Consider the following 57,671-nt stretch of genomic DNA (forward strand, 5'->3'; position numbering starts at 1 on the left):
CACCGAACACGCGGTTCAGCCATATGTGGAACGCAAGGTAGGCATGCGGCGGGGGCAGGGCCGGATCGTGATAGCTTTCCTTGGGATCGATGTTGTAACCGCGCGCGGGCTGCACCGCGACCGCCACCTGCCCAAAGCGATGCACGGCGAGGCGGAACGCGCCATCGCGCACGAACGGGTCATTCTCAGGTGTGCCCCAGCGTTCGCTTACTGCCTTCTGCACGGCGGCGGGCAGGGCGGCAAAGGCGGCGCGATAGTCCGCCAGCGGCAATGCGATTTCGCCGTCCCGATCGGGGGAGGTGAGATCGTTCGTCACCCCGCCGGTCATGATCCGCATCAGCGCCGCACCGTCTTGCGGCGCATGGCCGCAATCATAGCCTTCCGCCCGCAACGCGGCGAGGATCGCGGCGGCGCTGGCCGGGGTGTCGAGCCCCACGCCATTGCCGATCCGCCCATCGCGGTTGGGGTAATTGGCGAGGATCAGCGCCACGCGCCGTTCCCCCGGCGGCGTGCGCCGCAAGCGGGCCCAGTTCGCGGCCAGATCTGCAACGAAAGCCAGCCGGTCGGGCACGATCCGGGGGACAACGATTCCGCATTCGGTGACGGGATCGATCCGCTCCGCCGCCTTGAACGCCACCGCGCGGGTGTGCAGCCGCCCGTCCACTTCGGGCAGCGCCACATTCATGGCCAGATCGCGCGGGCCAAGGCCGCGTGGGCTATCCTGCCATGCGCTTTCCTCGATCCCGGCGAAGATCGTTTGCAGCACGGGGCAATCGGCCAGTTCGAGCACGGACGGAACGCGATTATCCCCCGCAACGGAAGCGGCGGCGAAGGAGGTGGCGTTCAGGATCACATCGGGCGCCACTTCGGGCAGCGTACCCGCGAGCCAGTCCTTCGCGAAAGGTTCGCGCAGGGCGCGCACGTGGACGGCGGCGACATTCAGCCCGCGCGCCTGCAAGGCGGCGATCATCGCGTCCACCGCTTCCAGCGTGCCGGCGATCAGCAGCGCGCGGTAGAACACGATCAGGGCGACGGGCCGCCCTTCCACCCATGACGCGCGCAGATCGGCCAGGCCCGGCCGGTCGCGCCCCGGCAGATAGAGCCCGGCTTCGGCAATCGGCACCGGGGCATCGGGTTCGCCGCAATCACACCCGATCAGGCGCGCGGCGCTTTGCAGGAAGGCATAGGCATTGGCCGGGCCGCCCTGCCGCAGATAGGCGCGCAGGCGCTCGCAGGTTTCGCCCGGCAGCGTGGAGGCGCGGGCCAGCGCCGGGTCTTCGTCACGCCCGTCGGACAGCGCGGCGAAAGCGATGCCCTTCTCCCTCGCCGCGGCGGCGATTTCATCGATCCCGTAAGGCCAGTAGCTTTTGCCGCCGAGCAGGACGACGCAGACGAAACGTGCCTTGGCGATGACCTTTTCGACATAGAGATCGACCGAATAGGGATGGCGCAATTGCAGCAGATTGGCGAGGCGGACGCTGGGCGCATCCGGCCCGCAGGCATCGTGCAAGCGCCCCGCCGCGCGGGCGAAGCAGGCCAGTTCGCTGTCGGCCACGGTCAGCAGCACGATATCGCCAGGCGACTGGCCGAGATCGATCGCTTCATCGCCGTTGGCGATGCTGCCGGGCGTGGCCGAAAGCAGGTGCATGTCAACCGATCACCCCGGCCAGCCCGGCTTCGATGGCGGCGCGGTCGAGCCCGGTTTCGCCGATCACCACCAGCGCGGTGCGGCGGGGCTCCTCCACCTGCCATGCCCGGTCGAAATGGTGCTGGATACGCGGGCCGACCGTCTGGATGACCAGCCGCAGCGGCTTGCCCTCGAGCGCGACCATGCCCTTGATGCGCAGGATATCGTGCGTGCGGATCAGGTCCCCCAGCCGGGTGAGAAGGCCGTCCAGATCGGCGATTTCGCCGCCCGCCACGACGAAGCTGGTGAAATCGTCATGATCGTGGTCGTCCTCGCTGTCATGATGCGAAGGGCGCGCGGCGAGATCGTCTTCCGCCCCGGCAACGAGGCCGAGCAGCACGGCGGGATCGACCGCGCCATGGGCGGCATGGATCAGCTTGACCCCGTCGCGCACATCGCGCGCCAGTTCGGCCTCGATGCCGGGCAGCACTGCCGCGTCGACCAGATCGGTCTTGTTGAGCACGACGAGATCGGCACAGGCGAGTTGATCCTCGAACAGTTCCTCCAGCGGGCTGTCATGGTCGAGCGTGGGATCGGCGGCGCGCGCGGCGGCCAGCGCGGCTTCGTCCGTGGCGAAGCGCCCGGCGGCCACGGCATCGGCATCGATCAATGCGATCACGCCATCGACTGTCGCCCGCGTGCGGATATCGGGCCACTGGAACGCTTTCACCAGCGGCTTGGGCAGAGCGAGGCCGGAGGTTTCGATAAGGATGTGCTCGGGCGGATTGGGCCGGTCGAGCAGCTTCTGCATCGTCGGCAGGAAATCGTCCGCCACGGTGCAGCAGATGCAGCCGTTGGCCAGTTCGACGATATCCTCTTCGGGGCAACTGGCGTCGTTGCACCCTTTCACCAGTTCGCCATCGATGCCGACATCGCCGAATTCGTTGATGATAAGGGCGAGCCTGCGCCCCTGCGCATTCTGCAGCAGATGGCGGATCAGCGTGGTCTTGCCCGCGCCGAGGAAGCCGGTGATGACAGTGGCCGGAACCTTGCTCATGCGGTGTCTCCTTGATGATGGTTGGATTTCGGCCTCGGCCTGCCGTTTGTGGGACGGTGTTGGTGTCGGGTGATCGGGGGCACGGGCTTTTCCTCGGAAATGGAAAAGCAGGGCGGCGCCGCTGTCCGCCGCCCTGCGAAAGGGCGTCAGAAGCTGACGCGGACACCGCCATAGGCGCTGCGGCCGAGCGTGTTGGTGTGCGCGTACATCTGGTACCACTTGTCGAAAAGGTTGGTCACCCGGCCGAACAGCTCGACATTCCCGTTGATCCGGTAGGAGCCGAGCAGATCGACCACGGCATAGGCCCGGGTGGCGAGCCGGGTCGAAGCGTCGCCATCGCGATAGCGGACGCGGGCGGTGAATTCCGCCCCTGCGGCGGGGAGGACGGTGATGGCCGTGGTGCCCGCATATTCGGGGCGGCCGCTGTCCCGGTATCGCGCCGCCGCATCGCTGTAGGCTTCGTGATCGGTGTAGGTGAAGCTCTGGCTGACCGTCAGCCAGGCCAGAGGGCGCGCGGTCAGGCCCAGTTCCACCCCGTGCGCGCGGGTGCGGCCCCACTGGCGATAGCCGCCGGATCGGCCGATGCTGGCGTTCCACTCGATTTCGTTGGTCTTCCTGAGGAAGAAATAGCTGGCCGACGCGCTGAACGTGTCGCTTAGCGCGATATCGGCGCCGATATCGCCGCCCCGGCTCTTTTCCGCCTTGAGATGGGGATTGCCGTATGTCGGGTCGAACAATTGATAGAGACCCGGCGCTTTCGCCCCGGTGCCGTAGCTGGCGCGGAATTTCACCGGACCGGCGGCATAGGCCACGGTGCCGCGATAGGTGTCGAACGTGCCGAAGCGGCTGTTGTCGTCGATCCGCGCCGCGCCGGTCAGCGTCAGCCCTGCCGCCGGGCGCAGCGCCAGTTCGCCATAGGCCGAACGGGTGCTGATCCGGGCGTTGAAATCGCCCGAATGGAACGTGGCCTGATCGCTCTTTTCCCGTTCCAGCGCGCCGCCCGCGGCGAGGCTGATAAGCCCGCCGGTGTCGTATCTGGCATCAAGTGCGAGCGTGTCCTTGGTTCCGCGATAGAGATCGCCTTCGGGCCGGTAGGCGCTGCCGAAATAGAGCCGCCGCGCGACGTAGCGGCTGCCGGTCAGCCTGACGGTCAGCCTGTCGTCCGAACTGGCGTAGAGGCCCTGCCCGGAAACGGCATATTCGCGCTTCCTGACAGTGTTGAGCGAATCCGAGCCGGTGTTGTCGAGATCGGAGAACGTGTCCGCCCAGAACCCGTTCATCTGGAAGCGCAGATTGGGGGATGCTTCCACGCCCATGCGGCCGGAAAAGCCGTAGCGCCGGTATGCGTCCTTCTCGCTCGCGGGCCTGGTGGCGGTGCGTGGATCGGTGAGCGAGGGGCCATCGTGGCGATAGCCGGTGGCGGTGAGCCGGAAATCGACCGGGCCGCTTTTGCCCAGCAGCGATGCGCCGCCGTTCAGCGTGCCGTGCGATCCGGCTTCCGCTTCGGCGTTGACCGCGATCCCTTCTTCGATGGCGCGCTGGGTGATGATGTTGATGACCCCGCCGATCGCGTCGGAGCCGTAAAGCGAACTCTGATTGCCGCGCAGCACCTCGATCTGCGCGATATCGGCGGCGATCAGGTGATCGGCGCGGAATTCGGTGCTGGCCGCGCTGGGATCGCCCAGCGGAATGCCATCGACCAGCCACAGCACTTCGTCGTTGTTCGATCCGCGAATGTTGACAGAGGCGTAATTGCCGGGCCGGTCGGTGCTGACCAGCACGCCCGGCGTATCGATCAGCGCATCCTTGACGAACGTGATCTGGTTGCGGTCGAGCGTTTCGCGCGTGATGACGGAAATCGCGCTGCCGATCTCGCGCGGTTCGCTGACCGCGCGCGAAGCGGTGACGATGATGTCGGCGCGGCTTTCGAAAGAGAGATCGTCCGCGCTTTCGGCATAGGCCGGGGCCGCCGCGGCCAGTGCGATCAAGGGTACGAAACAGGTGGTCTTCATGCGTTATCCCCGCGCCAGAGCAACTGGCGGCAGGGCGCACCGTGCGCGGTCCGGCGGCCCAGGGGAGGGCAGCACGGGCAACGAACGGCCGGTCAGCGCCCACGGACGGGCGCTGTTTCGCCCGCATGCGCATGACCGCGCGGCCCCAGCCGCTTCGGTTCGTCGCTCAGACGGAGAGTAACCGTGCCATGACCATCCCCTGGATCGCGGCAAGAGCGACCATGCGCCGGCAGGTCTCCTGGCTCGCGGGTCATAGCTTGATGCATGGCCTTCCCAGGCCCCGCATGGTTGGCGGATGGCCCAGTGGCTGCTTCCCCGGAAGGAAGCCTATGCATCGCGCTCGCCGCTTACAGTTGCAGGGACAGCCCCGGATTGGGATCGGGCGAAACCCGTTCCTCACCGTGTTCCCGTTTTAAGCCCTTTCGGGCACCGGCGCGATCACGGAAAGCGGATGTATCCCGCTTCCACGGGCAGGGCCATAGTCACAAACGGGGGCCATGTCAATCCTTCTTTGCCGCAACGCACAATATCGCGGCGGCCTGTGGGGGATGGGCCTCAGAACAGGCGGGTGGCGAGGTAGAACAGCGCGCCCACGGCGGCGCTGGCGGGAATGGTGATGAACCAGGCCACGATCACGCGGCTGGCCACGCTCCACCGCACCGCGCTGGCCCGGCGGGCGGCGCCGGTGCCGACCACGCTGCCGGTGATGGCGTGCGTGGTGGAAATCGGGATGCCCAGCGCGCTGGCGCCGAACACCACGAACGATCCGGCGGTGGAGGCGCAGAAGCCCGAATGGTGGTTGAGCTTGGTCAGCTTGCTGCCCATCGTCTTGATGATTTTCCACCCGCCCGACATGGTGCCCAGCGCAATGGCGAGATAGCACGACAGCACCACCCATTCCGGCACGTGGAATTCCCCGCCGAGATGCCCGGTGGAATAGAGCAGGACAGTAATGATCCCCATCGTCTTCTGGGCATCGTTGGCCCCGTGGCTGATCGAATAGGCGGCGGAGGAGAACAGGTGCAGCACTTTGAACGTGCCGTTTGCCTGCCGCGGCTGGATGCCTTTGAACAGCCAGGACGTGATCAGCATCAGCAGCATGGCAAGCGCGAAGCCGAGGATTGGCGAAACGAAAATCGCCGCGATGGTCTTGATCGTGCCCGCCGCTTCGACCGCGCCCGGCCCGGCATGGACGATCCCGGCCCCGAGCAATCCGCCGATCAGCGCGTGGCTGGAGGAGGAAGGGATACCCTTGATCCAGGTCAGCACGTTCCAGAACATCGCCCCGACCAGCGCGCCGAACACCACCGCCGGGGTGATAACGTCCTTGTCGACGATCCCCTTGCCCACGGTTTCGGCGACATGCAGCCCGACCAGCCAGTAAGCGGCGAAATTGCCGAACGCGGCGAACAGCACGGCCATGACCGGCGAAAGCAGCTTGGTGGCGACCACGGTGGCGATCGCATTGGCCGCATCGTGCAGCCCGTTGAGGAAATCGAATGCGAGCGCGAGCGCGATCAGCCCGATCAGCAAGGGGAGGGCGAGGCTGTGATCCATGCGAGCGGTACTGGGCTTTTCAGGAGTGATCGATCACGAGACCGTCGATCTCGTTGGCCAGGTCTTCGAAACGGTCGACGACGCGTTCGAGGCGCTTGAACATTTCCTGCCGCGCCATGAATTGCAGCGGATCGCGGCTGCCCACTTCGCGGAAAATGCGTTTGAGCCCGGCGGCGTGGATGGCGTCGGCATGGCCTTCCATGCGCACTAGCCGTTCGGTCAGTTCGTGCAGGCGCACGCCGTTGTCGGCGATCTTGCGCAGCAGCGGCATGGCTTCGGCAGTCAGCCGCGCGGCATCGACGATGATCGCTGCCATATCGCGCATTTCCGGTTCGAATTCGGTGATGTCGTAGAGATCGGCGGCGCCCGCGGTCATGTGCATTTCATCGATCGCATCGTCCATCGTGGCGATCAGGCTGGTGATCGCGCCCCGATCGAACGGGGTGAGGAAGGTGCGGCGTACCGCCTGCAGCACTTCGCGGGTGATATTGTCGGCATCGTGTTCGCGTTCTTCGATTTCGCGGACGTGATCGGCCTTGCCGGGGCCGCCCTGCAACAGGCGGGCCAGCGCATCGGCGCCGGCGACAAGCGTGACGGACTGCTGCTCGAACAGTTCGAAGAAGTTCCCCTGTTGCGGGATAAGCCGCTGGAACCAAGCAAACATGGCATTAACCCCTGTCTTTTCCGCCACTGTCTCGATCATTTTGATGCCCAGCGCCGCGCGGCGGAATTCGCGCGGGCCAAAGCTGCGGATGAGAGCGCGCAGATCGTCTTCTTCAACCGCTTCGGCCGCTTCGGCGAGCGTGAACCAGCGCCTTTCGCGCTCGTGCTGCTCTTCCCAGCTTTCGAGTTCCTCGGTCACGGCAAACGGGAACACCTGTACGTCGGTCAGCACCGAAGCGCCGGATTTGCGGCGTTTGCGGAAACGGTAGGTGCCGATCGGCGTGGGGCAGGCGGCGCCCAGAACCCCGGCTTCCTCTTCGGCTTCGCGGGCGGCGCTGGCGTGCGGCGAAAGCCCGGCGATCTGCCCACCTTTGGGAATCACCCAGCGGCCTCGGCCGCGCGATGTGATGAGCAGAACGCGAATTGGCGCGTCTACAGCCGCGGAATCCGCACGATAGGGAAGCACAGCAATCTGCCGCATCGCCATATTGTGCCTCCGTTTGCCTTGCGAGGGGGCCCGGCTAGACGAACTCGCCCGCGCAGGCAATGCGCGATTGCATCTGCGCGGGCGGCGTTGCGTTTTGGCACTGCCTGCGCGGGAAACAGGTGGCGCCGGAGAGAAGAAGCGCGCGACCGGCGCGGAAATCGACTCAGGCGTATTCGTCCCACTGGAGCGAGGCGGCGGCGGTATCGACGTTCACCGCACCCTTGATGCCCAGCGCCGCGCGCGCTTCAGGCACGGGCAGATGGAACACGTCTTCGTATTTCGCCATGAAGATCGGGCCCGATTGCAGGCCGACCTGCATCCCGGCCTGCGCCGCTTCCATCGCGCAGAGGAACGATTGCGGATAGTGCAGGCCCGTGCGGGTGACGAGGCGGTGCGCGCCGAGCAACTGATTGGCGTTGACCAGCCCGGCCAGTTCCGCATCGAGGAAGCGCGGCACGTTGGTCAGCCGCGCATAATAGGGCACCAGTTCGCCCAGAATGTCGAAATTCCCACCGGTGACGATGTGTTCGAGATCGTGCGTCTGCCCGCTGCGCAGCGCATAGTATTCGAACTGCGTTTTCGGTTCGAACCGGGGCACGATATCGATCTGGAAGGCGTTGTCCGCCAGATAGCGGCCGAAGATATGGCCCAGCGACCCTTCGGGACAGGCCAGCAGCTCATCGACCGTGAACGTGGAGGAAAAGCCTTCCGAAAACCACCGGTCCAGCTCCGGCGATTTCTTCCGCTGCGCGGTGAACAGCGCCTCGATCCGGTCGAGATCGAGGATGTCGCGCAGGATCAGGTGCAGTTCGTAGGCATCGGCGGACGTCGGCCGGTCCTTCGCGCTGCGGCGCAGATAGGCGGTGGCGATCCATTCGCGCAGGCGCGGATTGTTGAGATAGGGGGAGGAACTGACCAGCGTGCTGCTGGCGGTTTCCACCGGCTTGATGCCCCGCATCAGATAGGGCGTGTCGTTGTCCTGCATCGTTGCTCTCCATTCTGCGCCGGTTTCCCCGGGCATCCGTCATTGCGGGCGGAGCGAAGCAATCCAGCCGTTGCGCGTCGGGCCCTGGCTTGCTTCGCGGCTTTGCCGCTCGCAATGACAATTCTCAATTCATAAGCGATTGTATCGTTCGCAAATACGGCCTGTATCCAATTTCCGTTCGGCCTGAGCCTGTCGAAGGCCGCGCGCAACGGCAGCCTCACCTAGCCACACGTTCGGCGCGCAGCCTTCGACAGACTCAGGCTGAGCGGGCGAGTACTGGCAAACGATACAACCACCCATTTACACTCGCGGTCCGGTGTCAGCGCCTGAGACCGGCAGCTATCGCCGCGGGCACTTTCACCGGCATTTCCAGCAGCACCTGCCCCATGGACTTGGCCGCCGGATCGAATCTGGGGGACATGTTGATCCCGCCGCCCTGCGCATCGTGCACCACGAAATTGAGCGCGTGGAAACCGGGCGCTTCGTAGGCATCCACGCGCCGGTCGGCCGGATTGTCGAACTGGTGGCGATACCATTCGGCCACCGCCTGCGGGGTGAGGCTGGCGCGGATATAGGGCAGGTATTCCGGCCGGCGCGCGATCACGCCGACATTGAACAGGCGGCCCTTGTCGCCGCTGCGCGCCCAGGCAAGATCGATCAGGCGCACCTCCACCGCCGCGTCCGTGGGCGCCTCGGCGGAAGGGGGGGCGGGCAGCGGGGCGGCCATCGCCGGATCGTATCCCGCGATGAAGCGGTCGGCGAAGCCGATATCGCGCCCGTCCAGCGTGACCTGCGCGGGCACTTGCTGCTTGTCCATCAGGAACAGGAACATCTCCGTCAGCGGGATGGCGCGCGGCGCGGCGATGATCGGGGCGATGGAAGTGCCCACCGCCATGTTCATGATCGCGGTCGACTGTTCGCGGCTGAACAGCGCGGCGGCGGCCGGATCGTCATGGTCGACGATGATCTTCAGCAGCACTTCGCGCGGGTTCAGGGGGCGGGCGCTGTCGGCGAAGCTCGCTTCGGTGCCGATCACTTCGACATGCGTGCGCGACCATTCGGGCCAGTTGCGATCCCGCAGCATGGCCGACGTGCGCTTCAGCAGTTCCTCCGCCGTGCGCCGCGCCTTGGCCGGGGCGTCGATGCCCACGATCGGGATCAGCGCGATGGAGCGCCAGCCGGAATCGTATGTGATGCAGACCTTGTACTGGTCGGTCGGCGGATAGCCTTTGACCCCGGTCATCCGCACGCGGTTTTCGCCCACCTGCTCCAGCTTTACCTGGCTGAAATCGCACACCACGTCGGGCAGGAAATAGGCTTGCGGATCGCTAACTTCGTAAAGCAACTGTTCCGCCACCGTGCCCACGGAGACAAGCCCGCCGGTGCCTTCCGGCTTGGTGATGACACAGCTTCCGTCCGCGCGGCATTCGCCCACGGGGAAACCGATATTGGCCCAGTCGGGCACGTCCTGCCAGTCGGTGAACGTGCCGCCGGTCGCCTGCGTTCCGCATTCGAGCAGGTGCCCCGCGGCGGAGCCTGCCGCCAGCAGATCGTAATCGTCTTCCTTCCAGCCGAATTCGTGGATCAGCGGGCCCAGGATCAGCGCGCTGTCGACCACGCGGCCGGTAATCACCACATCCGCCCCGGCGTCGAGCGCGGCGGCGATGGGGAACGCGCCGAGATAGGCGTTGATGCTGCCGATCTTGCCTTCGGGGAAGGGGATGTCGTTGAACATCTCGCGCGTGCCCGCCGCGCGCAGACCGGGCACCATGGCATCGATATCGTCGCCCGTGACCACGCCGACCCTGATATCCAGATTGGCTTCGCGCCCGCGCTGGCGGATCAGTTCGGCCAGCCCTTCGGGATTCATCCCCCCCGCGTTGGACACGACCTTGATCCCCCGGCTTTTCAGTTCGGCGAGATAGGGGCCGATATGCAGGTCGACGAAATCGGCGAGGAAGCCGGAACGCGGATCGGCCTCTTTCAGCCGCCGCATCAGCCCCATGGCCCCTTCGCCCAGATAATCGAACGCGAGATAGTGGAGACCGGGCACGGCCAGCAGTTGCGGCACCGCGATCAGGCTGTCATTCAACGCGCCCGATGCCCCGGCGATGCGTACGATCTTGTCTGTGCTGCTGCCTGTCATGCCTGTTCCTGTCCCCTATGCGGCGCATCGCCGTTGCGGCGCTCTTGCAGGCACTGTGTAGTCGGCCGGGCCAAGGCTGTGTAGAGTGCGAAGCGAGCCTATGACTGAGAGTGTCAGCCTGACCGGAAACCGCACCGCCGCAGCGGAAAAATGGCGGCGCAGCGAACTGGCGATGTTCCTGCGCTCCCGCCGCGCGCGCCTCTCGCCCGCGGAGCATGGACTGGCGGAAACCCGCCGTCGCCGGACCAGCGGCCTCAGGCGGGAGGAAATGGCGATGCTGCTCGATGTGTCGGTTTCCTGGTACACCAAGCTGGAACAGGGGCTGGCGGTGTCCGCTTCGCCCCGCCTGCTGGGCCGGATCGCCGATGTCCTGCTGCTGTCGCCGGTGGAGCGCGAACAGCTCCTGCGGCTGGCGCTGGAAGACCCGGGCAGCCAGGTTGCCGGCCTTGCCATTCCGGGCGATGCCGCCGGGGTGATGGCCTCGGTGCAGGCCATCATCGATGCGATGCACTATGCCCCGGCGTTCCTGCTCACCGCACGGGCGGACTATATCGCCTGCAACCGCGCCGCGCGTGCGTTCTTCGGCGATTTCGAAAGCTTTCCGGGGCAGGGCAACCAGTTGATCGCGCTGTTCCTCGACGATGCGGTGCGCCGCGTCCTGCCCAACTGGCGCGAATCCGCCCGTATCCAGGTGGCGATGTTCCGCACCGGCTTTGCCCGCGCCATGCACGATCCCCGGTGGCAGGATCTGGTGGCCACGCTGCTGGAAAAAAGCCAGGAATTCCGCGCGCTGTGGGAAGATTACGAGCTGCCTTCGGGCACTTCGCGCGATCTCGATTACCATCTGCCCAACGGCGAACAGGGCCATTTCCGCCATTTCACCTTTTTCGCCGACCTCGACGGGCAGTTCCGGGTGGAAGTGTTCAACCCGATCGGCGAGGCCACGCTGCAATGGATGATCGGCTGCGTCGACGGTTATCGCGGCTAGGCGATAGCAGGATCGATCGGGCAAAAGAAACCGGGATGGAAGGCTGTCCTCCCACCCCGGTTGGAATCATGTGATTCCGATCAGAACAGTTTGTCGAACTTCGCTTCCACACCCAGGTAGAAGAACCGGCCGACCGCATCGATCGGATAAGCGATCGAGCCATAAGCAGGCTTTTCGTTGGTGAAATTGCGCACCCCGCCAAACAGGGTGAAGCGGTCTTCGAAATCGTAGCTGGCATAAATGTCATGCTTCCACATGGCCTTATAGTCCAGATACTTGCGTGCTGCGATATCGGGATCCCCCGCCCGGTCGACCAACTCGTAGCGTTGAGTCTTGTCGAACCACGTCAACCCGTAATTGAGGGTGAACGGTCCCTTATTCCAGGTCGCATCAAGCGAAGCCTGATACTTCGGCTTGCGCACTTCGCCACGGTCGTTATCGACTTCCGCCCCTGGCGTGGCGATGAATTCGAGCTTGTCGAGATACCCGCCTACGAAGCGGAAATTGAAGTTGCCCATCGTTTCGGTCGGAATGATGTAGTCGATCGAAACATCCAAGCCTGCACTGCGGAAACGCGCAACGTTGCGCGGCATGCGTGTAAAGCTGGTAATGCGTCCGGTCCCTTGCTGCCGGACGATGGCATTGCAGAACTGGTTGTCGAGCGACGGTTGATCGACGCAAAGTTCGGCCAGTTCCTGCGGATCGGCGGTCGTGATCGCATTCGTCAGGCGAATGTCATACCAATCGAACGCCATGCGCAGGCGCGGGGCGGGTTGGAGCACGATCCCGGCGGTCCAGGTCTTGGCCTTTTCTTCGCGAACATCGGGATTGCCGCCTGAAGTGCCGGTGACCGTGGCGCTGTTGGGATCGATGAAACCACCCGGATTGGCGACGCCAAGGCTGCTGAGCAGCGCCGCGCAGTTCGCGGCGCGGCTGGCCGTACCGTTGTTGAGCTGCGAAACATCGCAAGGGTCTTCGAGCGGTTGGAAATCCTGCGACGCCGCACCGAATAGTTCGCCGATGTTCGGCGCGCGCACGGCTTGCGAGTAAGTGCCGCGAAAACTGATTGCGTCATTGACGGCCCAAAGGCCGTTGACTTTCCAGGTGGTTGTCGATCCGATCGTTGAATAGTCGGAGTAGCGCAAGGCACCGCCGACGGACAATTCCTTGGCCCACGGCTTGTCCGTGATCAGCGGGATGTACAGTTCGCCATAGACTTCCCAGACATCGTACTTGCCACTTTCCGGCAGCAGCTGGTTCATGAAGGTCAACCCTTCCTGGACCAGCTTGTCGGGGTTCGACTTACTCTTTTCCTTGCGATATTCCCCGCCGACCGCGAAGCGCACCGGCCCGGCGGGCAATTCGAACAGTTGCCCCATGTCGCCGCTGATGGTGCCGCTGATAACGTGCTGGGTCAGTTTCGCGCGATCGATCGTATCGACCGAAATCCAGTTGATCGCCTGCTGCGAAGGCGATCCCTCGCCGAAAATATTGAGCGGCACACATTCGTTGGGCGAGAAAGTCAGTGCTCCCGTCGGAGAGCGGCTGCTGTTGAAAGTGGGATAGGGTTGATAGGATGCCCCTTCCTGCGTGATGCGGCAAACCGGATTGCCGGCGCCATCCTTGACCACGTCGATCGCATTGAAGAAGCGGTCATTGTATTGGTTGCCGATCGTGCGGTTCCACACCTTGGTCTGACCATACGTGTAGGACAGGTCATAGCGCATATGGGAGTTGATCTCCCCATCAACGCCAATGACCGTGCGGATGGTTTCGCGCTTCAGCCGTTCGCCGCGAACCCCGAGATCGAAATTGTCGCGATTCATCAGGACGCCATCGGGCAAGTCCATTTCGAATGCGCCCGCCGCACCACCGGGGATGACCTGGGATCGGACGGAATCAGGCATGAATGGGTTGTCTGCGCTCAGGTAATTGTAGAAATCGAAAGTCGGCTGGCTGAGCGAGCGCGACCGGATGTTGGCATATTTGCCTTCGGCATAGAGGCGTGCGGAAGGGCTGAATTCATATGAGAACAGCGCATTGACGACATGCCTTTCGGTCGCGGGAATCAGATCGCCGACATAGTCGGCGGTCGGTGTGCCGGAACCGCCCTGTTGATAGTAGGGCGGGACAAACGTGCCAGGGTCGAAAGCCGATCCGTTGGCATTGAGATCGGGCATGCCATCGAAATCGAGATCGATCCCGCCGCCACGGGCACTGTCAAAAAAGCGGACATCGCGGAGAGGCACGTAGTCGGGTAGGTTCGGATCGTCGTCCAGATCGTTGGGATTGCGATTGAACGTGACACGGTTCTTCCCGCACAAGTATTTGCGATCACACGCCTTCAGCCGGTTTTCTTTGCTGTATTCGTACGCCACGGCGATGTTGCCACGGCCGTCGGCAAAGTTCTTGCCTGCGGTGAGGGAAAGATTGAGTTCGTCCGCGTCCCCTTTCTGGGAAAGCCCGTAACGGGCACGGGCCTTAAGGCCTTCGAAATCGCGCTTCATGATGAAGTTGACGACACCGGTCACGCCATCCGCGCCGTAAATTGCGGATTCCCCGCCGGTCACCACATCGACGCGATCGATCAGATCGGTCGGGATCGTGTTGATATCGACGGAAGCGGTGCCCGGCAACGCGGATACGTGGCGGCGGCCGTTAATCAGAACCAGCGTGCGATCAACGCCGAGATTGCGCAGATCAAGCAGGTTGAGCCCGGTCGAACCGATAAAGGCGTCGGCACTGGCGCCCGACAGCATGCCTCGCGTGCCTGACCCGATCAGAGCCGGAATACGGGTGAGGTACTGGGTGATATTGGTTTCGCCCGATTTCTGGATCGTATCCGCGGTCACGGCCACGACCGGGCTGGGCGATGTGTAGTTCGGCAGGATGATGCGCGTGCCGGTGACGACAATCTCGTTCAGGTCCGGCTCAGGTTGGGTGTCCGAGGAAGTCGGTGCAGTTGAATCTTGTGCATAGGCGGGCATATTGCCCAGTGCTGCGAGAATGGTGGCGGACGAAGCGAGAAGAAGCCTCTTGGTGGCAGTCGTCTTCATATTTTTGCCCCTCGATGAAGTCGGAAATGGTTGTATTGCAACGGGACATTGACGGTTCCTGTCAATCTCGACACGAAACTTGAACGCAATTGTCTTGCCGCCTGTAACTGTCTTGCAACAACTTTGCCGTTTTTGACTAAGAAATGAATTTCATTAGCAAATTCGTCGTCACTTTCCGGGACACCGCTTCGGGCGATGCCGTTTGCCGCATGTCTTCCGTGAATCGGAAATGTACCCTGCCGGGCTACCTTCTCACCCCTTCACCGGCAGCGCATAGGCCACCAGCGCGTCGCTGATCGGGGTTTCCATGAAGTGGTGGCCGCCGGCCATCACCACCACGAATTGCCGCCCGCCCTGTTCGTAAGTCATGACATTGGCCTGCCCGCCGCCGGGGAGGACATCGCTCCACACCGTTTCGCCGGTGCGGATGTCGATGGCGCGGATCAGGTTGTCGGTCGTGCCGGCGATGAAGATCAGCCCGCCCGCCGTCACCACCGCGCCGCCGTTGTTGGGCGTGCCGATGCTGAACGGCAGGCCGAGGCCAATCCCCCACGGGCCGTTGGCGCGGGCGGAGCCGAACGGGCGGTCCCAGATCGTCTTGCCCGTCAGCATGTCGATGGCGCGGATGCCGCCATAGGGGGGCTGTTTGCACAGCAGCCCGGTGAGGCCGAGCCGCCAGCCCGCGTTGACATTCACCGCATAGGGCGTGTCCGCCTGCGGATCACCCATCCCTTCGGCCTTGTTGCCGCCCTGGTTGCCATCGGGCCCGCGCGGCTTCCAGCCGCGCCGGTCGGCTTCCTTGCGCGGGACCAGCTTGTTGCGGTTGGGCATGTCGTTGTAATTGGCGACGATCACGCCGTGCACCGGATCGATGGCGACCGAGCCCCAGTCCGATCCGCCGTTGTAGCCGGGATATTGCAGCCACGGCCGGTCGGCCTGCGGCGGGGTGTAATACCCCTGATAGACCGAACGGCGATACTGGATGCGGCAGATCATCTGGTCGATCGGGCTCATCCCCCACATATCGCTTTCGGCCATGTTGGGCTGACGCAGCGAATTGAACTGCGAATGCGGCTGGGTCGGGCTGCGCAGATCGGGTTCGAGCCCGCTTGTCGGCGCCTTGGCTTCCTTCACCCCGTGGAGCGGCTGCCCGGTGCGGCGGTCGAGCACGAAGATTTCCCCCTGCTTGGAGGGGAGGATCACCGCCGGGGTGCCGTCGCGCAGGTTGACCAGCGTCGGCTGGCTGCCAAGGTCATAGTCCCACACGTCCATCCGCACTGTCTGGAACCGCCATACCGGGCGGCCCGTGGTCGCATCGAGCGCCACCAGCGAGGAGGAGAATTCGTTCTCCTGCGACGTGCGGTGGCGGCTGAGATAATCGACCGCCGCATTGCCGGTGGGGACATAGACCAGCCCCAATTGTTCGTCGGCGCTGGCGGTGGTCCACATGTTGGGCGTGCCGCGCGTGTACTGTTCGCCCGGTTCGGGCGGGGTGGTCTTGCCCGGCCGCCCCATGTCCCACGCCCAGGCGAACGCGCCGGTTTCGGCATTGAACGCCTGGATCACACCGGAGGGGGCATAGCGCGTCTGCCCGTCGAGCACCTGATGCCCGGTGACGATATTGCCGCGCACGATCACCGGCGGGGCGGTGATCGAAATCATGCCCGGATAGACGGTGCCCATACCCTGCTTGATATCCACCTGCCCGTTGAGCCCGAAATCGGCGCAGGGGCGCCCGTCGGCGGCGTCGACCGCGATCAGCCGCCCATCCAGCGTGCCTTCGATGATCCGCAGATCGCAGGCGCGCGCGGGCTGCAGGGATGTGGGGCCGAAACTGCGCAGCGGCGGCGTGGCTGCCTGCGGTGTGGCTGCCCGGGCCGAAGCCAGCTGCACGCCCGGCGTGCCGGTGGCCGAACTCATGTCCCCCCGGCGATAGGCGGTCACGCCGCGGCAGGAGGCGGAATAGGGGATGGCCCGGTCCGAAACCTTGGGATCGTAGCGCCAGATTTCCTTGCCGCTGGCGGCATCGAGCGCGAGCAGGATATTGCGCGCTGTGCAAAGATAGAGCCGGTCGCCGATCTTGATCGGAGTGGTTTCCGCCGCATACTTGCCGACACCCGCCCCGCTGGGCAGATCGCCGGTATGCGCGGTCCACGCGACTGTGAGCTTCGAAGCGTTCTTGGGCGTGATTTGGTCCAGCGTGGAATAGCGCTGCCCGGCCTGCGTGCCGCCCCATGCGGGCCAGTCGGTGCCCACGGCATCGTTGCCCGCCGCCATGCGCAATTCTTCGGGGAAGGGGCTGCGCGGCCCGCCCGGTTGCAGCGCCGCCGCGCCGATCAGGATGACGGCGAGCAGGCCCACGGCCCCCGCCGCGCCCAATCCGGCATTGCGCCATGATGTGCGATGCCGGTCGAGCAGCGGCGCGAACAGCAGCAACAGGGCGAGCAGCACGGTGGGGCCGACCAGGCGCGGGATCAGCGCCCAGGGGTTGGCACCGCTTTCCCACAGGGCCCACACCACGGTCGCCGCATAGACCGCCGCATAGATCCACGTCCCCAGCCGGTTGCCGCGCAACAGGAACCAGGCAGAGGCCAGCAGGCCGAGCCCGGCAAGGACATAGTAGAGCGAGCCGCCGACCACGGCGAGCCATATGCCGCCGATAGTGAGAATCAGCCCGATAGCCGCGAAAATCGCGCCCAATACCAATGCTGCGAGGGGGATATTGTGGAAGAACCGCGCGCGCGATTGCCCAGTGGCTGCTTCTTGCATGGCTTGCTCCCCGGCTGAACACGGCCTTAATGCAACAATGCCTTGTCGCGGATTGCGTTCCACAATTTCCTGTTTTTTCCTGCGGATGGCGTGCCGGATTGGAATATTGCGCCACCTGCTGGCATGGGTGGGCGCAATGGGATAGCGTGCCGCGAAACGGCGATCTGGAGGGCGCATGACGGTTGAGGAACGATTGGCGGCGCTGGAGGCGCGCTTGCAGGCGGCCGAGGATGAACTGGCGATCATGCGCCTGCTGGCGAGCTACGGCCCGCTGGTGGATAGCGGGCAAAGCGAAGCGGCGGCGGCGATGTGGATCGCGGGCGGCACTTACGATTATTCCGGCGGCGCCGTGGCCCATGCGCCCGGTGGGCTGATCGCCGCCTATGAAGGGCCAGAGCATCAGGGGCTGATTGCCGATGGCTGTTCCCACCTCACCGCGCCGCCGCGCATCACGCTGCTGGGCGACCGGGCCGAAGCGCTTGCCTATTCCTACGTCGCCCGGCGGCGCGATGGCGAATGGTTCCTCTACCGCGCGGCGATCAACCGCTGGCAACTGGTGCGCACCCCGGCAGGCTGGCGGATCGAAAACCGCACCAACCGCTTGCTCGAAGGGACGGAGGATTCCTACGCCGTGATGCGGGAGGGATCGGCGGTTTAAGCGGGGCCTGTTTGCGCTTGAGGGAAGGGAGGGGCGGCCTTTTTCATCCCTCTTTTCCCGCGCCCACTCCCACTCCCACCCTCGCTCGGCCTGAGCCTGTCGAAGGCTGCGCGTAACGGCAGCTCCACCCAGTTCCACCTTCAGCGCATGGCCTTCGACAGGCTCAGGCCGAGCGGGGTGGGTGGGTGTTTGCCAACGAGCAACGAGACCATGGCTGCCCGATAGGGGACGCAAACTTTCCTACATGCGCGAAATCTGGCTTAACCTGCGCGATGAAGAACCCCGTTTCCACCTATCGCGACCGTTCCCGAAGGCGGAGAGCGGCTTGTGCCGGGCAGGCGCGGGGCATCCCGTCGCCATTTTACGGTATCATTATACCGTCCCGAAAAGTCACACGGCAAAGGATGCACCGGGCCGCCGGGGCCGGTGGCCCGAGACAGGCCTATACTATTGAAGATAATGCGTTTTGTTTCTGCTTTCACCCCGCTCTCACCATCGCGAATACGGGGCCGCCCTCACGCACTTTCGGGCCGTTCTGCGTCAACCGCCCCGGCGTATCGCGCGCAGGTCAGACCGGGCCGAGCAGGTGCGCGATCAGGGCGGCGGCGGGCAGGGGGGAATCGCGGTGGCCCAGCGCGGCCTGCACGGCGGCCCAGTCTTCCGCTTCGTCCAGATCGCGGGCGAGGCCGGGGCGAGGCAGCAGCGTGGGGGCCATGCCGCGCGAGGCGGCTTCCTCCCCATGGCGGGCGCAACTGCCGGGGCCGAACGCGAAGAAGCGATCCGCCGTGCGCTGGAGCAGGGCATTCGTCCCTTCGCCGCGATGGTCGGGGGCGATCACGACCGGGCCCGGCGCGGCGGCCAGCGCGGCGAGATCGGCGGGGGTGAGCAGCGGCAGGTCGGCGTGGAGGACCAGCAGGGCGTCGGCGGGCGGCACCTGCCGCGCCGCTTCCGCCAGTTGCGGGTTCAGCCCTTCGGCCATGGGCGCGATGGTGCGGTCGGCCCCGGCGGCCAGCGCCGCCTGCGCCGCATCCTCGCCCGTGGCCACGACCAGCACCGGCTGCGCCGGGAACGCCGCTTTCGCCACGCGCACGGTGCGGGTGAGCAATGCGGCGCTAAGCGCGGCGCGTTCCGCCTCGCTCAGCACGGGGGCCAGCCTGCGCTTGGCATGGGGGAACGATTTGGCCGGGATCAGCGTCCAGAGCATCGGTCAAGCGGCCGCGCGGCGCAGCCTTTCGGCAAAGGCGAGAACCGCGCGGGCCAGCGCCTCCTTGGTGGCGAGATCGTGCATCACCGTGGGCTGCACATCGGCCGCCATGCCGAGCGCGGCGACATCGCTTTGCAGGGCCCGGTCGGTCTCGTCGAGCACGTAGCCATCGGCGATTCCGGCGTAGAACCCGGCCACGGCGCTGGCGGTGACGGGCAGGCCCAGTTCCTCCATCAGCTTGGCGGTGGGGCCCTTGATCGCCTGCCCGCCGACGATCGGGGACACCGCGATCACGGGCGCGGCGGTTGTGGCCAGCGCGTCACGCAAGGCGGGCATGGCGAGCAGCGGGGCGATGCTGAGCCACGGGTTTGAAGGGCAGACGATCACCGCCTCCAGCGCCGGATCGGCCAGCGCGGCCATGGCATCGGGGTTGGGGCGGGCGGTCTGCGCGCCCTGATAGGCGATGGCCCGCACCGCCGGTTGTGCGCGGCGGCCGACGAAATAGCGCTGGAAGGCCAGCGTGCCCTCGTCGGTGTCGAGCACGGTGCGCACCGGATCGTCCGCCATCGGCCACAGCGCCGGGGCCACGCCCAGCCTGCGCGCCACATCGGCGGTGATCGCGGACAGGCTCTCGCCCGCGGCGAGCCGCCGGGTCCGCTCGACATGCAGCGCCAGATCGCGGTCGCCGAGATTGAACCAGTCTTCCCCGCCCAGCAGCCTGAGCTGATCCATGAAAGCCCATGTTTCGCCAGCCAGACCCCAACCGAGTTCGGTGTTGTTCAGCCCGGCCAGCGTATAAGTGACGGTATCGACATCGGGCGAGACGGCGAGGCCCAGATGCTCGAAATCGTCCCCGGTGTTGACGAGGATCGCCAGGTCCTCCGGCGGCAGGACATGCGACAGGCCGAGCGCGAGCTTGGCCCCGCCGATCCCGCCGCACAGCGCGAGGACACGCACCCTCATCGGAACATGTCCCGGTCGCGCGGGCGCAGCAGATCACGCGCCGCACCGTCGCCGGTGACGGTGAGCCCGCGCAGCAGCACGGCGGGGCAGCGTTCGTCCGCCTGCCCCATCAGCAGCGAAGCGGCGGCGGCCACTTCGTCGGCCAGCCCCAGTTCAGTGGTTTCCAGCAGGCGACCGTGCATATCGGGCTGGCCCCGCAGGTCGAGCAGCGCAGGCATCCCGGCAACGCCGATGGCGGTGCCCACGGTGCCCTGCCGCCAGGCGCGGCCGATGCTGTCGATGATGACCACGGCGGGGGCCACGCCGGTGCGCCGCTCCAGCGCGGCGCGCAGGGCGCGGGCGCTGGCGTCCGGGTCTTCGGGCAGCAGCAGCACGCTTTCCCCGTCCGCAGCGACATTGGAGGCATCGATCCCGGCATTGGCCAACACCATGCCGCGCACATCCTCCACCACGACCAGCCCTTCGCGCTGGCGCAGCACCGTGTGCGTTTCGCGCAGCAGCAGTTCGCACAGGCGCGGGTCCTTGCCCGTCACCCCTGCCAGTTCCTCCGCCGGGGGGGTGGGGGTGACATCGGCAAGGCGCACGCCGCGCCCTTCGGCCTTGGAAACGATCTTCTGCGCCAGCGCGATCACATCGCCCGGCTGGAGCGTCTCCCCGGCGGCGGTGAGGGCATCCGTCAGCAGCGCCGCGAGATCATCCCCCGCGGCGACATCGCCGATTGCGTCCAGCCCGACTGCCGTCAGGCGGCGGGCGCTCACGCCAGGTCCGGGATGCCGGTGATGCGGATGCCCGCGCCGTCGGCCACCTTGTACCGCTTGTTGATCGCGATCAGGACGGAAGTCAGCGCTTCGGCCGCCGCCGAATTGGCCAGCGGGCCTGCATGGATCGCGGTGATGCCGATGGCCTTGGCCAGCTGGCACACCACTTCGCGCGCATCGACATCGTCACCCGCCACCAGAACGTCGCAGTTCACGTCGCTGTCCAGATCGGCCAGTTGATGGGCGGAAACGTTCTGGAACGCGGCGACCACGCGCACGCTTTCGCCCAGCTTCTTCTGCAGCGCTTCGACGGCGGAGCCGCCTTCGGGCAATTGCACGCGGGCAACTTTGGGCGGGACCAGCGGCACGGTCACGTCGATCAGGATCTTGTCGCCTAGATGGGCGCGCACTTCCTCGGCCAATGCCTGCTGCCCGGTATAGGGCACGGCGAGGACGACGATTTCGCCCGCCGCTGCCGCATCGGCATTGGCCAGCCCGCGCACATTGCCGCCGGTCCTCGTGGCCATTTCGGCGGCGGCATCCGCCGCGCGGCCCGCATCGCGCGAACCGATGACGACGGGAAAGCCCGCCTTGGCCCAGCGCGCGGCAAGACCGGCGCCTTCGTGCCCGGTGCCGCCCAGAACCGCGATTACTGCCTTGCTGTCAGCCATGTCGAACCAGTGTTCCTTCCAGTTTGCTGTTGTCCCGCCGCTTTGTCGGGGCGGTCTGTACCATGGGGGTGAGCGGCTGCGCATTGCGCCCCGCCGCGATCCGTTCGTCCGAAACGGGGCCATAGAGCGTGCTGCGCTGGCCGCACACCCGGCCCTCGCCCGCGATCACGCGCTCCATCGTGGCGGGGGCCCATTCCTGCCCGTGTTCGGCGCCCGCCGCGCGCGAAATGCTTTCGTTCATCAAAGTGCCGCCAAGATCGTTGACGCCCGCCGCCAGCGCCGCGCGCACGCCGGTTTCGCCCATCTTGACCCACGAAACCTGGATATTGGGGATCACCGGGTGCAGCACGATCCGCGCCACGGCATGCATCAGCACCGCCTCGCGGAAGGTGGGGCCAGGCCGTGCGCCACCCTTGCGATAGATCGGCGCTTCCATCGCGACGAACGGCAGGGGGACGAATTCGGTGAAGCCGCCGGTGCGTTCCTGCAAGGCGCGGATGCGCAGCAGGTGGCGGGCCTGATGTTCGGGCCGTTCGATATGGCCGTACATGATCGTGGCGGTGGTGCGCAGGCCGACGCTGTGCGCGGCTTCGATCACTTCGAACCATTCGGCGGTGGTCAGCTTTTCGGGGCAGAGCGTTTCACGCACTTCGTCGTCGAGGATTTCCGCCGCCGTGCCCGGCAGGCTGCCCAGCCCCGCATCGCGCAGCAGAGTGAGGAATTCCGCGATGCCGATGCCCAGCGAATCCGCCCCGTGGCGCACTTCCAGCGGGGAGAAAGCGTGGACGTGCATCGCCGGGGCCCCCGCTTTGGCGGCGGCGAGCAGATCGAGATAGGTCTGCCCGGTGTAATGCGGGTGGATGCCGCCCTGCATGCAGACTTCGGTCGCCCCGCGATCCCACGCCTCGGCGGTGCGGCGGGTGACTTCGGCCAGATCGAGATCGTAGGCGGGCCCGCGCAGTTCGGCGGCCAGTTTGCCTTTGGAGAAAGCGCAGAACGCGCACTTGTGGAAGCAGATGTTGGTGTAATTGATATTGCGGTTGACGACGAAGCGCACCGTCTCGCCCGCCGTCTCCTGCCGCAGTGTGTCCGCCGCCGTGCAGACGGCATCGAAATCGGGCCCGCGTGCCGCCAGCAGCGCGACGACCGCCGCTTCGCTCAGCGTCTTGCCCGCAGCCACATCGCCCAGCGCGGCGGCAATGCGCGGATCGCGGATGGCGCCGGGGTTCAGCGTCAGTTCGGGCGCGGGTTCCGCCCCGCCGACGCGCCAGCCATCGCTGCGCGGCAGGCCCTGCGTATCCATCGCTTCGCGCAAGGGGCGATGCAGCGCCGGGTCCTGCCAGCGATTGAGATCGAGCAGGTGCGAGGGATGCACCGCGAACCGTTCCGCCAGAATGCCGCCATGCGCGGCGGTTTCTTCCGCAAGGCGCGCAATCGCGGGCCACGGGGCCTCGGGGTTGACGTGATCGGGGGTGACGGGGGAAACGCCGCCCCAGTCGTTGATTCCTGCATCGATCAGTTCGCCGAAGCCGCTGCCCGCCAGATTGGGCGGGGCCTGGATGGTCATGCCGGGGCCGAAGCACAGGCGCGCCACGGCGATGGTCCACAGCAGGTCTTCCCGGTCCGGCTCGTCGGCAAAGGCCATGCGGGTATCGGCCTTGGCGCGGAAATTCTGGACGATAATTTCCTGAATGTGGCCGTATTGTTCGTGCAGATCGCGCAGGGCGAACAGCGCGTCGATCCGCTCCTCCCGCGTTTCGCCGATGCCGATCAGGATGCCGCTAGTGAAGGGTATCTGCAATTCGCCCGCATCGCGGATGCAGGCGAGCCGCACCGCCGGGTCCTTGTCGGGCGAGCCGAAATGCGGGCCGCCGCGTTCGCAGAGGTGCTGCGCGGTGCTTTCCAGCATGATCCCCTGCGAAATCGATACCGTGCGCAGCGCGGCCAGTTCTTCCCGCGTCATCACCCCCGGATTGGCGTGGGGGAACAGGCTGGTTTCTTCCAGCACCAGGCGGCACATCGCGGCGAGATATTCGATAGTGCTGGCATAGCCGAGATCGGCCAGTTCCTCCCGCGCGGCGCGATAGCGCAGTTCGGGCTTGTCCCCCAGTGTGAACAGCGCTTCGCGGCACCCGGCCATTTCGCCCGCGCGGGCGATGGCCAGCACTTCATCGGGGCTGAGGAAATTGCGCTGCCCCTTCTGTGGGGGCTTAGCGAACGTGCAGTAGGAGCACACGTCGCGGCACAGGTGGGTCAGCGGGATGAACACCTTGCGCGAATAAGTGACGAGCGCGCCGAAGCCCTGATCGCGCAGGGCGGCGGCGCGCGCCATCAGCGCATCGAGCGGTTCTTCCGCCGCGATGCGCCGCAATTCGGCCTGGCTGATCCCGTTGCCGGTCATGCGGATCAGAGCTTCGCGATCACCTGATCGGCGAAACGCGAGAGATCGTCGATCTTCTGCTGCAGCGGCTGGGTGTCTTCTTCCACCGCGTAGAGGCTGCGGAACGCGATCGGCATGTCGGTCACACCGATATCCTGATAGTGCTTCACCAGGTCCAGCGTCATTTCGCCCATGGCGGTGGCGAAAATGCGGAACGGCTTGTCCTGCGTGCCGTATTCGACGCGGTATTGCTGGATCTTGGCCAGCATCGCGGCCATTTCCTCGCGCGTGCCGTTGCCCGCGTGCATGAACCCGTCGTTGCGGGCGGCGCGCTTGAACGCGGCGTCGGAGAAGCCGCCGATCAGGATCGGCAGCGGCTTGGTCGGCACCGGGTTCAGCTTGACCGGATCGAGATCGTAGAATTCGCCGTGGTATTCGAAATAGCCGCCCGCGCAGAGGCCGCGCACGATATCGATGCATTCATCGAAACGCTTGCCGCGCTTGGCGAAATCGACGCCCATCGCCTTGTAGTCTTCCGGCCACACGCTGAGGCCGACGCCGAGATTGAAGCGGTTGTTGGTCAGCGCCGCGATGGAGGAGGCAAGCTTGGCCGAATAGAGCGGCGGGCGCACCGGCAGCTTGACCACGTTGGTCGTCATTTCCAGCTTGGTGGTGGCGATGCCGATGGCGGTCGCCATGATAAAGCTTTCGATGAACGGCTTGTTTTCGAGGAATTCGCGGCCACCGTCCTCGGTGTAGGAATACTCGGTGTCCGAGGCCTTGGGATAGATCAGGCTGTCGGGGATGACATAGCCGGCATAGCCGTTCGCTTCCGCCGCTTGCGCAAGCGGGATGTAGTTCGAAACGGCCGTCATGGCTTCGGCGTAGTGGAACCGCATTTTTCTCTCCCGAGGGTAACAAGGTTGGACGCAGTTAGACGAGTCTGCCCGCGCAAAACAAGGGGGACACAGGTGTTATATCGATACGCCCGCCCGCCGTGCATCGCTGCGCACCGGTTTCCCGGATCGGGAAGCCGCGCGGCGATGCCGGATCGGGATCGGATCAGGCGTTGGCACGGGCAAGGTCGGCTTTGAACGAGCGCGCGGCCAGCGCGGCAAGAATGGCCCCCGCCAGCACCAGAACCGTCATCGAAAGCAGACTGTACCGCATCGCATCGTGCGCGAACAGCGGCGTGAGGAAATCGCTGGCCAGCCCGGCGATCGGCGGGCCGAGCACGCTGCCGATCAGATTGATGATGACCACGAACACGCCCACGGCCTGGGCCCGTTCGCCGGGCGGGATCAGCCGCGAGATCGCGCCATAGGCGGGCGCGGTCCACAGCGCGCTGACATAGGCGCTGGTGATCAGCAGCACCGCGACTCCGGGGGCGCTGAAGCCGCCGAACCCGAAGCGGATGCCGCCGGGAAGCAGGAACGTGACGACCAGGATCGGGATCGTGGCGAACAAGCCGATAGCGGGAATGCGCAATTGCCAGCTTTCGTTGCGATGGCGCAGCTTGTCGACCAGCATGCCGCTGCTCACCACGCCCAGCACGCCGCCGACGGCGGAACCGATCCCCAGCCAGGTGCCGGTTTCGAGCACGGTGAGCCCGTGGGAGCGGGTGAGATAGGCCGGTAGCCAGGTGATCCCGGCATAGCCGAAAATGTTGTACACCCCGACGCCGAGCGCGATGTAGCGCAGCGATGGCGTGGCGAGGTAGCGCTTGATCGCCTGCGCCATGCTCGTATCCATGCCCGGCGCGGCGGCGGTGGCCACGGTGCGGGCCTGTTTCGGCCCGGTCAGCCAGATCAGTACGCCCAGCGCGACACCGGGCAGCGACAGGGCGATGAACGCGGTCTGCCAGCCCCAGTGGGCGGCGATGGCGGCGCCGCCCGCCAGCCCCGCCATCACCCCCAGTTGCGAGGCAGAGGTGAGGACGCCGAGCGCGGTGGAGCGCCGCCGTTCGCTGAACAGGCCGGCGACCATGGCTTGCGAGGACGGCATGGCGCCGGCTTCGCCGACCCCCACCAGAACCCGCGCGATGCCCATCTGGACGATATTGCCGACCACGCCGCAGGCCGCGCTGGCGAGGCTCCAGACAGTGGCCGAGATCGCGACCACGCTACGCCGCGACCAGCGATCGCCCAGCCGCGCGAGGGGAAGCGTGAACAGCACGAAGCTGATCATGAACGCGGGCCCGCCCAGCAGGCCCAGCACCGAATCGCTGGTGCCGAACGCTTTCTTGATATCGGGAATCAGGATCGAAAACACGAACCGGTCAGCATAACTGAGCGTGTTGATCGCCAGGAGCAGAATGAGAACGTAGCCCGCATAGAGGCCAGAGCGATTTTCCGCGGTGTCGTGCGAATCCGGACCGTTCACACACTTCTCCCAATATCTCTGTCGTTGCGGCGATATAGAGCGGTTTCCGGGCCGCCGGTCCAGCGCGCTGGGAAAATTTTTTACCGCAGTCAAAATTTATTACATTTTGTCACGATTATACGCTTGTTTCGGCCACCTGCGGCGGGGGCGACTCTTGCCGTTGCCCGGCGGCGGCCCTACCACCGGGCGATCAACCACAATGAGGATCGAATATGGCGCGCACAGTTCTTATCACCGGCGCGGCGTCGGGCATTTGCCGGGCGACGGCGGACGCCTGCCGGGCGGCGGGCGACCGGGTGATTACCGTGGATATGCACGATGCCGATATCGTCGCCGACCTGACCACGGCCGAAGGCCGGGCCACGTTGGTGAGCGAGGCGGAACGGCTGGCCCCGGAAGGGCTCGACGCGGTGCTGGCGGGTGCGGGCCTGTCGCGCGCGGACATGCCGCGCGAAACCGTGGCGGTGAACTATTTCGGCGCGGTGGCGACGCTGGAAGGGCTGCGGCCGCTGCTCGCCAAATCCGCCCGCCCGCGCGCCGTGGTGATCTGTTCGACCGCCGCGATGCTGCCGGGCAACGATCAACTGGTCGACACCTGCCTTGCGGGCGATGAAGCGGCGGCGCTGGACATTGCCGCCGCCGCCCCGCGTTCGGTCTATCCGGATTCCAAGCGCGCCATCGCCAAGTGGCTGCGCCGCACGGCGGGCAGCCCGGAATGGGCCGGTTCGGGCATTCTGCTGAACGGCGTCGGACCGGGCGTCGTCGAAACCGCGATGACCGCGCCGATGCTGAAAGACCCGCAGATGATCGAGATGATCAAACTGTCGAACCCGATGGTGGTGGACGGCTACGCCAAGCCGGAAGAAATCGCCGAATTGCTGGTCTTCCTGCTCGGCTACACCAACCACTATCTCGTCGGCCAGCTGATCTATATCGATGGCGGCACCGATGTGGTGATGCGGCCTGAACAGGTCTGAGCCACCGCGGACGGGCAGCGAGGGAAGCGATCTAAGGCCGCATCCGGCCTTTCCCCGCTTCCTCTGCCAATCAATCGCCGCCCGCCATACTCGCGGTGCTTTGCGACATCTGCACCACCGCGTCGCGGATCGGCATCGCGCGGATGTGGTCGGCCGATGGGCCGGTGCCCGATGCGAACCACACTGGCCCGTCGCCCAGATGCGCAAGGCATTCCGCCGCCACATCGTCCGGATCGGCGGCAGGGAAATCGGGGTGGTCCATGTTCAGCCCGGTGCGGGCCATGGCCGGGGTCCGCGTCGCCCCCAACACCAACGCCAGGGCATCGACGCCCGCCGGTTGCAACTCGTACCACAGCGCTTCGGCGAAAGTGATGCTGAACGCCTTGGCGGCGGTGTAGATCGCCATGTTGCCGGAGCCGGCCAGCCCCGCCATCGACGAGACCAGCACGATCCCGCCCTTGCCGCGTTCCCGCATCAGCGCGCCGTAATGGTGGGCAAAACTCGCCTGCCCGGTGACGTTGCAATTCAGCGTGGTCGCCCATTCCGCCAGCGGATAATCGTGGAACGGGGCGATCCGGTGCCCGGCCCCGGCCATGAAGACGAGCAGGCCGACGGCGATATCGTCCGTCAGCTTGCGCGCCTCATCCACGGCATCGGGGCGGGCGAGGTCGAGCGAAAGCGTGCGCACTTCGCGGCCCGTGGCGCGGATTTCAGCGGCCAGTTCCTCCAGCGGGCCCGGCTTGCGGGCGAGGAGGACGAGGTTGAACCCCTGCGCGGCCAGTTGCCGGGCGAGAGCAGCGCCCACGCCTTCGGAACCGCCCGCGATCAGGGCCCATGGGCCGTACCGCTCGACCAGCGCGGCCATCAGCCGGAGACCGTGTAACCGCCGTCGATCGGCAGCGTCTGGCCCGTCACCCACGCCGCGCCGGGGCTGGTGAGGAACAGAATCGGCTGGGCGATATCCTCCGGCGCGCCGAGACGGCCGAGCGGGGTGCGCTGCAACGTGGGGGCCGTCCAGGCTTCCTCAGCGAACGTGCCTGCGGTCATCTTACTTTGAGTCAGGCCCGCCGCCACCGCGTTGACGCGGACGTTGCGCGGGCCCCATTCGACCGCCAGCGCGCGCGTCAGGCCGAGCAGGCCTGTCTTGGCCGAACCGTAACCCGGCACGATGGGAATGCCGAAGTATGACGACATCGATGCGATGCCGACCACCGATGCGCCGCCTTCCAGCTTGCTCTGCGCCAGCAGGTCCACGCTGCGCCGCGCCATGCGGAACGCCCCGATCAGAAGCATGTTGACCGCGCGGGCGAAGATTTCCGGCTCGTATTCGTCCAGCCCGAGGCTGGGCAGCGCCATCCCCGCGTTGTTGATCAGGATATCGAGCCGGGGCAGCGCGGCGGCCACCGCATCGATGCTGGCGCCATCTTCGATATCCATCTGGAGATAGCGATAGCCCGAAAGGTCGGCGTCGTACTCCCCGGCGCTGCCGCGCGTCCCGGTGATCGTGACATCGGCCCCCGCATCGCGATAGGCGGCGGCGGTTGCCGCGCCGATCCCGCTGGTGCCGCCGGTGACCAGCACATGCGCGCCGGAATAATCGAATGTGACTTTGCTCATACCTTTTCAACCTCCACCCAGCGCCGCTCTGCCGCCGAACGGCGCGCTGCATCGAGAACTGCCTGCCCGGCGGCGGCATCGCGGAAATCGCCGGCCGGTTCGGGCAGCGGCGGCGCGCGCCCTTCCAGCCGGGCCTTAATCTGGCCGAACAGTTTGGCGTAAGGGGCCACGTCGAAACCCTGCGTGTGCCAGCGGTCCATTTCGGTCTGGATCAGTTCGCTGACCGGGAACGGCGTGGGCGCCGCATTGACCAGTTCGGCAGGCATTGCGATCTGGCGGCGTTCGCCACTTTCATCCTGCACCCACACTTCCTCCGGATCGCCGAAGGCCGCGCCCGACTGAATCCAGGCCGCGCCTTTGGTGCCCGCGATCTTGGCCGACATCACGAACGGACCGGGGAACGCCAGCGCGGCTTCGATCACGCCCTGACAGCCGTTTTCGGTCTCGAACTGCACGGTGTAGTAATCGTCGGAAGTCTGATGCGGGCGGCCCGGGGTCAGCTTGCGCAGAATCGCGCTGACGGCGGTGATTGCGCCCACGGTGGATTGCACCTGATCGATCATGTGCGTGCCGAACGCGCCGAGGAAGCCGCCGCCCTGGCCGGCGTCGGTCCACCAGTCGGCCAGTTCCTCGTTCGGATCGCCGCCCGGCTGCTGATAAATGCGGTGGAACATCAGCGGATCGCCGATCGTGCCGTCCTGCACCACGCGGCGCAGCAATGCCTGCGCGCTGTCGAAGCGGAATTCTGCGCCCAGTGCATGGATCACGCCCGCCTTTTCGGCGGCGTCCAGCATTTCGCGCGCCTGCGCCAGATCCTTGGCGAAGGGCTTTTCGCACATCACGGCGCGCCCGGCGGCAATCGCCTGCATCACCGGGGTGTAATGCGCGTGTGGCGGGGTCGCCACGGTGACAAGCTGGATCGCCGGATCGGCCAGCGCTTCATCCAGACTGTCGGTGGCCAGCGGAATATTGAGCGGCGCGGCGCGCTGGGCGGTCTTTTCGCGGTTGCGGCCGACGATGGCGCGCACTTCGAAGCCCGCTTCGCGCAGCGCGCGCACGTGAGTGAACAGGCCGAAGCCCGTGCCGACGACGACCGCGCCGGGGAGAGTGCCTTGGGTAGTCATGCAGTGGTCCTTGATGTTTTCCGGGCTTGGCGAATGATGGCCGTGCCGCTGTCGGCAAGCGCGCGCGCGGCATCGGCGATGGGTAGGCTGGCGAGTTCGGTGGAGAAGACTTCCACCGAAATGGGGGTGCGGGCGCCGATGGCGTCCAGCGTGCGGATCAGGCCGATCAGGTCGAAACTGCCCTGGCCCGGCAGCAGGCGGCCGGTCATCAGTTCTTCCCACAGGTCGGCCTGCGGCGTTGCGGGCGCATCGTTGATCTGCACGGTGAAAATCCGCTCACCCGGAATCTGCGCGAGTTGAGCCAACGTCGATCCGCTGCGGAACAGGTGCCAGCTATCGATGGTCAACCCGCCGTTGGGCCGCCCCGCCGCTTCGACGATGCGCCAGGCGCTGGCAAGATCGGGAATGCCGCCCGTAGGCAGGAATTCGATATGCGCCTTGAGACCGTGCTCTGCCGCCTTGTCGCACAGCGCGGCGAAAGCTTCGGCCGCCGCGTCAGGATCGACGGCGATGTTGCTGATTTCCACCGCCTGGACCGAGCGGGCACCGATCCGCGCGGCGGTTTCGATCACGCGCTCGGGCGTCAGGGTGTGGATCAGTTCGCCCAGTTCGTCGGCGGCAGGCTTGGCGCGCTGGGCGGGCAGCCAGCAGGCGGTGCAGTCGATTTCGTTCACGACAAGGCCGTGATCTGCGATCCGCCCGGCAATGTCCGCTGCCGTCATCCCCTGCGCTTCCAGCGCCCAGACATCGGTGGGCATCAGGGCGAGGCCCTTGAACCCGGCATCGCGGAAAGCGGGCAACCGGTCGAGCAGGGGCACATGGCCGAACGGAGGCGCGGCAACGGTGAGATCATCAGGTCCGAGCATCTCAGTTTTCGCCCCGGAAATTGAGTTCGAGGAGGATGCCGTTGCGTTCCTCCACGAAGATCTGCCGCAGCCCGATCTGGGGAATATCGCTGGTGGCATAATCCATCCCGGCCGCTTCCAGCCGGGCGACGATCCCGGTGCGGTCGTCGCATTCCAGCGCGACGTGATGCACCGAACCGCCGCCCCGGGCGGGGGTGAACGGCATCATCGCATCGCTGGGATACTGGGCGTCGATCGGGCCGATATGGATGATCGGCCGGTCCGCCGGATCGTAGATCCAGCAGCCCGTTTCGATGGAGGGCGCGCCGGGCGCGATCCCTTTCCTGAGACCCAGAAGGTCGCAGAAGAAGTCCGCGGTGCCCGGCACGTCGGGCGTGCGGATGTTCACATGGTCGAGCGAGAGGACAGCCATGGCATCAATCCACGAACTGGCCGGTGTCGACCGCGGCGGCGGGATCGAGCGCGTCTTCGCCGCGCATTTCGAGATCGGCCAGCGGCAGGCGCCACAGCTTGACCGGCGGGGTCGTTTCGGTGCGGATGAAGCGCAGGCCCCACTGGCCCTTGTCATGCCCGAAGCTGTTGACCCAGTTGCCGCTGATGCCCGGATCGCGTTCGGAAATGACGATGCGCACGGTGCCGTCGGGCTCCGCGTTGAAGCGGTAATTGTTCACCCAGCCGTTGCCATCTTCGAACGTGTCGAGGTTTTCCTGCCAGATATTGCAGATCTGGAAATTCCAGTATTCGCATTCGGGCGGCGTGAATTCGAGCACCAGCGCCTCGTCCAGCCCCTTCTGCCAGCCGCCGAACGCCACATGCCGATCGGGCACGCCGCCGTTGGACAGGTACTGCGCCCGGCTGAAATCGAGCCGGTTGAGCTTGGCCGAGAAATTGCCCTGATTGCCCTGCCACCAGTTGCGCACCAGTTCGGCATAGCCGAGCACCGCCTGGCCGGACCAGGCGAGGCCGTTGGCCATCAGCGCCGGGGTCAGCGGTTCGGGCTCCGCCCCGTCGATCCGTTCGATCCGCAGATCGGGCGAAATCTCGTTGGCGCGGTCGCTCCACACGTAGCGGATCAGGATGCAGTTGGTGTCCGCATCGAGCTTGAGCCAGTTCTTGCCTTCGCCCGGATCGTTCTGCGACAGGATGATCTCGAACGATCCGTCCGCGTTCATGTGGAGTTGCTGGCTGCCGAGGAAATTCGTGGTCTTGAGATTGGACGGATCGAATTCCTTCAACCCTGCCACGCCCGCCTGCGCCCAGTCGCGCGCGCCGGCATCGGCGGGCGCGGGGGCGGTGCACAGAGCAAGCACGAAATAGGGGATCGTGCCCGGCGTGCCGACTATGCGGTAATCGCGCGCTTCGTCGAACTGGCACATCAGGTGATCCTGATCGACCGTCTGGAAATTGATCGACTGGCGCCACACCATGTCGCGCAGGCGCGGGCGGGTGGGTTCGGCGTTTTCAATCAGCCGCTCGAAGCTCGACCGGGCGACGCGGGTAAGGAAGCGATACCATTCCGCGCGGTCGAGATCGGAGGGTTGATCGCCGAACTGGTCGATCATTGTGCCGGCGACTTTCAGCGTGTCGCAGAAATCTTCCCATGCCTGGCCGGAAAGCAGGCGTTCGGCCGCTTTGGTTTCGATTGCAGTCTTGTCCATCTCAGTCCTCCCACCGCACGGGGTAGCGGTCGTAATAGAATTGGAAGCGTTCGCGCAGGCGGGCGACGTCCACTTCGAACACCCCTTCGAGATCGTAGATCACGCGGCCATGCTGGTGGCGCGGATTTTCGGCGAGATAGCCGAGCAGGCTGGCCTCTGCCGCGGGCGTCAGTTCCAGCCCGGCGAGATCGTAAACCTGCCGCAGCACGCCTTCCTGATCGGCCATGTATTCGTGGAACAACACGTCGAGCGATTGTTCCGGCCCCCAGGCATCACGCTGGGCCACGCATTCGCGCAGCAGGCGCTCGATCCGTTCCGCCCAGTGGCGCGCGCAGCCCGGCGGGTCCACCGGATCGCGGCGGATGCGGTCGCCATAGGCCAGCATGGTGGTCAGCGAACGGATCACCGCCACCGGATCGCGGTGGGTGATGACCAATGTCGCATCGGGGAACGCGGCTTTCAGCGGCGCGAGATTTTCCATGTGCTGCGGCGATTTGAGAATCCAGCGGTTCGGCCCGCGGAACCAGGTCAGCACTTGCAGCACCTTCTTTTCGTAAAGGTAGCTGCCGGTGCGATCGTGCGCGAAATAGTGGTCGATCCAGCGCGGGATGCGGGTCTGGAATTCCCAACTGTAGCAGTTGAGATCCATGTAGAGCAGTTCGTTGTCTTCGTGGATCGAACTGGCTTCCATCCCGTGCATCGCCGCCATGTGCGGCAGCATGGATTCGAAATGGCCCCAGAATTCGGCGGAGCGGACTTCGCGCGGATCGGGCTCGCCCGGCGGAGGCGGCGGGGCGGAGGGGACGGGTTCTTCCGATTCCCACAACGTCAGCGAACGCAGCCGTTCGTCGCGCGCCAGCCAGTTGACGAGATGCGTGGTGCCCGAACGCGGCAGCCCGGCGATAATCAGCGGGCGGTCGATTTCGATGTCGAGGATTTCGGGATGCCGCTTGACCAGATCCTCGATCCGCAGGCGGTTGGCCATGACGCGCACGGCATGATCGAGAATGGTGATCCGCCCGCCGCGCGTCAGCCCTTCGTCCTCGGCCAGGGACTGGATGACGACGGCCAGCCGTTCGCGGAAGCCGGTATCCTCGCCGAAATCGGTGAGGCCGCCGGTCATGGCGCTGGCGCGGGCGAGAATGCCGTCCACGTCGATATCGGCGGGGAAATCGGCCGGGCCTTCGCGCGCGGCGGCAATCGCCGGTGTGATGCGGGGGTCGGCCAGATCGTCGATTACAATGTCGTTGGGGGCAGTCATGCGGGTTCCTGATTGAACGTCAACATCACCTTGGCGGATTGCACGGCATCGCGGGCGATGGCGAGCGCGTCGGTGAACTGGGAAAAATCGAGGCGATGGCTGATCAGCGGGGACAGGTCCTGCCGGCCCCCGGCGATCATTTCCAGCGCTTCGCCGAATTCGGGTTTGCGGTCGTCGGCGATCGATCCGCTGATGAGGATTTCGTTCGCCATGACTTTGAACAGGTCCACGCTGGCGGGCTTCTTGTAGAGCGCGATGATCGCGATGCGTGCCTTGTATTTGGCGATGGCGATCACTTCCTGCAGCACGGCCTCGACACCGACGCAGTCGATGAAGACATCGGTTTGCGCAAAGCGTGCGCCGAAGCGGTTGCCTTCCCCGTGGAAGCGGCACAGCGCATCGCTGAGGCTTTCTTCCGCCGTGTTGACGGCAAGGCTCGCCCCCAGCGCTCTGGCGCGGTCGAGGCGGCTGTCCACCCGGTCGAAAATCGCGATATCGGTGCAGCCCAGATGGCGCAGCATGGCCACGGCGCACAGGCCGATAGGCCCGGCGCCGAGCACGGCGACCTTGTGATGCGCCTGCACGTCCAGCAGCCGCATCCCGTGCAGCGCGACCGAGAGCGGCTCTGCCAGCGCGGCTTCGCCATATTCGACATGATCCGCCAGCGGATAGAGCGTCGATCCGATTTTCGCCTGCGTGACGCGGATATAATGGGCCATCGCCCCTTCGGGCCCGCCGCCGCCGATATAGGCATCGTCGGGGTTCACCGCGACGCGCAGGCCCGGCACGATGCGATCGTCCACGCCCGGCCCGGCCGAAACCACTTCGCCCGCGAATTCATGGCCGATGGGCAGCGGCTCGCCAAGCGGGCCGCCCAGGCCGCCCTGCGCGATATAGCTCAGATCGCTGCCGCAGATGCCGCAGGCGGCTACGCGGACAATGGCTTCTCCGGGGCCTGCTTCGGGCACGGCCACCGTATCCAGCCTGACATCGCCGGGGCCATGGATGCGTGCCAATTGCATGGTAGCGCCCATCATCGTCTCTCCAGTCATTGCTGTGTTGTTGGGGGGAGAATGCCACCGGCCCCGCCATGCGGCCAGCGCTTGTTCTATCGTATCTGTGCGTTTATCGTGAATTTGTGATGCAAAATTCGCTCATCGATTTCAGCGGAGGAACCGGGCCCGAAGCGGAAGCGCAACCCCGCCCGTGGACCGTTCTGGCCGCGCTGACGATTCCCGACGCGCATATCGAACTGCGCCGCTACGACCTGCCCAGCCCGAACGAGATGCTGGAACTGGACGATGCCCCGATCTTCTCGCTCAGCCTGCCGCGCGCGGAAGGGATGAACGGCAGAATCACGTTCGATGGCGGGGAAAAGGGCGGGCACCGGGTGGGGCGGATGATGTTCCGCCCGGCGGGTGTGGCCATGTATTCCACCGGCGATGGCGGGACGATGGAAATCATGACCGTGCGGATGGACCCGGACCGGTTCCGCACCATCACCGGCCTGGAAAGCTGGGACCCGATCAGTCTGCAACGCTGCGCGATGATCACCTCGTCCACCATGTTCGCGCTGACGGAGCGGCTGCGCGGCGAAATCACCGTACCGGGCCACGGGGCGGAAGTGGCGGCCGAAGCGCTGGTGCGCCTGCTGATGGTCGATATCGGGCGGCAGATGCGCATGCCCGCGCGCAAGGCGGGATCGCGCGGCGGCCTCGCCCCGTGGCAACTGGGCCGGATCGAGGATGCGCTGCGCGGGGCGGAGGGGCACTGGCCGACCACGGCGGAATTGGCCGCGCTGTGCGGGGTCAGCCGTTCGCACCTGTCGCGCAGTTTCATGGAAGCCACGGGCAAGCCGCTGGCCGATCACGCCGCCGCCGTGCGGCTGGAACGCGCGCAGGACATGATCCGTGGCGGCAGACTGGCGATGAACGAGATCGCGGCTGCGCTCGGCTATGCCACGGCCAGCGCCTTTAGCGCCGCTTTCCGCCGGATGACCGGGCGCACGCCGAAGCAGTTCGTGCGGTTGTTGTCATAGAGGTGGGAAGGGGGATTCCTTTGCCCCTGAACTGGTTTCAGCATCCATCCCTCCCCACAGGCAAGGCATGATCCGGAGACATGGACCCTGAAACAAGTTCAGGGTGACGAGGGAGTGACGATGGGGGATGATGGTCAGGCCTTCGCGCATGACTTTCCTACACGCGCCAAATTTGCCTTAATCTGCGGGATGAAACACGCCCCCATATCGCCCGCTGCATCCCTCACCGGAACACTGCCCTCGCGGAAAGTCACACCGGACAAGCCGCCGATGGCGATCCCCATGAATGGCCAGCCCGGCAATGCTGCGGGTTACGGTATTCTGGCCGTCAGGCTCGGACCAGAAACGCCCCGCACTTTCGGGCCGTTCTGTGTCAACCTTGCTCGTCATTGCGAGAAGCGGAGCGACGAAGCAATCCAGAGCCCAGCGCGCAACGGCTCTGGATTGCTTCGGCCTGCGGCCTCGCAATGACGGATATGCTTACAACGAGGGATCGATCAGCACCTTGCATTGCGCCGGGTTGTTGCGCAGGCTTTCGAACACCACCGGCACTTCGTCGAGGCTGATCGTGGCGGTGTGCATCGGCCTGGCGTCGATCACATTCCGGGCCAGCGCGTCGATCACCGCTTCGAAATCGCGCTCGTTATACGCCTGGCTGTAGATGATCGAGACTTCCTTGCCGAGCGCGGCGACATGCAGGACCTTGTCTTCGGTGAACAGCACCCCGGCCACGACCACGCGGCCGCGAATGGCCGCCATGTTCACCGCCTGCTGCACCAGCCCCGGCATGCCCACGCATTCGAACACCACGCTGGGGCGGGTGCCGGTCAATTCCATGAACCGCTGGCCCGGATCTTCCTTGCTCGGATCGATCGTGGCGGTGGCGCCCAGCGCCATGCAGCGTTCGCGCCGTTCCACCGCCGGTTCGCTCACCACCACGTGCGCCGCGCCCGCCGCGCGGGCGAACAGGGCGACCGCCGCCCCGATCGGGCCGCCGCCCATGATCAGCACCGCTTCGCCCTTGCGCATGTCGGCGCGGCTGAAGGTGTGATGGCCCACGGCGAGCGGCTCGATCATCGCAGCCTCGACATCGCCCACGCCCGCGGGCACTTTCTGCACCATGTCCGCCCGCGCGGCGACGTATTGGGCATAGGCGCCCGGCGTGTCCAGCGTCGTCCCGGCGAAGCGGCCGTTGGGGCAGAGCTGAGGCAGGTGCGCATCGCACGCTTCGCAATCCTTGCACGGGAACAGCGGCACCGCCGTCACCCGGTCGCCCACTTTCCAGTCCCCGGCCACGCCTTCGCCCAGCGCGGCGACGGTGCCCGCGAATTCATGGCCGAGAATCAGGCCCGGCGCGGCAAAGCCGGGGTGCTGCGTCATATGCAGGTCGGACCCGCAGATGCCTGCGCCGCTGACGGCGATAACGATCTGCCCCGGCTGCGGGCGCGGATCGGCAACGGTTTCGATTGCCAGCGGCTTGCCCGCTTCGTGAAAGACGGCAGCGCGCATGGCTCAATGCTCCAGAAGGTGGCGGGCCTGTTCGGCCACTTGCGGATCGGCCTGTTCCTGGAAAAACCGGATGCGCCCGGCGAGCGATTGCTCGGTCATCTCCGGCTGGCTGGAGACCCAGAATTTGTTGGCGGCGATCTGTTCCATCATCACGCGCGACCCTTCGGCCAAGTCCATGCCATAGGCGGCCATCATGTCGTGCATCGCCTTGCGGTGCCCGGCGGAGGCGGCGGGTTCGCCCTTGCCCGCGCCGGCATCGAAAATGCTGGTCTTGATCATGCCCGGAATGACCGAGGACACATGGATCGGCGCCTGCTTGAGCTGCATTTCGAGGAACAGGCATTCGCTGAACGATTGCACCGCGTGCTTGGTCAGCATGTAGGCGGTCTGCGTGGGCATCATGCCGAACGCGCCGATGGAGGCGAGATTGGCGATCCAGCATTCTTCCCCGGTGGCCAGCATTTTCGGCACGAAAGCGCGCACGCCGTGGATGATCCCGTGGATGTTGATGTTCAGCGTCGCTTCCCAGCGCTCCGCCGGGATTTCCCAGGTATAACCGATGGTTTCGATGCCCGCGTTGTTGATCAGCAGGCGGACGCTGCCATGCCGGGCGAAGACCTCTTCCGCCAGCCGGTCAAGTTCGGCGGGTTGCGACACATCGACGACCATGGCTTCCGCCTTGCCGCCCTTGTCGCGGATGTCCTGCGCCACGGCTTCGGCGGCGGCGGGGTTGATATCGGTCACCACCACATGCATGCCCAGTTCCCCGGCACGCCGGGCAAAGCCCGAGCCGATCCCTGCGCCAGCGCCGGTGATAACGGCCACGCCCCCTGCGAATTTTTCCTCGTGCCCAGTCATCGTTTTCTCTCTGATTCGGTATGGTTTGCCATTCGATTGCCTTGCCCGCGGCGTGCGGGCAAGGCTTATCGGGCAAACCTGTCAGGGAGCCATCCAGTGGCCGCCGTTCACGTCGAGCGAGGCCCCGCTGACCACGGCCGAATAATCGGAAATCATCATCAGCACGGCGCGGGCGCAATCGTCCTGCGGCGGGATTTTGCCGATGGGGATGTCCTTGGTGATGAAGCCGACGACATCTTCGCGCTTCTTGCCCTGCGCCACTTCCGACTGGATGAAGCCTTCGACCGGCGCACCGTGAATCCAGCCCATGCGGCAGGTGTTCACGCGGATGCCATAACGGCCGAGATCGGTGGCCATGTACTTGGACAGCACGTTGACGCCGCCCTTGGCCACGGCATAGCCCATTTCCATGCCGTGTTCGGTGCCATAAGGCTTGACCGAAGCCATCGTCGACACGTTGACCACCGCGCCGCCATCCTTGAGGTAGGGGATGCAGGCCTTGGTCAGGCGCAGCGTGCCGAGGCAGTTGATGTCGAAGATCTTGGCCCAGTCTTCCTCGTCGGCATTTTCGACACCGGTCCAGTCGCCATGGTAGAACGCGCTGTTGACCAGGCCATCGATCCGGCCGGTGTAGGCATCGGCCGCCGCCTTGGCGAGCGCCTTGCACTGTTCCGGATCGCTGATGTCGCACGGCACGGCCACGGCCTGCCCGCCTTCGGCAACGATTTCACCCGCCACCTGATCGAGGAATTCCTTGTTCCGCGCGGCGAGCACGACTTTCGCGCCTTCCTTGGCGGCGATGCGGGCAATCGCCTGGCCCATGCCAGGGCCCACGCCGCTCACCACCACGACTTTGTCTTTCAGCAACATCGGTATATCCTTTCCTTATGGTCTCTGTTTTTTGAGGAAGGCGATCAGGGCATCGGCCAATGCCGGGCCCTGTTCTTCCTGTACGAAATGGCCCGCGCGCGGGATGCGGACATGATCCTGCCCCGCCGCGCCCGCGACGCGGCGCTGGAACACATCCTCCCAGCCTATGGTGGCCGGATCGCTGTCGCTGAACGCGGTGAGGAACGGGCGCTCCCAGCTTTCGAGGAAGCGCCAGGCCGCGCGGTTGGCGTCCAGCCCTTCGGCCCCTTCGGCGATGGGAATGCCGCAGGTGATCTCCAGCACGCCCGCCTTGTAACGGGCATCGGGGAAAGGCGCGTCATAGGCGGCGAGCACGGCATCGGCGGGCCGGGTGACGCAGGGCCCCGCCACGAACTCGCTCACCGGCAGATCGCTCGCCGTGCGGCACAGGTCGATCCACGCGGCAATCGCGTCGCCCGGCCAGCCGGCCACGCCCAGCGGCGGCGGATCGCAATTCTGCAGCAGCGTGTTGGTGGCCAGCACGGCGGCAAAGCGGTTGGGCATGTCCGCCAGCACGCGCAGCCCGATGGGGCCGCCCCAGTCCTGGCAGACCAGCGTGATTTCCTTCAGGTCCAGCGCGGCGACGAATTCGCGCATCCAGCCTACGAAACGGTCGAAGCCATAGGCGCTGCGCGCGGCGGGTTTGTCCGATTTGCCGAAGCCGATCATGTCGGGCGCGATCACGCGATAGCCGGCGTCCGCCACCGGCCCGATCATGTGGCGGTAGAGATAGCTCCACGTCGGGTTGCCGTGCAGCATGAGCACAACGGGCGCATCGCGCGGCCCCTCGTCCACATAATGCATCCGCAAGGGCCCCAGATCCGCATCCGCCACATCGACATGATGCGGGGCGAACGCGTAATCCGGCAGCCCGTCGAAACGGGCGTCCGGCGTACGCAGCAACCCGGGACGGATTTCCATCGCCCGCCTGCCTCAGGCGATGAAGCGGGCGCGGTACTCGGCAAATTCGCGGCGGATAGCCTCCTCGTCGAGGCCGAACCGTTCGAGCGAATATTCATGCGCCGGGCGCTGCTCGCGGCGGTTGCCGGCGAGGAATTCGGTCAGCGCTTCTTCCAGTTGCGCATTGCGTTCGATGCCGATGCGCGAAAGCACGCGTTCGGCCTGCACCAGCGGTTCCTTGGCGACCTGGCGATAATCGATATCGATGAAGCGATCCTCGCCGATCCGCGCGCGCGCCGCCATGAAGCTGCGCATCCATCCGGCCAGCCGCTGGAACCAGAATTCGCCCACTTCCTTGTCGGTGAGATCGGAGCTGAGCTTGTAGAGCGCGGCTTCCATGCTGACGTAGGACGGCACCACGTCCAGCGGATCGCGATGCGTCATGATCAGCAGCGCATCGGGGAAGGCGTTGGCGACCAGTTCCGCATAGGGCAGGTTGGACGGGCTTTTCAGAATCCACTTCTTGCCGCGGCGGCTCGGGTCCTGCCACTGCAGGTATTTGAGGATCGTCTTGAGTTCCTCGTGCCCTTTCGACTGGTCGTAGGTGTCGAGCCAGCGGGTGAAGCTGGGGCAGAAAGTCATCCCTTCGACCATCGTGCTGACGAACATCTGGCCGAGGATGATGATTTCCTCGTCCGGCGCTTCCGGGTCGAGCGGGTGGATCGAATTGAGTTCGGGCGACAGTTCGAGCCAGCCGTCGATCATCGCCTGGGCATAGGCGCGGCGTTCGGCCGGGTTGCCCGGTTCTTCGCCCGGGAAGGGGGCGAAATTCTGCACTTCGTACCAGCGGATCGCGGTCATGCCGGGGGCGGCGGCCAGCAGGCGATGAAAAATCGTGCTGCCGGTGCGCGGCAGGCCGAGGATGACACCGGCGACCTCCACCTTTTCGTCGAGGATTTCGGGGTGCCGCTTGATATCCTCGATCATGCGCAGGCGGCTGGTCAGCCCCTTGACGATGACTTCGGTCTGCCCCGCGAAGCCGATCGGCGTCAGCTTGGCTTCCCGGTTGGCCGAGGCGATGAACTGATCCATCGGTTCAAGGAACCACATGTCTCCGAAATCGCTAAGCCCGGCGCGTTCGCGGGCCTGGGCCAGAAGATTTTCGCGGTCGAAAGCGGGTGTCTGGGTTTCGTCGGCAGTGCTGGCCATGGTCCTCTCACTTCAGCTTGCGGCGAGGTGTAGAGAGGGGCGCACACCGCTGCAATACGCTTTTCCCGGCCGGATCATCGCGAGAAGGACAAAATTCCCTATTCAGGCCATACATCGGGAGTGGGCCCGGCATCGCGATCGGATGGCGCGAACCGCCCCAGCGGCAGAGGGCCCGTAGGCCCCCGGCATCACAGCGGCGGGCCGCCGGTGGATGCGGTCAGCCCGCCATCGACGACGATTTCCGTGCCGGTGATATAACGCGCTTCATCCGAAGCGAGGAACAGCACCGCGTGGGCGATGTCCCATGCATCGCCCATCTGCCCCATCGGCACCTGCGCATGGCGGCGGGCCATCATCGCTTCGTATTCGCCCCCGGCGTAGCGGTCGGCAATCCGTTTCAGCAGCGGGGTGTTCATCAATCCGGGCACCACGCAATTGAGCCGCACCCCGGCCTTGGCATAGGCGACCGCCGTCACTTTGGTGAAATGTATCAGTCCCGCCTTGGCGGCGGCATAGCCGACCTGATCCTTGCCGATCCAGCGCATCCCCGCCACGGACGAGACGTTGACGATGGCGCCGCCGCCCTGCGCTTCCATCACCGGCAGGGCATTGCGGGTGGTGAGGAAGGCGCTGGTCAGATTGAGATCGAGCTGCTGTTCCCACACCTCCGGTTCCATGGTGGCCGGAGTGCCGGGTTCGGATTGGCCGACATTGTTGACGAGAATATCGAGCCTGCCGAACCGCGCCACGCAATCGGCAACCGTCTGCGCGACCGCCTGCTTGTCCGTGACATCGCAGGCGGCGACATGCAACGCGTTGCCTTCTTCCGCGATCACCGCCCGGGTCGCTTCGGCCGCGGCCAGATCGCGGTCGACCCCCATCACGGTTGCCCCCTGCCGGGCGAGCAAAGTGGTGATCGCCTTGCCGTTGCCCCATCCCGGCGCGCTCGATCCGCAGCCGGTGACCAGGGCGATTTTCCCGTCCAGTCTTAACATTGCGCTCTCTATCCTCTCTTGTAGATGTGGGTTCGGGCCGGGCCGGGAACGGCTGCCTCTGCCGCGAAGGAACTAGCCACGATGCCGCACCCCCGCATAGCTTTGATCAGTGCGCTGGCCCAATCGCCGGGCCCCGCGATGGCGGCGATGGACGAGGAGTGGCCGCAGGCGCGCTACCACAACCTAATCGACGATTCGCTCGCCGGCGATCTGGCCGCGCTGGGGGCGATCACGCCGGATATCGTGGTGCGGTTCCTGGCGCTGGGCCGCTATGCCGCGGCCGCATCGGATGGCACGGCGCGCCTGGCGGGCGTGATGTTCACCTGTTCGGCGTTCCGCCCGGCAATCGATCGGGTGAAGGCCGATCTGCCGATCCCGGTGATCTCGCCCAACGAAGGGGCCTTTGAGGAAGCGCTGGATATCTGCGCGGCGCGCGCGGGCGGCGGTGCGGGGCGGCTGGCCATCCTGCTCAGCTTTGCCGGATCGCTGGCGCCGCTGACCGATGAAATCGCCGCCATCGCGGCGCAGCGGGGGCAGCCGGTGCCGGATATCGCCGGGGTGGTGGCCGATGGCGCCCTGTCCGCGTTGCAGGCAGGCGATGGGGCCGCGCATGATAGGCTGATTGCCGAAGCGGCGGCCACGATTCCCCCGGTCGATGCGGTGATAATCGGGCAGTTTTCGATGGCCCGCGCCGCGCCGCTGGTGGCACGAAGCCGGGCCGAGCCGGTGTTGACCACCCCGCATGCCGCCGTGCGCAAGCTGCGCCGGCTGGTGGAACGGCAGGCGGCATAAGCGCGGCATGGGACCCCTGTCGGAAAGTTGAAAAACTGTACCCAAGTACACTTGTAGAGTTTTTGCCGAGCAGATACCACTCGCGATAAATGCATGGGCCCACTGAAGAGGGGCCGGAGAGGGGTGGGGCTGAGATGAAATCGAAATTCGCGTTTCTTGCTGCGCTGTCGGCGTGTCTGCCGGTGGCCGGATCGCCTGCGATTGCGGCCATGCCGCCTGCAATGCCCAGCGCGGCCGAGATCATCAGCCAGCGGGATGAAGCGCTGGCCTATGCCGCCGGATTGCAGGGCTATATCTACGGCTATCCCGCGCTCGATTACATGCGCATCATGCGCGAACAGACCACGCCGGGGCTCGATCCCAAAGGTGTCTATGCCCCGGTTAACGCCGTCTATTTCCAGAACGCGCTGGTCGAACCTGGCAGCCTCTATGCCGGGCGAGGGCCGAACACGGACACGATCTATTTCACCGGCTGGCTGGACCTGTCGCAAGGGCCGGTCACGGTCGATGCGCCCGATACGCATGACCGGTATTACGCGCTCACATTCGCCGATTTCTATTCCGAAGTGCAGCACACCGGGCGGCGCACCACCGGCACCGGGGCGCAGCGGCTGATAGTCGTGGGGCCGGACTGGAAAGGCGATGTTCCGGCCGGGGTGCAGCTTATCCGCATGCGTACGCATCAGGCCTACATTCTCGGCCGCGTGCTGGTGCAAGGGCCGAAGGATTTCCCCGCCGCGAGCAAGCTGATGCGCCAGTTCAAGCTCGGCAGTGCGACACCGGCGGCTTCGGCCCGGCGCGATTATCCGGTGGCGGCGGATCTCACCTCGCTATCCGCCTTCCGCTTCATCAACGCCTTCCTGCGCACCAACCCGCGCCTGCCGGGGGAAGAGGCGCTGATGGCGCAGTTCGACAGGGTGGGGTTCGGGCCCAATGTCAGCTTTGACGAGGCAAAGCTTTCGCCCGGCACCCGGCAGGGGCTCGAACGCGCGGTGGCCGATGGCAACGCCATTCTGCAACGCGCCCCGCGCGCGACGCCGCAGTTCAAGGGATGGAGCCCGATGGGTTCGGGGCAGGGGCCTTATGGCCACGATTATCTGTCCCGCGCGATTACCGAAGCGCACGGCATCCTGGCCAATATCGCGGCGGAATCGGTCTATCCTTCGGCGCTGACCGATGGGGAAGGCAACCAGCTTGTCGGCACCAGGCGCTACCGCATCGTGTTCCCGGCGGGGCAGATGCCGCCGAACAATGCGTTCTGGGCGATCAATGCCTATGACCTGCGCACGGTCGACCTGATTCCGAACCCGAACAAGCGTTACGGCATCAGTGAACGGATGCCCGATCTCAGGAAGCGGGCCGACGGGGCGCTGGAATTGCGCGTCCAGCGCGATCGCCCTACGGAAAAGGATGTCAACTGGTTGCCGGTGAACGATGGCCCGTTCTTCCTCACTTTCCGCATCTATCAGCCGGGTGAAGCGGTGCTGAAAGGCCAGTACACGCTCCCCGCAATCGAGCCGCTTCCGTAAAGGAAGAGAGGCACGCCGCGTTCTGGTCAGGTGGATGAGGGTACCGGCCAGAATGCGGCGCTGCTGGCGAAGCAGTGGCGGGCGAAATCGGGCAGCGGTTTGCCCCGCCATTCGGCATTGAGCACTTCGATGCTGACCATGCCGGCATAGCCCGTGCCTGCGATCAGCGAGAGAAAGCGCGGCACGTCGAACACGCCTTCACCGGGGAAGGTGCGCCGGTCCATCATTTCGACAAAAGGATCGCCGCCCACCGGGGGCAGGGCATCGTCCAGTTCGATATAGGCAATGGCATCGGCCGGGGCCGCGGCGAGATCGTCCCAGCTATCCGGGCCATGCGTGTGGTGCCAGATATCGATCATCGCCCCGGCGCGGTCCGTGCCGACATGGCGGGCCAGCGCCACCGTTTCGGCCAGGGAATTGAGGCCGGTGGTCGGCATGTATTCGATAGCCAGCTTGAGCCCGCGCCCGGCCAGTGCCTCGCAAGCCTGTTCCAGCGCGGCCTGCCGGGTGGCGGGATCGGGGCCGTCCATATTGATCTGGAGAAACCGTGCGCCCAGCGCATCCGCCACGTCGGCGGCGCGCGTCAGCGTGGCCAGCGCCTGCGGATTGCCGTCGAGCATGCCCGCCGCAGCAATCACGCCGCAGCCGACGCCCGCATCGCGCATGTGGCGGGCAAGGGCCGCCGGATCGCCGCCCTGTTCGATCCACGGGCCGAGCGTGAAGAAATCCGGCCCGTAGAACGCGAACCCGGCCGCCGCCGCCGCGTCGATCCAGCCGCGCAGGTCTTCCTTCTGACCGGTGAAGACCGAACCGTTGAAGCCGTTGAGGCAGAAGGGCGGGGCGGTGCCGGGGGCTGCCGTCATAGCGAGGCGACCGCTTCCGCAGCGCCGCGCACGGCGCCTTCGATATAGGTGACGCCGGTGCCGTCCCCCACTTCGAGCACGTTGAGACCCGCCGCACGCAGGCTGTTCGCCAGCGTCGAATCCCCGTGCGCGCCCATGGCGACGATGATGTGATCGGCGGGGACCTGCCGGGTCTGCCCTTCGCGGTCGGTGAAAGTGACGCCCTGTTTGGTGAAAGCGATATCGCGCGAGCCCGGATACATCCCCACGCCGTGTTCCTTCAGTTCGGCCAGAATGCGCATGCGGCGCACCAGCAGCAAACCGCCGCCGAACTTTTCCGCTTCGCCGATCACCGTCACTTCGCGCCCGCGTTCCTGGAGGAATTCGGCCAGTTCGATGCCCACCAGCTCGCCGCCGATAATGGCGATCTTCTGGCCCAGCGGCATCCACGCATGGGTGGCCTTGCGCACCACATCGAGATTGGCGGTGACGCCGGTTGCCGCGCCCAGTTTGGTGGCGAGCCGGGTGGTCCAGCTCGTCTTGCGTTTCAGGGCTTCGGAATCCTGCCCCAGCATCAGCGCGCGCATATCATCGCCCGACAGCACGTGATCCATATCGCTGCCCGGAATCGGCGGCATGTCGCGCACCGCGCCGGTGGCGACGATCACCGCATCGGGGTGAAGCGACTGGACCAGTTCCACCGTCGCTTCGGTGTTCAGCCGCACGTCGACACCGGCACCTTCGACTTCCCGCCGCAGCCAGTTGAGCAGCCGTTCGTTGGGCTCGTAAGCCAGCCCGGCGAATTGCAGCGTGCCGCCGAGGCGGGCCGATTTTTCGATCAGCACCACGTCCTTGCCCGCATGGGCCAGACGGCGCGCCGATTCCATCCCGCCGGGGCCGCCGCCCACAACGACGATCCGCTGCACATCGGCGGAAGGCTGCCAGTTCTGCCCTTCCAATGCGGTTTCCGGCCGCACGGCGCAGCGCACCGGTTCGCGGACATAGGCGGTGCTGACGCAGGTGTAACAATAGATGCACGGGCGGATATCGGCCTCGCGCCCCGCAGCGGCCTTGCGCGGCAGATCGGGATCGGCCAGCAGTTTGCGGCCCATGGCGACGAAATCCATCTTGCCATCGCGCAGCGCGCTTTCCGCCATGTCCAGTTCCAACCGGCCCGAACCGATGATCGGGATCGACACCGCGTTCCTGATCCGCTCGGCGAATTCGAGATGCATCCCCGGTTCGTGCGGAATGTTGGAACCGGAATGGAGCTTGCCCTGCCCGACATCGTGATAGGCGGTGACAGTGATCGCATCGGCCCCTGCCGCTTCGACCCAGGGGGCGACCTTTTCCGCGTCTTCGATCGTGATGCCCACGGCCTTGCCGATTTCGCGGGAATCGAGCTTCACCCACACAGGGAAATCGGGCCCCACGGCCTCGCGCACGGCGCGCACGACTTCGAGCAGCAGGCGGGCGCGGTTTTCGAGGCTGCCGCCGTATTCGTCAGTGCGCGTGTTGGTGGACGGGGACATGAACGAGGACAGCAGATAGCCATGCCCGCCATGAATTTCCGCGCCGTCCATGCCCGCCTTCTTGGCGCGCACGGCGGCCTCGGCGTACTGGCGGATGGCGAGAGTGATATCCTCCTTCTCCAGCGGCTTGACCGTGGGCACCACGCCGCCTGCAAAAGCGGCCATTTCCTCGGGCAGGAAGTAATCGGGAAAATCGCCCTTGAACGCGGGCGGGATGGCCGGGGCCCACAGCGGATGGCCGTACTGTCCCGAATATCCGGCGACGAGGCCGCCGTGGTGAAGCTGGGCGGCAATCCGCCCGCCCGCCGCATGGACCGCTTCGGCAAGGCGGGTCAGGCCGGGCAGGAACCTGTCGTCGGAAATCGCCGTCTGGTTGGGCTGGACCTGTCCCACCGGCCAGGCGACGCCCGTCACCCCCATGATAATCATCCCCGCGCCGCCTTTGGCGTGGGCGACATGGTAATCGATCAGCCGGTCGCTGACCGTGCCATCTTCATTGGCGAGGCTGACGCCCATGGCGGTGACCATGATGCGGTTGGGCAGTTCCAGCGTGCCGATACGCTTGGGGCTGGTGAGCGTGGGGAAATTGCTGCTCATGGGGTGGGATTCCTCTCCAAAGGGCCGGTGTTCCGGCTGGGTAGTGGTGGGCAGGTCAGGCCGGTTCGATATCGGCTGGCCCCCAGAACGCGCGCAGGCTGGTGATCCGCCCGGCTTCGTCGAACGTGCAGGCATCGGCCGAACGGATGCGCATGCGCGTGCCGCCGGGCGGGGTGAACGTGACTTCGAACACCAGCAGGGCCTCGTCGCCGTGCGATCCGCGGATCGGGGCCACGGGTTCGATCCGCGTGCCGAAAGCGACGGTATCGGCAAACCAGGCGGGAATGTCCGCGCCGGTCTTGAGCGGCGAACCGATCGGGTCTTCGATTACCGCACCGGGGGCGAACAGCGCGGCCACGCCCGCGGCATCGCCCGCATTGATGCGGTCGACATAGGCTTGCAGCGTGGCCTTCATCTGCGCCTGCCGCGCCAGTGCGGCGGCGCTTTCGCCAGGGTTCATGCCCGCCGGTTCCGGCGCGGTTGCGGTCATTGCGATTGCTCTCCCGCTCGTTTGTGGATTTGCGTAACGACCCATCGCGACCTATTACGCGTTCCAGCCCGAGGCTTTTCGATTCACGAAGGAATCTGTAGCTGACAAGACGGGGCGCATGCAATCGGAGAGAGAACGATGACCGACCGGACCCTGCTCGACCAGATGGCTATCAGGGATCTGGTGATGCGCTATTGCCGGGGGTGTGACCGGCGCGATTTCACGTTGGTCCGCGCGCTCTATCACGACGATGCGATCGACGATCACGGATCGATGTTCAAAGGCAATCCCGATGATTTCGTCGCCTGGCTGCCGCGGGCGATGGCGCCATGGGAACTGACGATCCACAGCATTTCCAACAGCCTGATCGTGGTCGATGGCGATTATGCGGAAGGCGAACATCACGCCCGCGCCTATCACCGCACGCACCCGCCGGAGCGGAAGGAGTATATCGTCTATGGCCGCTATCTCGACAAATACGCGCGGCGTGACGGGGCGTGGAAATTCCTCCACCGCTCGCTGGTCTTCGATCACGGCGTGATCCGCGATGTCGATGAAACATCCTTCGCGCAGCTCAGCGGGGATGCGGCGATGGGGCGGGCGGATCGCGGCGATCCTTCGTGGTCGCTGCCGCTGCTGGCCGGATTGGGAGAGAAGTGATGCGCGGGATCGTCTGGGACGGGCAAAATCTGGTTGTCACCGATGCGCTGGAAGTGCGTGCGCCGCGCGAAGGCGAAGTGAAAGTGCGCGTGCTGCGCACCGGCCTGTGCCACAGCGACATGAACATGATGGAAATCCCCGGCGTTCAGGTCCCTATCGTGCTGGGCCACGAAGGGGCGGGCGTGGTGGCCGAAGTGGGCCCCGGCGTCACCGAATGGGCGGTGGGCGACGCGGTGATGATCGGCACGCAGACGCCATGCGGGGAATGCCGCGAATGCCAGCGCGGCACGCCCGCCAATTGCGATATCAACTGGGGCTATGTCTCCGACAATCCGTTCACGTGGGACGGCAAGCCCACGGGCAAATTCGCCAATGTCTCCTCGTTCGCCGGGGAAACGGTGGTCAAGGCCAGCCAGCTTTACGCCACCGGCGATCTGCCGCCCGAACAGGCCGCGCTGATCGGCTGCGCGGTTTCCACCGGCTATTGCGCGTCCTGCGTGCTGGGCGAAGTGCGCGAAGGCGATCGGGTGATGGTGATCGGCGTCGGCGGAATCGGCGTCAACGCGATCCAGGGGGCCAAGCTGGCCGGCGCCACGGTGCTCGCCGTCGATATGAACCCGGACAAGGAAGCGGTCGCCCGTTCCTTCGGCGCGGACGCCTTCCTCCTGTCGCAGCGGGGCGAAAGTGCGCGGGATCTAGCCAGGCGGATGCGCGAAGCGTTCGATCCCATCGATGTGGTGGTCGAATGCTGCGGTGCGCCCTCGGCGATCGAGGCGTCGCTGCTGGGGGTCAAGCGCGGGGGCCGGGTGGTGCTGATCGGCATGGCCGCGTTCGGTTCGACCGCCGCTCTCCCGCTCGACAAGGTGGTGTCGGGCTGCGAAATCGTGGCGATGATGGCCGGCGGCACGCGACCCGAACGGGACTATCCCGAACTGATCCGCCTGGCGCAGCAGGGCAAACTGGAAATCGCCTCGCAGGTCACCCGCGTCTGGCCGCTGGCCGAAGTGGAAGATGCGATGGAAGCGTTGCGCACCGGCCAGGTCACCCGCGCGGTGCTCGATCATACGATCTGACAGGGAAGGGAGCGTGGGGTTTGATTACCCCAGCCGCTCGCGCAGCGCCTGTTCCAGAAACGCGATCAGCTTGCGCAGCGAAGGGCCCGGCGGCGATTTCGTGCGGTGGAGCAGCCACAGCGGATAATCGTGGCGCGGATCGGGTTCGGCCAGCCGTTGCAGAGCGGGTTCGGCATCGGCGGCGAAGCACCATAGCGATGCCTCCCCCATTCCGGCGAGCACCGCCTGTTTGAGCTGCTGCCATGAATTGAAACGCGGCACGCCCGCTTCCTCCGCCGTTTCGCCCGAAGGATTGGCCACCGTCCATTGGCCGGGCACCGCCGTCTGGATTTCGTGCCCCCAGCCGAGCACGCGATTGTCGCCTCCGTCGCGCCGGGCATAGGGCGCTTGGGAAAGCGTGGCCACCTGCACCCCCGTCAGCCGCACGGGCGGGACGCGGACCAGCGCGATGGCCAGATCGGCACGGCGCTGAGTCACCGAATCGAGCGGATCGTTTTCGCTCAGGAGTTCGATCACCGCGCGCGTTTCCTGCCGCTGGAACCGGGCAAGTTCAGCCATGAATTCGCTGGCGAGGCCGCCGCTGCTGGCAATGCGGATGGTTTCCGGCGCTTCGCCCGGCAGCTTCATCCGGGCCAGCAGCGTGTCGATTTCGGATTCGATCAGCGATGCGGTGGCCAGCAGGTCCTGCCCTTCGCGCGTGGGGGCCGGGCCGTTGGGCGTGTACTGGAACAGGCTGACACCCAAAGCGTTTTCCAAAGCATCGATGCGCCGCCCGACCGTGGTGCGGTTGATGTCCAGCAGCCGCCCGGCGGCGGTGTACGAGCCGGTGCGCACGGCGGCGAGAAAGACCTTGAGATCGCCCCATTCCATGACGTGCATATTTGCACAAATGGTGTGCAGCGCAAGAGGCTTCGCCAAACGGCGGATTTTCGCTTATCATACGTTCATGCTAAGGGCCGTATAACGGCAGCTTTCGGGAGATACCATTATGGCAACAAGCAAGGAATACGGCCTCGGCGAATTCGATTTCCCGCGTGGCTGGTTTATGATCGCCCCGGCGACGGATGCCACCCGCACGCCGACGTCGATGCGTTATTTCGGCAAGGATCTCGTGATGTATCGCGGGGAATCGGGCAAAGTCTATGTGACCGATGCCTACTGCCCGCATATGGGTGCGCACCTCGCCAAGAACTCGACTTCGTATATCGTGCTCGATGGCGAACACGTCGAGGGCGAATCGATCCGCTGCCCGTTCCATGGCTGGCGCTTCGGCCCCGATGGCCAGTGCAACCATATCCCCTATTCGGAAAACTTCGTCCCCAAGGCGGCCAAGCTGCAACACTATCATGTGGTGGAAAGCGCCGGCATCGTGTGGATGTGGCACGATCCCGAAGGGCTCGAACCCGAATATGATCTGCCCAATTTCGGCGGCCACTATGGCGAACCGGGCTGGGTCGAATGGAAGATCGACTTCATGGGTGATCTCAACGTCCACGGCATCGAAATCGTCGATAACATGGCCGATCTCGGCCACTTCGTTCCGATCCATGGCGCGAAGGACTTCACCTATTTCGCCAACGAATGCATGGGCCACATCGTCCACCAGTACTACAGCGCGGGCCACCGCACGCTGACCGCCGATGAAGGCGACCAACTGGTGCTCGACACGTGGTACGAAGGCCCGGGCTTCCTCCAGTCGGAAATGGAAGGGGCGTTCGATTCCTTCATCATGATTTCCAACACCCCGATCGAAGACGGCCTTTCGCGTTCGTGGCACGCGCTGATGGTCAAGGTGCATGACGGTTCGCGCGAAACGACCGATGAAGATCGCGCCAATGCCCTTGCGTATCAGGAAGCCAGCCGCCTCGCTTTCGCGCAGGACGTCGAAATCTGGGCGAACAAGCGCGCCTGCCTCAACCCGCTGGCCATTCCGGCGGACGGCCCGTACGGCAAGGTTCGCCTGTGGTACAAGCAGTTCTTCAACCCGCGTGAGAAGGCCCCCGAACTGCAGAAGCGTTCGGATGGCCTCTATGTGACGATGGACAAGCGGCCCGGCAGCAAGGCTGCCTGAACCGCCTGATTTCAATGACAGACCGGCGCGGTGCGGCATTTGCCGTATCGCGCCGGTTTGCGTATGGGGTCCGGGAGAGGACAGCATATGGCGACATTTCCAACAGGCTGCACCATGATTTTCGGGGGCAGCGGCGGCATTGGGCGCGGCATTGCCGGCGTGTTTGCCGCCCGGGGCAGCGATATCGCGGTGATCTATCGCACGCGCCGCGAACCTGCCGAAGAGGTGGCGGAGCAGGCCCGCGCGGTGGGCCGCAAGGCGAGCGTTCATGCCGCCGACGTAACCGATCCGGCATCTATCGCGGCGGCGATCGATGCGGCGATCGCCGAACATGGCCGCATCCATTCGGTGATCTGGGCCGCCGGGCCGCTGGTCAATCAGCGCTATCTCTCCGCCACGCCGATGGACGAATGGCGCCATGCTTTCGAAGTGGAAGTGCACGGCTTCCTCGCGGTGGTGCAGGCCGCGCTGCCGCATATGCGCGAACGGGGCGGGGGCAGCTTCGTCACGCTCGGTTCGGCGGGGCATGACATGTGGGCCAATCGCGATGGCCTGTCGGTGGCGGTCAAGGCTTCGAACGAGCAGATCGTGTGCGGCATCGCCAAGGAAGAAGGTCGCTACAACATCCGCGCCAATTCGGTGCGCGTGGGAGTGATCGATGCGGGGCAATTGCACGAATTGACCCGGCAGGGGCAGATCGATCAGCGCTGGATCGACAACACGCACAAGCTGCTATGTCTCAAGCGTTGGGGCACGGCCGAGGAAATCGGCCATGCCTGCGTCTATTTTGCGTCCGATGAAGGCGCTTACACCACGGGTCAATCGATCTCGATTTCAGGAGGTTTTGGAGTATGAGTACGGATCGCAAGGTCGCCATCGTCACGGGCGCCAGCCGCGGCGCGGGGCGGGGGATCGCCCGCGCGCTGGGTGAACAGGGCTACCGCGTCTATGTCACCGGGCGCACGCTCAACGAAGGCGATGCCGCGTTGCCCGGCACGATCGGCTCGGCCGCGCAGGCCGTCACCGATGCGGGTGGCGAAGGGATCGCGGTGCAGGTCGACCACGCCGACGACGCGCAGATCGCGGCGCTGTTCGAACGCGTGCAGAACGAAAGCGGGCGGCTGGATATCCTCGTCAACAACGCCGCCGCGCTGCATGACGATCTGATCAAGCCGGGCCCGTTCTGGGAAAAGTCGATCGATCTCGTCGGCCTGCTCGATGTGGGCCTGCGGTCCAATTACATCGCTTCGTGGCATGCGGCGCCGATCATGGTGAAGCAGGGGCGCGGGCTGATCGTCTTCACCTCGTCGTTCGGGTCGGTCTGTTACATGCACGGCGCGGCCTATGGCGCGCAGAAGGCCGGGGTGGACAAGTTCGCCGCCGATATGGGGGTCGATTTCCGCGAGACGGGCGTTGCCGCCGTGTCGCTGTGGATGGGCATGCTGGCGACGGAGCGTAGCGCCCGCGCCGCCGAGGAAAGCCCTGAGCAGTACGAACAGATTCTCGCCGTGGCCGAAACGCCGGAATTCAACGGCAAAGTGATCGACGCGATGTACAACGATCCCGATCTGGCCGAACTGAACGGGCAGACGGTGATTACCGCCGAAATCGCGCTGAAGTACGGCATCACCGATGTGGATGGGAAACAGCCGATGTCGTGGCGCTCGCAATTGGGCGACCCGCGCATTCCGCACCCGGCGATCATCGCCTGACATTGTTGTGGTACGCCATCCGGCGTTGCCGGGTGGCCACGATAGCGATGGCCCGGTCCCTCCATGGGGCCGGGCCATTTGTCTGCCCGTTAAACAATTGTGGCCGAAATGTCACTGCGGCCGGGCAAGTCGCATGGGGGCCGCCGTTCTTCCGGTGTGGGCCGATTACATTGTTGCGCGGCATAACAATTGGATGCAGACCTTGAACAGTGGGCGGCGCAGCGACCGGGTACGAATTTTCCGCAAAGCCGTTCACCTGAAATAACAAGACGATAAAAAGAAGGGCCTGCGATGAGGCCCATGGGAAGTACAGAATTTCGCAATCCAGGTGCGGATTGCTGGAAATCGCCTTGGCGCTTCGTGGCCGGGGCCTCTGATACGAGAGGGTGTAGGGAGATCCATGATGACTGATGCTCGTAGCAACGACCGGGCCGGGTTCAATCGCTGGCTCTGTGCTGGCGCCGCCATCGGCGCGCTGGCCATGCCGGGGCTCGCCGCCGCGCAGTCGGCGGATGCGCCGCAGCAGCAACCGCAAGCGGCCGTGCCGACCGGGATCGGCGAAATCATCGTGACCGCGAACCGACGCCAGGAACGCGCGCAGGACGTGCCGATCGCGATCACCGCGCTTTCGCCCCAACGGCTGGAACAGCAGGGCATCACCAAGGCGCAGGACCTTGCCGCCAGCGTTCCTTCGCTGGTCGTCGGGCCGAACGGGCAGGGTTCGCGTGAAACGATGTCGTTCACGCTGCGCGGGCAGGGCTCGACTTTCCAGGCATCGCCGGGCGTGGTGATGTACATGAACGAAGTGCCGGTGCCTTCGGCCATCAGCCTCAGCCAGCAAGGCGCCCCCGGCCAGTTTATCGATATCGAAAACCTCCAGGTTCTCGCCGGGCCGCAGGGCACGCTGTTCGGCCGCAACACCACGGGCGGCGCGGTGCTCATCGTGCCGAAGAAGCCGACCAACGAATTCGGCGGCTGGATCAAGGGCGAAATCGGCAATTACGATCGCCGCTATGTCGAAGGCGCGGTGAACCTGCCCATCGTGGACGACAAGCTGATGGTCCGCGTCATGGGCGCGTTCCACGATCGCGACGGCTACACCCGCGATGTGCAATGGAACAAGGATCGCGATAACGAACATTGGTACACCGGCCGCATCGGGGTGACGTTCCGCCCGACCGATACGGTCGAAAACTACACGATGGCTTACTACACCAAGTCGAGCAACAACGGCGCGGGCCTGATCCATAAGGGCTTCAATATCAATGGGCTGATCAATGCAGCAGGGCCGGGGAAGCCAGGCTTGTGCATGGAAGGCCCTTACAGCGCTTTGGGAGGTTACTCATGCGATGTTTATCGTGCCGCTACGGCTAAGGCGGAGGCGCTGGGCAACCGCAAGACCGCTTTCTCCATCGACACGATGCAGAAGACCAAGGCATGGGGCATCAGCAACACCACCGACATCGAACTCAGCGATGAGATCAAGCTGCGCAATATCTTCAGCTATCAACGGATGAAGCTGAAATATCGCTACGATGGCGATGCCACCGTGCTGCAACAGCAGGATAACGATCCGGGCAGGTTGCCGGGGCCGGGCGAAGCGTTCCTGCCGGGGATCGGAACGCCGATTACCTACACTAACGCAACCGGTGCGACCGAACGCAGCCGCGACGATTTCAAGCAGATCACCGAAGAACTGCAATTGCAGGGCGATATGCTCGACAGCAAGCTGACCTGGACGGTCGGCGGATTCTACTTCGAGCAGAAGCCGGTCGGCACACAGCTCAGCCGTGGGATGAATTATTGTCCCGCGGTTTCCACTGGCGACATCACCGTCTGCTCGCCCGGCTATCTCTATTCCGGCGTGGCCAGCAAATCGAAAGCGCTCTACGCGCAGGCGACGCTGGATCTCGGCGCGGCGACGCCTTCGCTGGATGGGCTGCGGCTCACGGCGGGCTATCGCTACACCTGGGATACGATCAAAGGCTTCGCGAGCCAGTTCAACGTTAGCCGGAACAAGAACGCTCCTCCAGGATCATACGCTTGCGGTTACAACAATATGGATACCCCGTTTGCCGACGCGTATGACAACTGTTATTTCTCGGCGACGTTGAAGACCAAGGCGCCGACCTGGCTGATTGGGCTTGACTACAAAGTCACCGACAGGGTGATGGTCTTCGCCAAAGTCAGCCATGGCTACAAGGCAGGCGGGTTCAACCCCTATGCGGTGTATGACAACACCCGCACGTTCAACCCGGAAAAGGTCACATCCTACGAAATCGGTCTCAAGTCCGACTTCAATCTCGGCGATGTGCCGTTCCGCTTCAACGGTTCGCTCTATCAGGTGGAATACAAGGGGCTGCAACGCGCCACGGGTGACTACAATCCGGGAAGCAATGCGGCCGGGGCGCGTACGCTCAACGCCGATGCGCGGATCAAGGGTATCGAACTGGAAGCGTCGGTTCGTCCCTTCCCCGGTTTCGAGCTGGGCGGCAACTTCAGCTACACCGACGCCAAATATAAGAAGTACCAGTATGTGGTGAATCAGCCTGCGGAAGCCTGCAATGGACAGGTCAATCCGGTTTATCTGGGCGGCACGGGTATTGCAGATTCGTCGTGCCTCGATTTCCAGTATGTCTCGCCCTATATCTGGAGCGTTCACGCTTCATACGACTATGATCTGGGCGATATGGGGGCCTTGGCTTTCTTCGTGAACTATTCGCACACATCGAAGCAGAATACCGAAGCTGTGCAGTTGGCGAAGAACCAGCCGGGTGCCGTTCTGGAACCTTATGGCACGCTCAATGCTTCGATCGACTGGAAGAATATCGCGGGCAGCGGGTTCGATCTGGGTGTGTTCGGCACCAACATCACCAACAAGACCTACCGGATCAGCAACAACGACGTCTATCAGACGGGCAGCCTGCTCTACTGGTCGACGATGTACGGCGAACCGCGCATGTACGGCATGCGCCTGACCTACCGCTTCGGCGGCGAAAAATAAGCATCCCGCTTGGGCAGGGCCACACTGTGGCCCGGTTGCAGGGGGATGGCGGCCCGGTTCCGATCAGGAGCCGGGCCGTCAGCTTGTATGGGCTCAGCGCATCAGCGCGCGGTAGGCACCGGGCGAACGGCCGGCCGCCTTGCGGAAAGCGGCGGAAAAGGCGGGCAAACCGGCATAGCCCAGTTCCCGCGCAATCGCGGCCAGCGGGAGATCGTCGGCCGCCAGCAGAGCCTTGGCGCGAGTCACGCGTGCTTCCGCGATGCAGGCGCCCACGCTCATCCCCGCCGTTTCCTTGAAGCACCGCATGAAGTGGAACCGGCTGAGCCCGCAGGCCATGGCGAGTTCGGCAATCGTGGGCGGCTGGCCGGGCCGGTCGATCAGCGCCAGCGCGCGGCGCATCAGGCGCGGGGGCAATCCGCCCTTGCGCCGTTCCGCCTGCCGCCGCGCATCGGCGAGATAGCGGGCCAGATCGATCAGGATGGTTGCCACCAGTGCGGCGGCCAGTGCTGGGCTGTCCGGTGCGGGGCGGTTCACTTCGCCCGCCAGCCGCAGCATCGCCTCCTCGATCGCGGGCACGCGGATATCGAAGCATGCGGCAAGCTGCGCATCGTTGAGCGGCGCGCGCCCTAGCGCCCCGGTTATCGTGCCCGGGGCGAAGCGGCAGCGGATCGTGTGGAACGCGCCGCCATCGATGCGCATCTCCATGGGGATGCCCGCCGGGCGGAAGCCCATCGCGCCGAAGCGGGCGAACGGTATCCGCCTGTCGCCCGCCATGCGCCCTTCGGCGCCGCCCAGCAGCGGCGAAAGGCCGAGCGAGAGCACGTCTTCCTCCTCGGTCACCACCAGCGTTTCCGCCAGCACTTCGGGAAAGGCGCAGAGTTCCACGCTGGCATCGGGCAAAGCGATCCTGCGGATCACCAGATCGGGCAGCCGTTGCGCGTCGCGGATCGGGATGGCGGGCATGAACCGCCCTTATCAGATCATGCGGAATATTGCGATATCATGCTGTAAAGCGTGTGCGGTGTCAGGAAAGCCGTTGGGCAAGCGGGCGGGCGGGCGTACCTTCGCCGCGAAGAGAGGAGCTT

Annotated in this window: 48 protein-coding genes and 1 riboswitch (1 of these 49 running past the window's edge); of the genes, 13 read left to right on the plus strand and 35 right to left on the minus strand. The window is 65.3% G+C overall.

Annotation, left to right across the window (positions count from 1 at the left end):
- The 7 genes from cobN to K5X80_RS05790 all read right to left on the minus strand — a co-directional run.
- Positions 1–1,648: the 5' end (the start) of a cobaltochelatase subunit CobN gene (gene cobN, locus K5X80_RS05760; RefSeq protein WP_222559887.1), read on the minus strand. Its footprint begins 2,201 nt before the window's first position; only the first 1,648 of its 3,849 coding nucleotides appear in the window; it begins with the start codon at positions 1,646–1,648; the stop codon falls past the left edge of the window.
- Between the two features lies 1 nt (position 1,649).
- Positions 1,650–2,684, minus strand: coding sequence for a cobalamin biosynthesis protein CobW (cobW, locus tag K5X80_RS05765; protein ID WP_222559888.1), 1,035 nt, complete (start codon positions 2,682–2,684; stop codon positions 1,650–1,652).
- Between the two features lie 146 nt (positions 2,685–2,830).
- Positions 2,831–4,696: a TonB-dependent receptor gene (locus K5X80_RS05770; protein ID WP_222559889.1), complete on the minus strand. Its 1,866-nt coding sequence runs from the start codon at positions 4,694–4,696 to the stop codon at positions 2,831–2,833.
- A gap of 211 nt (positions 4,697–4,907) precedes the next feature.
- A riboswitch (cobalamin riboswitch) is annotated at positions 4,908–5,145 on the minus strand.
- 106 nt (positions 5,146–5,251) lie between these two features.
- A complete protein-coding gene (locus tag K5X80_RS05775; RefSeq protein ID WP_222559890.1) occupies positions 5,252–6,253 on the minus strand; it encodes an inorganic phosphate transporter in 1,002 nt (333 codons plus the stop codon).
- 19 nt (positions 6,254–6,272) lie between these two features.
- Positions 6,273–7,397 carry a DUF47 family protein gene (locus K5X80_RS17190; protein WP_283249284.1) on the minus strand — a complete coding sequence of 375 codons (1,125 nt, stop codon included), beginning with the start codon at positions 7,395–7,397 and terminating at the stop codon, positions 6,273–6,275.
- A gap of 169 nt (positions 7,398–7,566) precedes the next feature.
- Entirely contained in the window at positions 7,567–8,388 is an 822-nt protein-coding gene (locus K5X80_RS05785) for a Coq4 family protein (protein WP_222559892.1), read from the minus strand.
- Between the two features lie 319 nt (positions 8,389–8,707).
- A complete protein-coding gene (locus K5X80_RS05790) occupies positions 8,708–10,534 on the minus strand; it encodes an acyclic terpene utilization AtuA family protein (protein WP_222559893.1) in 1,827 nt (608 codons plus the stop codon).
- 100 nt (positions 10,535–10,634) lie between these two features.
- On the opposite strand from K5X80_RS05790, the gene K5X80_RS05795 reads away from it, so the two are divergent.
- Entirely contained in the window at positions 10,635–11,522 is an 888-nt protein-coding gene (locus K5X80_RS05795; RefSeq protein ID WP_222559894.1) for a helix-turn-helix transcriptional regulator, read from the plus strand.
- A gap of 80 nt (positions 11,523–11,602) precedes the next feature.
- Here the strand turns inward: K5X80_RS05795 and K5X80_RS05800 are convergent, their stop codons facing one another.
- Together K5X80_RS05800 and K5X80_RS05805 are read right to left on the minus strand one after the other, a co-directional pair.
- Entirely contained in the window at positions 11,603–14,578 is a 2,976-nt protein-coding gene (locus K5X80_RS05800; RefSeq protein ID WP_222559895.1) for a TonB-dependent receptor plug domain-containing protein, read from the minus strand.
- 252 nt (positions 14,579–14,830) lie between these two features.
- Entirely contained in the window at positions 14,831–17,347 is a 2,517-nt protein-coding gene (locus tag K5X80_RS05805; RefSeq protein ID WP_222559896.1) for a membrane-bound PQQ-dependent dehydrogenase, glucose/quinate/shikimate family, read from the minus strand.
- A gap of 175 nt (positions 17,348–17,522) precedes the next feature.
- Between K5X80_RS05805 and K5X80_RS05810 the strand changes: the two genes are divergently transcribed.
- Positions 17,523–18,005, plus strand: a complete 483-nt coding sequence (locus K5X80_RS05810; protein ID WP_222559897.1) for a nuclear transport factor 2 family protein — start codon at positions 17,523–17,525, stop codon at positions 18,003–18,005.
- Between the two features lie 568 nt (positions 18,006–18,573).
- On the opposite strand, the gene cofC is transcribed toward K5X80_RS05810, so the two are convergent.
- From cofC to K5X80_RS05845, 7 genes are all read right to left on the minus strand, one after another.
- On the minus strand, positions 18,574–19,209 hold the full coding sequence (cofC, locus tag K5X80_RS05815) for a 2-phospho-L-lactate guanylyltransferase (protein ID WP_222559898.1): 636 nt from the start codon (positions 19,207–19,209) through the stop codon (positions 18,574–18,576).
- A 3-nt stretch (positions 19,210–19,212) separates the two neighbouring features.
- Positions 19,213–20,172 carry a 2-phospho-L-lactate transferase gene (cofD, locus tag K5X80_RS05820; protein WP_222559899.1) on the minus strand — a complete coding sequence of 320 codons (960 nt, stop codon included), beginning with the start codon at positions 20,170–20,172 and terminating at the stop codon, positions 19,213–19,215.
- The gene (cofE, locus tag K5X80_RS05825; protein ID WP_222559900.1) at positions 20,169–20,930 is read right to left on the minus strand and encodes a coenzyme F420-0:L-glutamate ligase; all 762 of its coding nucleotides are present in this window, start codon (positions 20,928–20,930) and stop codon (positions 20,169–20,171) included. The genes cofD and cofE overlap by 4 nt, the downstream gene beginning before the upstream one ends.
- Positions 20,927–21,601: an NADPH-dependent F420 reductase gene (gene npdG / locus K5X80_RS05830; protein WP_222559901.1), complete on the minus strand. Its 675-nt coding sequence runs from the start codon at positions 21,599–21,601 to the stop codon at positions 20,927–20,929. Before npdG ends, cofE begins: the two co-directional genes overlap by 4 nt.
- Positions 21,594–24,002 carry a 5-amino-6-(D-ribitylamino)uracil--L-tyrosine 4-hydroxyphenyl transferase CofH gene (cofH, locus tag K5X80_RS05835; RefSeq protein ID WP_222559902.1) on the minus strand — a complete coding sequence of 803 codons (2,409 nt, stop codon included), beginning with the start codon at positions 24,000–24,002 and terminating at the stop codon, positions 21,594–21,596. Before cofH ends, npdG begins: the two co-directional genes overlap by 8 nt.
- A 5-nt stretch (positions 24,003–24,007) precedes the next feature.
- On the minus strand, positions 24,008–24,880 hold the full coding sequence (locus tag K5X80_RS05840; protein ID WP_222559903.1) for an LLM class flavin-dependent oxidoreductase: 873 nt from the start codon (positions 24,878–24,880) through the stop codon (positions 24,008–24,010).
- 163 nt (positions 24,881–25,043) lie between these two features.
- Entirely contained in the window at positions 25,044–26,363 is a 1,320-nt protein-coding gene (locus K5X80_RS05845; RefSeq protein WP_222559904.1) for a spinster family MFS transporter, read from the minus strand.
- Between the two features lie 212 nt (positions 26,364–26,575).
- On the opposite strand from K5X80_RS05845, the gene K5X80_RS05850 reads away from it, so the two are divergent.
- On the plus strand, positions 26,576–27,340 hold the full coding sequence (locus K5X80_RS05850; protein WP_222559905.1) for an SDR family oxidoreductase: 765 nt from the start codon (positions 26,576–26,578) through the stop codon (positions 27,338–27,340).
- 70 nt (positions 27,341–27,410) lie between these two features.
- Here K5X80_RS05850 and K5X80_RS05855 read toward each other — a convergent pair whose 3' ends face one another.
- Genes K5X80_RS05855 through K5X80_RS05890 form a run of 8 tightly spaced genes read right to left on the minus strand, consistent with a single transcriptional unit; the run spans position 27,411 to position 34,903 of the window.
- Entirely contained in the window at positions 27,411–28,205 is a 795-nt protein-coding gene (locus K5X80_RS05855) for an SDR family NAD(P)-dependent oxidoreductase (RefSeq protein ID WP_222559906.1), read from the minus strand.
- Entirely contained in the window at positions 28,205–28,957 is a 753-nt protein-coding gene (locus K5X80_RS05860; RefSeq protein ID WP_222559907.1) for an SDR family NAD(P)-dependent oxidoreductase, read from the minus strand. Before K5X80_RS05860 ends, K5X80_RS05855 begins: the two co-directional genes overlap by 1 nt.
- Entirely contained in the window at positions 28,954–30,081 is a 1,128-nt protein-coding gene (locus K5X80_RS05865) for a Gfo/Idh/MocA family protein (RefSeq protein WP_222559908.1), read from the minus strand. The genes K5X80_RS05860 and K5X80_RS05865 overlap by 4 nt, the downstream gene beginning before the upstream one ends.
- Positions 30,078–30,947, minus strand: coding sequence for a sugar phosphate isomerase/epimerase family protein (locus K5X80_RS05870; protein ID WP_222559909.1), 870 nt, complete (start codon positions 30,945–30,947; stop codon positions 30,078–30,080). Before K5X80_RS05870 ends, K5X80_RS05865 begins: the two co-directional genes overlap by 4 nt.
- Before the next feature lies 1 nt (position 30,948).
- On the minus strand, positions 30,949–31,359 hold the full coding sequence (locus tag K5X80_RS05875; protein ID WP_222559910.1) for a VOC family protein: 411 nt from the start codon (positions 31,357–31,359) through the stop codon (positions 30,949–30,951).
- Positions 31,360–31,363: 4 nt separating this feature from the next.
- The gene (locus K5X80_RS05880; RefSeq protein WP_222559911.1) at positions 31,364–32,605 is read right to left on the minus strand and encodes a DUF1214 domain-containing protein; all 1,242 of its coding nucleotides are present in this window, start codon (positions 32,603–32,605) and stop codon (positions 31,364–31,366) included.
- 1 nt (position 32,606) lies between these two features.
- Positions 32,607–33,866 (minus strand): sulfotransferase family protein, encoded by a 1,260-nt coding sequence (locus K5X80_RS05885; RefSeq protein WP_222559912.1) that lies wholly within the window; start codon positions 33,864–33,866, stop codon positions 32,607–32,609.
- Positions 33,863–34,903 carry a zinc-dependent alcohol dehydrogenase gene (locus K5X80_RS05890; protein WP_222559913.1) on the minus strand — a complete coding sequence of 347 codons (1,041 nt, stop codon included), beginning with the start codon at positions 34,901–34,903 and terminating at the stop codon, positions 33,863–33,865. Before K5X80_RS05890 ends, K5X80_RS05885 begins: the two co-directional genes overlap by 4 nt.
- A gap of 104 nt (positions 34,904–35,007) precedes the next feature.
- Between K5X80_RS05890 and K5X80_RS05895 the strand changes: the two genes are divergently transcribed.
- Positions 35,008–35,904, plus strand: a complete 897-nt coding sequence (locus K5X80_RS05895; RefSeq protein WP_222559914.1) for a helix-turn-helix domain-containing protein — start codon at positions 35,008–35,010, stop codon at positions 35,902–35,904.
- Positions 35,905–36,024: 120 nt separating this feature from the next.
- Positions 36,025–36,375 carry a hypothetical protein gene (locus K5X80_RS05900; protein WP_222559915.1) on the plus strand — a complete coding sequence of 117 codons (351 nt, stop codon included), beginning with the start codon at positions 36,025–36,027 and terminating at the stop codon, positions 36,373–36,375.
- A 9-nt stretch (positions 36,376–36,384) separates the two neighbouring features.
- Here K5X80_RS05900 and K5X80_RS05905 read toward each other — a convergent pair whose 3' ends face one another.
- From K5X80_RS05905 to K5X80_RS05930, 6 genes are all read right to left on the minus strand, one after another.
- Entirely contained in the window at positions 36,385–37,413 is a 1,029-nt protein-coding gene (locus K5X80_RS05905) for a zinc-dependent alcohol dehydrogenase (protein WP_222559916.1), read from the minus strand.
- Between the two features lie 3 nt (positions 37,414–37,416).
- A complete protein-coding gene (locus K5X80_RS05910; protein WP_222559917.1) occupies positions 37,417–38,271 on the minus strand; it encodes an SDR family NAD(P)-dependent oxidoreductase in 855 nt (284 codons plus the stop codon).
- An 81-nt stretch (positions 38,272–38,352) separates the two neighbouring features.
- Positions 38,353–39,141: an SDR family oxidoreductase gene (locus K5X80_RS05915; RefSeq protein ID WP_222559918.1), complete on the minus strand. Its 789-nt coding sequence runs from the start codon at positions 39,139–39,141 to the stop codon at positions 38,353–38,355.
- Positions 39,142–39,156: 15 nt separating this feature from the next.
- Positions 39,157–40,101 carry a haloalkane dehalogenase gene (locus K5X80_RS05920; protein ID WP_222559919.1) on the minus strand — a complete coding sequence of 315 codons (945 nt, stop codon included), beginning with the start codon at positions 40,099–40,101 and terminating at the stop codon, positions 39,157–39,159.
- Positions 40,102–40,113: 12 nt separating this feature from the next.
- A complete protein-coding gene (locus K5X80_RS05925) occupies positions 40,114–41,289 on the minus strand; it encodes a sulfotransferase family protein (protein WP_222559920.1) in 1,176 nt (391 codons plus the stop codon).
- 188 nt (positions 41,290–41,477) lie between these two features.
- Positions 41,478–42,284, minus strand: coding sequence for an SDR family NAD(P)-dependent oxidoreductase (locus tag K5X80_RS05930; protein ID WP_222559921.1), 807 nt, complete (start codon positions 42,282–42,284; stop codon positions 41,478–41,480).
- 81 nt (positions 42,285–42,365) lie between these two features.
- On the opposite strand from K5X80_RS05930, the gene K5X80_RS05935 reads away from it, so the two are divergent.
- A complete protein-coding gene (locus tag K5X80_RS05935; protein ID WP_222559922.1) occupies positions 42,366–43,076 on the plus strand; it encodes an arylsulfatase in 711 nt (236 codons plus the stop codon).
- 134 nt (positions 43,077–43,210) lie between these two features.
- On the plus strand, positions 43,211–44,605 hold the full coding sequence (locus K5X80_RS05940) for a DUF1254 domain-containing protein (protein WP_222559923.1): 1,395 nt from the start codon (positions 43,211–43,213) through the stop codon (positions 44,603–44,605).
- A gap of 26 nt (positions 44,606–44,631) precedes the next feature.
- On the opposite strand, the gene K5X80_RS05945 is transcribed toward K5X80_RS05940, so the two are convergent.
- Genes K5X80_RS05945 through K5X80_RS05955 form a run of 3 tightly spaced genes read right to left on the minus strand, consistent with a single transcriptional unit; the run spans position 44,632 to position 48,066 of the window.
- Positions 44,632–45,468: a sugar phosphate isomerase/epimerase family protein gene (locus K5X80_RS05945; protein WP_222559924.1), complete on the minus strand. Its 837-nt coding sequence runs from the start codon at positions 45,466–45,468 to the stop codon at positions 44,632–44,634.
- The gene (locus K5X80_RS05950; RefSeq protein ID WP_222559925.1) at positions 45,465–47,576 is read right to left on the minus strand and encodes an oxidoreductase; all 2,112 of its coding nucleotides are present in this window, start codon (positions 47,574–47,576) and stop codon (positions 45,465–45,467) included. The genes K5X80_RS05945 and K5X80_RS05950 overlap by 4 nt, the downstream gene beginning before the upstream one ends.
- Before the next feature lie 55 nt (positions 47,577–47,631).
- Positions 47,632–48,066, minus strand: coding sequence for a nuclear transport factor 2 family protein (locus K5X80_RS05955; protein ID WP_222559926.1), 435 nt, complete (start codon positions 48,064–48,066; stop codon positions 47,632–47,634).
- A gap of 138 nt (positions 48,067–48,204) precedes the next feature.
- Here K5X80_RS05955 and K5X80_RS05960 point away from each other — a divergent pair, with 138 nt between their 5' ends.
- Entirely contained in the window at positions 48,205–48,726 is a 522-nt protein-coding gene (locus K5X80_RS05960) for a nuclear transport factor 2 family protein (protein ID WP_222559927.1), read from the plus strand.
- Positions 48,726–49,799 (plus strand): zinc-binding dehydrogenase, encoded by a 1,074-nt coding sequence (locus tag K5X80_RS05965; RefSeq protein ID WP_222559928.1) that lies wholly within the window; start codon positions 48,726–48,728, stop codon positions 49,797–49,799. Before K5X80_RS05960 ends, K5X80_RS05965 begins: the two co-directional genes overlap by 1 nt.
- Before the next feature lie 24 nt (positions 49,800–49,823).
- Here K5X80_RS05965 and K5X80_RS05970 read toward each other — a convergent pair whose 3' ends face one another.
- Positions 49,824–50,669: a LysR family transcriptional regulator gene (locus K5X80_RS05970; protein ID WP_222559929.1), complete on the minus strand. Its 846-nt coding sequence runs from the start codon at positions 50,667–50,669 to the stop codon at positions 49,824–49,826.
- A gap of 118 nt (positions 50,670–50,787) precedes the next feature.
- Here K5X80_RS05970 and K5X80_RS05975 point away from each other — a divergent pair, with 118 nt between their 5' ends.
- From K5X80_RS05975 to K5X80_RS05990, 4 genes are all read left to right on the plus strand, one after another.
- On the plus strand, positions 50,788–51,870 hold the full coding sequence (locus K5X80_RS05975) for an aromatic ring-hydroxylating dioxygenase subunit alpha (protein WP_222559930.1): 1,083 nt from the start codon (positions 50,788–50,790) through the stop codon (positions 51,868–51,870).
- An 87-nt stretch (positions 51,871–51,957) separates the two neighbouring features.
- Positions 51,958–52,725, plus strand: a complete 768-nt coding sequence (locus K5X80_RS05980) for an SDR family NAD(P)-dependent oxidoreductase (protein ID WP_222559931.1) — start codon at positions 51,958–51,960, stop codon at positions 52,723–52,725.
- Positions 52,722–53,582, plus strand: a complete 861-nt coding sequence (locus K5X80_RS05985) for an SDR family NAD(P)-dependent oxidoreductase (protein ID WP_222559932.1) — start codon at positions 52,722–52,724, stop codon at positions 53,580–53,582. Before K5X80_RS05980 ends, K5X80_RS05985 begins: the two co-directional genes overlap by 4 nt.
- A gap of 403 nt (positions 53,583–53,985) precedes the next feature.
- Positions 53,986–56,586 (plus strand): TonB-dependent receptor, encoded by a 2,601-nt coding sequence (locus K5X80_RS05990; protein WP_222559933.1) that lies wholly within the window; start codon positions 53,986–53,988, stop codon positions 56,584–56,586.
- 93 nt (positions 56,587–56,679) lie between these two features.
- Here K5X80_RS05990 and K5X80_RS05995 read toward each other — a convergent pair whose 3' ends face one another.
- On the minus strand, positions 56,680–57,549 hold the full coding sequence (locus K5X80_RS05995; RefSeq protein WP_222559934.1) for a helix-turn-helix transcriptional regulator: 870 nt from the start codon (positions 57,547–57,549) through the stop codon (positions 56,680–56,682).
- Positions 57,550–57,671: the final 122 nt, after the last annotated feature.

Origin of the sequence: Caenibius sp. WL (assembly GCF_019803445.1) — a bacterium.
Lineage (GTDB): Bacteria > Pseudomonadota > Alphaproteobacteria > Sphingomonadales > Sphingomonadaceae > Caenibius.

Bases quoted from the DNA above. Each gene is read 5' to 3' on its own strand.
- K5X80_RS05990 (WP_222559933.1), top strand. From the start codon at position 53,986: ATGACTGATGCTCGTAGCAACGACCGGGCCGGGTTCAATCGCTGGCTC.
- K5X80_RS05920 (WP_222559919.1), bottom strand. From the start codon at position 40,101: ATGGAAATCCGTCCCGGGTTGCTGCGTACGCCGGACGCCCGTTTCGAC.
- K5X80_RS05800 (WP_222559895.1), bottom strand. From the start codon at position 14,578: ATGAAGACGACTGCCACCAAGAGGCTTCTTCTCGCTTCGTCCGCCACC.
- K5X80_RS05790 (WP_222559893.1), bottom strand. From the start codon at position 10,534: ATGACAGGCAGCAGCACAGACAAGATCGTACGCATCGCCGGGGCATCG.
- K5X80_RS05945 (WP_222559924.1), bottom strand. From the start codon at position 45,468: ATGACGGCAGCCCCCGGCACCGCCCCGCCCTTCTGCCTCAACGGCTTC.
- K5X80_RS05935 (WP_222559922.1), top strand. From the start codon at position 42,366: ATGCCGCACCCCCGCATAGCTTTGATCAGTGCGCTGGCCCAATCGCCG.
- K5X80_RS05885 (WP_222559912.1), bottom strand. From the start codon at position 33,866: ATGACTGCCCCCAACGACATTGTAATCGACGATCTGGCCGACCCCCGC.
- cofD (WP_222559899.1), bottom strand. From the start codon at position 20,172: ATGAGGGTGCGTGTCCTCGCGCTGTGCGGCGGGATCGGCGGGGCCAAG.
- K5X80_RS05865 (WP_222559908.1), bottom strand. From the start codon at position 30,081: ATGACTACCCAAGGCACTCTCCCCGGCGCGGTCGTCGTCGGCACGGGC.
- K5X80_RS05910 (WP_222559917.1), bottom strand. From the start codon at position 38,271: ATGACTGGGCACGAGGAAAAATTCGCAGGGGGCGTGGCCGTTATCACC.
- K5X80_RS05900 (WP_222559915.1), top strand. From the start codon at position 36,025: ATGGGGGATGATGGTCAGGCCTTCGCGCATGACTTTCCTACACGCGCC.
- K5X80_RS05860 (WP_222559907.1), bottom strand. From the start codon at position 28,957: ATGAGCAAAGTCACATTCGATTATTCCGGCGCGCATGTGCTGGTCACC.
- K5X80_RS05955 (WP_222559926.1), bottom strand. From the start codon at position 48,066: ATGACCGCAACCGCGCCGGAACCGGCGGGCATGAACCCTGGCGAAAGC.
- K5X80_RS05925 (WP_222559920.1), bottom strand. From the start codon at position 41,289: ATGGCCAGCACTGCCGACGAAACCCAGACACCCGCTTTCGACCGCGAA.
- K5X80_RS05785 (WP_222559892.1), bottom strand. From the start codon at position 8,388: ATGCAGGACAACGACACGCCCTATCTGATGCGGGGCATCAAGCCGGTG.
- K5X80_RS05915 (WP_222559918.1), bottom strand. From the start codon at position 39,141: ATGTTGCTGAAAGACAAAGTCGTGGTGGTGAGCGGCGTGGGCCCTGGC.
- K5X80_RS05855 (WP_222559906.1), bottom strand. From the start codon at position 28,205: ATGGCCGCGCTGGTCGAGCGGTACGGCCCATGGGCCCTGATCGCGGGC.
- K5X80_RS05795 (WP_222559894.1), top strand. From the start codon at position 10,635: ATGACTGAGAGTGTCAGCCTGACCGGAAACCGCACCGCCGCAGCGGAA.
- K5X80_RS05805 (WP_222559896.1), bottom strand. From the start codon at position 17,347: ATGCAAGAAGCAGCCACTGGGCAATCGCGCGCGCGGTTCTTCCACAAT.
- K5X80_RS05840 (WP_222559903.1), bottom strand. From the start codon at position 24,880: ATGCGGTTCCACTACGCCGAAGCCATGACGGCCGTTTCGAACTACATC.
- K5X80_RS05850 (WP_222559905.1), top strand. From the start codon at position 26,576: ATGGCGCGCACAGTTCTTATCACCGGCGCGGCGTCGGGCATTTGCCGG.
- K5X80_RS05775 (WP_222559890.1), bottom strand. From the start codon at position 6,253: ATGGATCACAGCCTCGCCCTCCCCTTGCTGATCGGGCTGATCGCGCTC.
- cobW (WP_222559888.1), bottom strand. From the start codon at position 2,684: ATGAGCAAGGTTCCGGCCACTGTCATCACCGGCTTCCTCGGCGCGGGC.
- K5X80_RS05960 (WP_222559927.1), top strand. From the start codon at position 48,205: ATGACCGACCGGACCCTGCTCGACCAGATGGCTATCAGGGATCTGGTG.
- K5X80_RS05870 (WP_222559909.1), bottom strand. From the start codon at position 30,947: ATGCTCGGACCTGATGATCTCACCGTTGCCGCGCCTCCGTTCGGCCAT.
- K5X80_RS05995 (WP_222559934.1), bottom strand. From the start codon at position 57,549: ATGCCCGCCATCCCGATCCGCGACGCGCAACGGCTGCCCGATCTGGTG.
- K5X80_RS05940 (WP_222559923.1), top strand. From the start codon at position 43,211: ATGAAATCGAAATTCGCGTTTCTTGCTGCGCTGTCGGCGTGTCTGCCG.
- K5X80_RS05975 (WP_222559930.1), top strand. From the start codon at position 50,788: ATGGCAACAAGCAAGGAATACGGCCTCGGCGAATTCGATTTCCCGCGT.
- K5X80_RS05895 (WP_222559914.1), top strand. From the start codon at position 35,008: ATGCAAAATTCGCTCATCGATTTCAGCGGAGGAACCGGGCCCGAAGCG.
- K5X80_RS05930 (WP_222559921.1), bottom strand. From the start codon at position 42,284: ATGTTAAGACTGGACGGGAAAATCGCCCTGGTCACCGGCTGCGGATCG.
- K5X80_RS05770 (WP_222559889.1), bottom strand. From the start codon at position 4,696: ATGAAGACCACCTGTTTCGTACCCTTGATCGCACTGGCCGCGGCGGCC.
- K5X80_RS05950 (WP_222559925.1), bottom strand. From the start codon at position 47,576: ATGAGCAGCAATTTCCCCACGCTCACCAGCCCCAAGCGTATCGGCACG.
- cofH (WP_222559902.1), bottom strand. From the start codon at position 24,002: ATGACCGGCAACGGGATCAGCCAGGCCGAATTGCGGCGCATCGCGGCG.
- K5X80_RS05980 (WP_222559931.1), top strand. From the start codon at position 51,958: ATGGCGACATTTCCAACAGGCTGCACCATGATTTTCGGGGGCAGCGGC.
- cofC (WP_222559898.1), bottom strand. From the start codon at position 19,209: ATGCTCTGGACGCTGATCCCGGCCAAATCGTTCCCCCATGCCAAGCGC.
- K5X80_RS05890 (WP_222559913.1), bottom strand. From the start codon at position 34,903: ATGATGGGCGCTACCATGCAATTGGCACGCATCCATGGCCCCGGCGAT.
- K5X80_RS05810 (WP_222559897.1), top strand. From the start codon at position 17,523: ATGACGGTTGAGGAACGATTGGCGGCGCTGGAGGCGCGCTTGCAGGCG.
- npdG (WP_222559901.1), bottom strand. From the start codon at position 21,601: ATGGCTGACAGCAAGGCAGTAATCGCGGTTCTGGGCGGCACCGGGCAC.
- K5X80_RS17190 (WP_283249284.1), bottom strand. From the start codon at position 7,397: ATGCGGCAGATTGCTGTGCTTCCCTATCGTGCGGATTCCGCGGCTGTA.
- K5X80_RS05965 (WP_222559928.1), top strand. From the start codon at position 48,726: ATGCGCGGGATCGTCTGGGACGGGCAAAATCTGGTTGTCACCGATGCG.
- K5X80_RS05875 (WP_222559910.1), bottom strand. From the start codon at position 31,359: ATGGCTGTCCTCTCGCTCGACCATGTGAACATCCGCACGCCCGACGTG.
- K5X80_RS05985 (WP_222559932.1), top strand. From the start codon at position 52,722: ATGAGTACGGATCGCAAGGTCGCCATCGTCACGGGCGCCAGCCGCGGC.
- K5X80_RS05970 (WP_222559929.1), bottom strand. From the start codon at position 50,669: ATGGAATGGGGCGATCTCAAGGTCTTTCTCGCCGCCGTGCGCACCGGC.
- K5X80_RS05905 (WP_222559916.1), bottom strand. From the start codon at position 37,413: ATGCGCGCTGCCGTCTTTCACGAAGCGGGCAAGCCGCTGGCAATCGAA.
- K5X80_RS05880 (WP_222559911.1), bottom strand. From the start codon at position 32,605: ATGGACAAGACTGCAATCGAAACCAAAGCGGCCGAACGCCTGCTTTCC.